This window comes from Vibrio renipiscarius, from assembly GCF_000827885.1.
Lineage (GTDB): Bacteria > Pseudomonadota > Gammaproteobacteria > Enterobacterales > Vibrionaceae > Vibrio > Vibrio renipiscarius.
Genome location: NZ_JTKH01000021.1, coordinates 57,672 through 115,342 on the forward strand (window position 1 = coordinate 57,672; position 57,671 = coordinate 115,342).

General features: G+C 45.9%; 42 protein-coding genes and 2 tRNA genes (1 of these 44 only partly in view). 23 read left to right on the top strand and 21 right to left on the bottom strand.

The features are described from left to right. The 3 genes from gltB to OJ16_RS11370 form a co-directional block, all read left to right on the top strand. Positions 1 to 2,590: the 3' portion of a glutamate synthase large subunit gene (gene gltB / locus OJ16_RS11360; protein ID WP_040990743.1), read on the top strand. Its footprint begins 1,958 nt before the window's first position; 2,590 of the gene's 4,548 nt are visible here — the last part of the coding sequence; the start codon falls outside the window, past its left edge; its stop codon occupies positions 2,588 to 2,590. Further along, positions 2,590 to 4,059, top strand: a complete 1,470-nt coding sequence (locus tag OJ16_RS11365; protein ID WP_040990745.1) for a glutamate synthase subunit beta — start codon at positions 2,590 to 2,592, stop codon at positions 4,057 to 4,059. Before gltB ends, OJ16_RS11365 begins: the two co-directional genes overlap by 1 nt. A gap of 171 nt (positions 4,060 to 4,230) precedes the next feature. After that, a complete protein-coding gene (locus OJ16_RS11370; protein WP_040990746.1) occupies positions 4,231 to 4,665 on the top strand; it encodes a DUF1499 domain-containing protein in 435 nt (144 codons plus the stop codon). A gap of 95 nt (positions 4,666 to 4,760) precedes the next feature. On the opposite strand, the gene truB is transcribed toward OJ16_RS11370, so the two are convergent. From truB to rlmE, 12 genes are all read right to left on the bottom strand, one after another. Beyond that, positions 4,761 to 5,714, bottom strand: a complete 954-nt coding sequence (gene truB, locus OJ16_RS11375) for a tRNA pseudouridine(55) synthase TruB (RefSeq protein WP_040990749.1) — start codon at positions 5,712 to 5,714, stop codon at positions 4,761 to 4,763. Then, positions 5,714 to 6,109: a 30S ribosome-binding factor RbfA gene (rbfA, locus tag OJ16_RS11380; protein ID WP_040990751.1), complete on the bottom strand. Its 396-nt coding sequence runs from the start codon at positions 6,107 to 6,109 to the stop codon at positions 5,714 to 5,716. The genes truB and rbfA overlap by 1 nt, the downstream gene beginning before the upstream one ends. Positions 6,110 to 6,220: 111 nt before the next feature. Further along, positions 6,221 to 8,914: a translation initiation factor IF-2 gene (infB, locus tag OJ16_RS11385; RefSeq protein WP_040990753.1), complete on the bottom strand. Its 2,694-nt coding sequence runs from the start codon at positions 8,912 to 8,914 to the stop codon at positions 6,221 to 6,223. A 21-nt stretch (positions 8,915 to 8,935) separates the two neighbouring features. Continuing rightward, entirely contained in the window at positions 8,936 to 10,423 is a 1,488-nt protein-coding gene (nusA, locus tag OJ16_RS11390; RefSeq protein WP_040990755.1) for a transcription termination factor NusA, read from the bottom strand. Positions 10,424 to 10,458: 35 nt separating this feature from the next. Next, positions 10,459 to 10,914, bottom strand: coding sequence for a ribosome maturation factor RimP (gene rimP / locus OJ16_RS11395; RefSeq protein ID WP_040990757.1), 456 nt, complete (start codon positions 10,912 to 10,914; stop codon positions 10,459 to 10,461). 211 nt (positions 10,915 to 11,125) lie between these two features. After that, positions 11,126 to 11,202 (bottom strand) — tRNA-Met (locus OJ16_RS11400). A 56-nt stretch (positions 11,203 to 11,258) separates the two neighbouring features. Then, positions 11,259 to 11,342 (bottom strand) — tRNA-Leu (locus OJ16_RS11405). 9 nt (positions 11,343 to 11,351) lie between these two features. Next, on the bottom strand, positions 11,352 to 11,690 hold the full coding sequence (gene secG, locus OJ16_RS11410; protein ID WP_040991075.1) for a preprotein translocase subunit SecG: 339 nt from the start codon (positions 11,688 to 11,690) through the stop codon (positions 11,352 to 11,354). Positions 11,691 to 11,937: 247 nt separating this feature from the next. Then, a complete protein-coding gene (gene glmM, locus OJ16_RS11415; protein ID WP_040990759.1) occupies positions 11,938 to 13,278 on the bottom strand; it encodes a phosphoglucosamine mutase in 1,341 nt (446 codons plus the stop codon). A gap of 25 nt (positions 13,279 to 13,303) precedes the next feature. Further along, positions 13,304 to 14,134 (bottom strand): dihydropteroate synthase, encoded by an 831-nt coding sequence (folP, locus tag OJ16_RS11420; RefSeq protein WP_173425000.1) that lies wholly within the window; start codon positions 14,132 to 14,134, stop codon positions 13,304 to 13,306. A gap of 51 nt (positions 14,135 to 14,185) precedes the next feature. Next, positions 14,186 to 16,156 (bottom strand): ATP-dependent zinc metalloprotease FtsH, encoded by a 1,971-nt coding sequence (ftsH, locus tag OJ16_RS11425; protein WP_040990763.1) that lies wholly within the window; start codon positions 16,154 to 16,156, stop codon positions 14,186 to 14,188. A 107-nt stretch (positions 16,157 to 16,263) separates the two neighbouring features. After that, positions 16,264 to 16,893, bottom strand: coding sequence for a 23S rRNA (uridine(2552)-2'-O)-methyltransferase RlmE (rlmE, locus tag OJ16_RS11430; RefSeq protein WP_040990764.1), 630 nt, complete (start codon positions 16,891 to 16,893; stop codon positions 16,264 to 16,266). Between the two features lie 137 nt (positions 16,894 to 17,030). Here rlmE and yhbY point away from each other — a divergent pair, with 137 nt between their 5' ends. Then, positions 17,031 to 17,327 carry a ribosome assembly RNA-binding protein YhbY gene (gene yhbY, locus OJ16_RS11435; protein WP_040990766.1) on the top strand — a complete coding sequence of 99 codons (297 nt, stop codon included), beginning with the start codon at positions 17,031 to 17,033 and terminating at the stop codon, positions 17,325 to 17,327. Positions 17,328 to 17,407: 80 nt separating this feature from the next. On the opposite strand, the gene greA is transcribed toward yhbY, so the two are convergent. Beyond that, a complete protein-coding gene (gene greA, locus OJ16_RS11440; RefSeq protein ID WP_040990768.1) occupies positions 17,408 to 17,881 on the bottom strand; it encodes a transcription elongation factor GreA in 474 nt (157 codons plus the stop codon). Between the two features lie 529 nt (positions 17,882 to 18,410). Between greA and OJ16_RS11445 the strand changes: the two genes are divergently transcribed. Together OJ16_RS11445 and dacB are read left to right on the top strand one after the other, a co-directional pair. Continuing rightward, positions 18,411 to 19,463, top strand: coding sequence for a porin (locus tag OJ16_RS11445; protein ID WP_040990770.1), 1,053 nt, complete (start codon positions 18,411 to 18,413; stop codon positions 19,461 to 19,463). A gap of 98 nt (positions 19,464 to 19,561) precedes the next feature. Then, positions 19,562 to 20,992, top strand: coding sequence for a serine-type D-Ala-D-Ala carboxypeptidase (dacB, locus tag OJ16_RS11450; protein ID WP_408063503.1), 1,431 nt, complete (start codon positions 19,562 to 19,564; stop codon positions 20,990 to 20,992). Here the strand turns inward: dacB and OJ16_RS11455 are convergent. Both OJ16_RS11455 and tyrS read right to left on the bottom strand, forming a co-directional pair. Beyond that, positions 20,971 to 21,816, bottom strand: coding sequence for a magnesium transporter (locus OJ16_RS11455; protein ID WP_040990772.1), 846 nt, complete (start codon positions 21,814 to 21,816; stop codon positions 20,971 to 20,973). The two genes, dacB and OJ16_RS11455, sit on opposite strands and share 22 nt — an antisense overlap. A 432-nt stretch (positions 21,817 to 22,248) precedes the next feature. Then, the gene (gene tyrS / locus OJ16_RS11460; protein ID WP_040990774.1) at positions 22,249 to 23,436 is read right to left on the bottom strand and encodes a tyrosine--tRNA ligase; all 1,188 of its coding nucleotides are present in this window, start codon (positions 23,434 to 23,436) and stop codon (positions 22,249 to 22,251) included. Positions 23,437 to 23,564: 128 nt separating this feature from the next. Between tyrS and OJ16_RS11465 the strand changes: the two genes are divergently transcribed. Then, the gene (locus OJ16_RS11465; RefSeq protein ID WP_040990776.1) at positions 23,565 to 24,854 is read left to right on the top strand and encodes a peptidoglycan DD-metalloendopeptidase family protein; all 1,290 of its coding nucleotides are present in this window, start codon (positions 23,565 to 23,567) and stop codon (positions 24,852 to 24,854) included. Between the two features lie 167 nt (positions 24,855 to 25,021). Here OJ16_RS11465 and OJ16_RS11470 read toward each other — a convergent pair whose 3' ends face one another. The 3 genes from OJ16_RS11470 to erpA all read right to left on the bottom strand — a co-directional run bounded on the left by OJ16_RS11470 (position 25,022) and on the right by erpA (position 29,946). Further along, on the bottom strand, positions 25,022 to 28,189 hold the full coding sequence (locus OJ16_RS11470) for an efflux RND transporter permease subunit (RefSeq protein WP_040990778.1): 3,168 nt from the start codon (positions 28,187 to 28,189) through the stop codon (positions 25,022 to 25,024). 8 nt (positions 28,190 to 28,197) lie between these two features. After that, positions 28,198 to 29,301 (bottom strand): efflux RND transporter periplasmic adaptor subunit, encoded by a 1,104-nt coding sequence (locus tag OJ16_RS11475; protein WP_040990779.1) that lies wholly within the window; start codon positions 29,299 to 29,301, stop codon positions 28,198 to 28,200. Positions 29,302 to 29,604: 303 nt separating this feature from the next. Beyond that, positions 29,605 to 29,946 carry an iron-sulfur cluster insertion protein ErpA gene (gene erpA / locus OJ16_RS11480; RefSeq protein ID WP_005593244.1) on the bottom strand — a complete coding sequence of 114 codons (342 nt, stop codon included), beginning with the start codon at positions 29,944 to 29,946 and terminating at the stop codon, positions 29,605 to 29,607. A gap of 288 nt (positions 29,947 to 30,234) precedes the next feature. Here erpA and hemL point away from each other — a divergent pair, with 288 nt between their 5' ends. The 16 genes from hemL (at position 30,235) to OJ16_RS11560 (ending at position 53,837) form a co-directional block, all read left to right on the top strand. After that, entirely contained in the window at positions 30,235 to 31,527 is a 1,293-nt protein-coding gene (gene hemL, locus OJ16_RS11485) for a glutamate-1-semialdehyde 2,1-aminomutase (RefSeq protein WP_040990781.1), read from the top strand. Positions 31,528 to 31,832: 305 nt separating this feature from the next. Further along, positions 31,833 to 32,918 (top strand): AI-2E family transporter, encoded by a 1,086-nt coding sequence (locus OJ16_RS11490; RefSeq protein WP_040990783.1) that lies wholly within the window; start codon positions 31,833 to 31,835, stop codon positions 32,916 to 32,918. Between the two features lie 96 nt (positions 32,919 to 33,014). After that, on the top strand, positions 33,015 to 34,037 hold the full coding sequence (gene rsmC, locus OJ16_RS11495) for a 16S rRNA (guanine(1207)-N(2))-methyltransferase RsmC (protein WP_040990785.1): 1,023 nt from the start codon (positions 33,015 to 33,017) through the stop codon (positions 34,035 to 34,037). 193 nt (positions 34,038 to 34,230) lie between these two features. Beyond that, the gene (locus OJ16_RS11500; protein WP_040990788.1) at positions 34,231 to 37,614 is read left to right on the top strand and encodes a response regulator; all 3,384 of its coding nucleotides are present in this window, start codon (positions 34,231 to 34,233) and stop codon (positions 37,612 to 37,614) included. 638 nt (positions 37,615 to 38,252) lie between these two features. Next, complete coding sequence (locus tag OJ16_RS11505) at positions 38,253 to 39,935, top strand: ABC transporter substrate-binding protein (protein WP_040990790.1); 1,683 nt, start codon at positions 38,253 to 38,255, stop codon at positions 39,933 to 39,935. Positions 39,936 to 40,105: 170 nt separating this feature from the next. Then, positions 40,106 to 41,092: an ABC transporter permease gene (locus tag OJ16_RS11510; protein WP_040990793.1), complete on the top strand. Its 987-nt coding sequence runs from the start codon at positions 40,106 to 40,108 to the stop codon at positions 41,090 to 41,092. A gap of 2 nt (positions 41,093 to 41,094) precedes the next feature. Continuing rightward, on the top strand, positions 41,095 to 42,120 hold the full coding sequence (locus tag OJ16_RS11515; RefSeq protein WP_040990795.1) for an ABC transporter permease: 1,026 nt from the start codon (positions 41,095 to 41,097) through the stop codon (positions 42,118 to 42,120). Positions 42,121 to 42,122: 2 nt separating this feature from the next. Beyond that, the gene (locus tag OJ16_RS11520) at positions 42,123 to 43,106 is read left to right on the top strand and encodes an ABC transporter ATP-binding protein (RefSeq protein ID WP_040990797.1); all 984 of its coding nucleotides are present in this window, start codon (positions 42,123 to 42,125) and stop codon (positions 43,104 to 43,106) included. A 38-nt stretch (positions 43,107 to 43,144) separates the two neighbouring features. Continuing rightward, positions 43,145 to 44,140 (top strand): ABC transporter ATP-binding protein, encoded by a 996-nt coding sequence (locus OJ16_RS11525; protein WP_040990799.1) that lies wholly within the window; start codon positions 43,145 to 43,147, stop codon positions 44,138 to 44,140. Positions 44,141 to 44,220: 80 nt separating this feature from the next. Then, positions 44,221 to 45,939 carry a glycoside hydrolase family 9 protein gene (locus tag OJ16_RS11530; protein WP_040990801.1) on the top strand — a complete coding sequence of 573 codons (1,719 nt, stop codon included), beginning with the start codon at positions 44,221 to 44,223 and terminating at the stop codon, positions 45,937 to 45,939. Positions 45,940 to 45,943: 4 nt separating this feature from the next. Continuing rightward, positions 45,944 to 46,819: an N-acetylglucosamine kinase gene (locus OJ16_RS11535; RefSeq protein ID WP_040990802.1), complete on the top strand. Its 876-nt coding sequence runs from the start codon at positions 45,944 to 45,946 to the stop codon at positions 46,817 to 46,819. A 10-nt stretch (positions 46,820 to 46,829) separates the two neighbouring features. Further along, a complete protein-coding gene (locus OJ16_RS11540; RefSeq protein ID WP_040990804.1) occupies positions 46,830 to 48,743 on the top strand; it encodes a beta-N-acetylhexosaminidase in 1,914 nt (637 codons plus the stop codon). A 94-nt stretch (positions 48,744 to 48,837) separates the two neighbouring features. Then, the gene (locus OJ16_RS11545; RefSeq protein ID WP_040990806.1) at positions 48,838 to 51,246 is read left to right on the top strand and encodes a GH36-type glycosyl hydrolase domain-containing protein; all 2,409 of its coding nucleotides are present in this window, start codon (positions 48,838 to 48,840) and stop codon (positions 51,244 to 51,246) included. A gap of 49 nt (positions 51,247 to 51,295) precedes the next feature. After that, positions 51,296 to 52,708: a phosphoglucomutase/phosphomannomutase family protein gene (locus tag OJ16_RS11550; protein ID WP_040990808.1), complete on the top strand. Its 1,413-nt coding sequence runs from the start codon at positions 51,296 to 51,298 to the stop codon at positions 52,706 to 52,708. 178 nt (positions 52,709 to 52,886) lie between these two features. Next, positions 52,887 to 53,447, top strand: coding sequence for a DJ-1/PfpI family protein (locus OJ16_RS11555; RefSeq protein WP_040990810.1), 561 nt, complete (start codon positions 52,887 to 52,889; stop codon positions 53,445 to 53,447). Between the two features lie 111 nt (positions 53,448 to 53,558). Then, entirely contained in the window at positions 53,559 to 53,837 is a 279-nt protein-coding gene (locus OJ16_RS11560) for a ribbon-helix-helix domain-containing protein (RefSeq protein WP_040990812.1), read from the top strand. Between the two features lie 55 nt (positions 53,838 to 53,892). Here OJ16_RS11560 and OJ16_RS11565 read toward each other — a convergent pair whose 3' ends face one another. The 3 genes from OJ16_RS11565 to OJ16_RS11575 form a co-directional block, all read right to left on the bottom strand. Then, positions 53,893 to 54,924, bottom strand: a complete 1,032-nt coding sequence (locus tag OJ16_RS11565; RefSeq protein ID WP_040990815.1) for an ABC transporter ATP-binding protein — start codon at positions 54,922 to 54,924, stop codon at positions 53,893 to 53,895. Continuing rightward, entirely contained in the window at positions 54,924 to 56,549 is a 1,626-nt protein-coding gene (locus OJ16_RS11570) for an ABC transporter permease (protein ID WP_040990817.1), read from the bottom strand. The genes OJ16_RS11565 and OJ16_RS11570 overlap by 1 nt, the downstream gene beginning before the upstream one ends. Positions 56,550 to 56,645: 96 nt before the next feature. Then, positions 56,646 to 57,659: a Fe(3+) ABC transporter substrate-binding protein gene (locus OJ16_RS11575; protein WP_040990820.1), complete on the bottom strand. Its 1,014-nt coding sequence runs from the start codon at positions 57,657 to 57,659 to the stop codon at positions 56,646 to 56,648. Positions 57,660 to 57,671: the final 12 nt, after the last annotated feature.

Consider the following 57,671-nt stretch of genomic DNA (forward strand, 5'->3'; position numbering starts at 1 on the left):
CCACCTGATCCGTAAAGGTTTGCGTGCGAAGTGTGACATCGTGGTTGAAACCGGTGACGCACGCGAAACGCATCACTTTGCAACACTGATTGGTTACGGCGCAAACGCGGTTAACCCATATCTTGTGATTGAAACCATTGTTGAACTGCAACGCACTAAGAAACTCGATCCAAGCATTTCAGCTAAAGAGTACTTCGCTAACTACCGTAAAGGGGTTAACGGCGGCCTACTGAAAATCTTCTCGAAAATGGGTATTTCAACCCTACAGTCTTACCACGGCGCACAGATCTTTGAAGCACTTGGTATCAGTAAATCGGTGGTTGATAAGTACTTCACAGGTACAGTAACGCGCATTGAAGGTCTGACTATCGATGACATCGCCAAAGAAGTATTGGTTCGTCACCGCGTGGGTTACCCAATGCGTGAGATCCCAGTACAAGTTCTCGATGTGGGTGGTGTTTACCAGTGGAAACAGCGTGGTGAAAAACACCTGTTTAACCCTGAAACGATTTCATTACTGCAAGAATCGACGCGTAACAAAGACTACGCTCAATTTAAGCAATACGCGAAAGCCGTTGATGACCAAGGCGACAACGCAGCCACACTGCGTAGCCAACTGGACTTCATCAAAAACCCAGCCGGTTCAATCCCGCTAGAAGAAGTGGAACCGATTGAGAACATCTTAAAACGCTTTGCCACTGGTGCGATGTCGTTTGGCTCGATCTCTCATGAAGCGCACTCAACACTGGCTGTGGCGATGAACCGCATCGGCGCAAAATCAAACTCTGGCGAAGGCGGCGAAGATCCGATTCGTTTTGAGAAAAAAGAGAATGGTGACTGGGAGCGTTCAGCAATCAAACAGGTCGCATCGGGCCGTTTTGGCGTGACCTCTTACTACCTAACCAATGCGGATGAGCTGCAAATTAAAATGGCTCAAGGCGCAAAACCAGGTGAAGGTGGTCAGCTACCGGGTGATAAAGTCGACGATTGGATCGGTGCAACGCGTCACTCGACTCCAGGCGTGGGCCTTATTTCACCACCACCACACCACGACATCTACTCAATCGAAGATTTGGCTCAGCTGATCTACGATTTGAAAAACGCCAACCGTGCGGGACGTGTCAACGTTAAGTTGGTTTCAGAGGCCGGTGTCGGCACGATCGCTTCGGGTGTTGCTAAAGCCAAGGCTGATGTCGTTCTCATTGCTGGCTTTGATGGCGGTACGGGTGCATCACCGATGTCATCCATTCGTCACACGGGTCTACCTTGGGAGTTGGGTCTAGCAGAAACGCACCAAACACTACTGAAAAACGGCCTACGTAACCGTATCGTTGTTCAGTCAGATGGTCAGATGAAAACCCCTCGTGACCTTGCAGTCGCAACGTTACTGGGTGCTGAAGAATGGGGCGTAGCAACCGCAGCGCTTGTCGTTGAAGGTTGTATCATGATGCGTAAGTGTCATAAAAACACCTGCCCTGTTGGTATCGCAACGCAAAACAAAACCCTGCGTGAGCGCTTTGATGGCCGCGTAGAAGACGTCGTGACTTTCTTCCAATACATGGCTGAAGGTTTACGTGAAGTGATGGCAGAACTTGGTTTCCGCTCAATTGATGAGATGGTGGGTCAATCACAGAAACTGAAAGTTCGTGATGATATTGGCCACTGGAAATACAAAAACCTCGACCTATCGCCTGTGCTGCATATTGAGCCAGCGCGTGCCGAAGATGGGGTATACAACCAGACCGTACAAAACCATAACTTAGAAAACGTGTTAGACCGTAAGTTGATTCAAGCCGCCATTCCTGCGCTTGAAAAAGGCAAGGCAGTAACAGCCGAATTCCCGATCATCAACACTGACCGCTCTGCGGGTACGATGCTATCGAACGAAATTTCTAAAGTGTACAAAGACCAAGGTCTACCGCAGCCTATGAACGTTAAGTTCTACGGTTCTGCGGGTCAGTCTTTCGGTGCATTCTTAGCCAAAGGCGTGAAGTTTGAAGTTGAAGGCGACGCCAACGACTACTGGGGTAAAGGGCTTTCTGGTGGCACTCTTGTGCTTTACCCAGATGCGAAATCAACCATCATTGCTGAAGATAATATCGTGGTCGGTAACGTGTGTTTCTACGGTGCAACCTCGGGTGAATCGTTCATTCGCGGTATGGCTGGCGAGCGTTTCTGTGTACGTAACTCTGGCGCAAAAGTCGTGGTTGAAGGTGTAGGTGACCACGGTTGTGAATACATGACTGGTGGTGCCGCGATCATCCTAGGATCAACCGGTCGTAACTTCGCGGCGGGTATGAGTGGCGGTGTGGCGTACGTATGGGATAAAGCGGGTGATTTCGAAACCAAGCTGAACCCTGAATTGGTCGACCTAGACCCTATCGAGCAAGAAGATAAAGATCTTCTACTGGATATGCTGACCAAGCATGTCGAATTCACAGGAAGTGAAGTTGCTCAATCTTTCCTAGACAACTTTGAAGTTAGCCTAACCTCTTTGGTTAAAGTTATGCCGCGTGATTACAAAGCGGTACTTCAAAGACGTAAAGCGGAAGCGGAGCAGGCACAAACGGAAGAAGTGGAGGCAGTATAATGGGTAAGCCTACTGGATTTTTAGAGCATGGTCGTGAGCTTCCAAAGAAGCTCGACCCTTCTGTTCGCATTGAAGATAATAAAGAGTTCGTTCTCAACGAAGAGTTTGGTGACAAGATCAACACTCAGGCTTCACGTTGTATGGACTGTGGCGTGCCGTTTTGTCATAACGGTTGCCCTATCGGTAACATCATTCCTGAATTTAATGATGCGGTATTCCGTGATAGTTGGGAAGAGGCTTGGAATATTCTAAGCTCGACCAACAATTTCCCTGAGTTTACCGGTCGTGTTTGTCCTGCGCCTTGTGAAAGCGCCTGTGTGCTTGGTATCAACCAAGACCCAATCACGATCTGTAATATTGAAAAAACCATCGTGGAAACCGCCTACCGTGAAGGCTATGCGAAGCCGAAGAAACCTCGTGTTCGTACCGGTAAAACGGTTGCGATCATCGGTTCCGGCCCTGCAGGTCTTGCCGCTGCTGAACAGCTCAATAGCGCAGGCCATTGCGTGACTGTATTTGAGCGTGATGAAAAAATCGGGGGTCTACTGCGTTTTGGTATCCCTGATTTTAAGCTCGGCATGGATGTGATTGATCGTAAGATCAACTTGATGGCTGATGCGGGCATCGAGTTCAAAGTCAATCAACATATTGGTGTGGATGTGAATGCCCTACAACTTCGCCAAGAGTTTGATGTGGTTCTTTTGACCGGCGGTTCAACCGTTCCTCGTGATCTGCCTATACCGGGACGAGATCTAAAAGGCGTGCATTTCGCCATGGAGTTCTTGGGCCAAAACAACCGCCGTGCAAATGACATGGACTTGAAAGGTGAAGAAATTCACGCCAAAGATAAGCATGTGGTCGTAATCGGTGGTGGTGATACAGGTTCTGACTGTGTCGGCACTTCCAACCGCCACAAAGCGGCGAGCGTCACTCAGGTTGAGATCATGCCGATCCCACCAGAAAAACGCCCTGCGAACATGCCTTGGCCACAATTTCCAATGATCATGAAAACCACCACTTCTCACGAAGAAGGCTGTGAACGTCATTGGAACATTTTGACCAAAGAGTTTATCAGCAATGATCATGGTGAAGTGACCGGTCTTCGTATTGCTGACATTGTTTGGCAAGACGCGAAACCAGGTGAACGCCCAGGTTTTGAAGAAGTGGCGAACACTGAACGTGTGATCCCTTGTGATATGGCTTTCCTTGCGATGGGCTTCCTACATCCAGAACCAACAGGTGTCCTAGCTCAGCTTAACGTAAAACTCGACGAACGCGGCAATGTGGCGACAGAAGGTTTTGCGACAAGCCAGAAAGGTGTCTTTGCTGCCGGAGATATGCGTACAGGCCAATCTTTGGTGGTACGTTGCATCAACGAAGGCCGCGAATGTGCGATTGCCATTGATAGCCATCTAATGGGCAATTCAAACCTCGAAGCGAAAGCGAATTCATTAATGCTTTCTGCTTAATGCAATTCGGCGGGAGCTGATGCTCTCGCCTATCAGTTCCTTCAATCTATACCTTTGACCAGCCTTGCGCTGGTCTTTTTTTTACGCGGTTACAAAGCACGATTGATCGCTTTTCGCCTATTCGCCGTACTCTGCTAAACTGAAACTCTTATTAATTCAAAGACAAACAACATGAAAAAAACCTTACTTCTCTGTTTAAGTAGTTTAATCGTGGCAGGTTGTAGCCATGGAGGAACGGCAATGAAAAATAAGATAGACCAAGTATGCGGTGACAAACCCAATTGCGTATCCACTCTAGATCAGCGTAAAAAGTTCCACATCGCGCCTTACCCCCTAAAGGCTGATGTTACCCTTATTCAAGTTGAACAAGCCGCACTTGAGCTACCAGGCGCAAAAACAGCGATTATCGAGGGGGACTACCTACGGATTGAATGCACCAGCACGATTATGCGTTTTGTCGATGATTTAGAGTTACAGATTAAAGATGGTCAACTGGTGGTTCGTTCGGAATCTCGCGTCGGTTATTCTGATTTTGGCGTCAACCGTAAGCGCGCTGAGCAGCTTAGAAACTATTTAAATGAAGCAGGACTACTTGGAGCAGAATAGCATCCAGAAATTCTCTTGGTATTCCATGATGAACAATACAAAAAAGCCACAGCTTACGCCATGGCTTTTCAATCGTTTCCACTGTCTCTTACTGATTACTCAGCGTCAACAGGCTCACGGAACACAACCAAACGCTTAGGGGCAACACGGCCTCTATCGTCGATTTGCGCGACACCGATGAAGAGTTTTTCATCACCACTGGTCATACGCACGGTACCGTCAGCAGGCGCACCTAAAACTTGAACTGGCATCCCGTGCTGAACTAAATCAGTTAGCTCGGCATTCAAATTCACTTCAGGTAAATCTTCAACCGCAGAGTCCATTGGCATAAGCAATGGGTCAAGCAGTTCACGCGGTGAAACTTCATCGCGATGCGCTTGCTCTAGCAGTTCATTCAGTTGCTCAAGCGTTACCATCTTCTCATAAGGGTATTTAGCAACAGCGGTACGACGTAGCATGGTTACATGCGCGCCACAGCCTAGCATTTCACCTAAATCATCAACGATAGTACGGATGTAGGTGCCTTTTGAGCAATGTACTTCCATTTCCACTTCATCGCCTTCAAAGCGATGTAGGACAATTTCATACACTGTGATTTTGCGTGATTCACGAGGAACCTCGATGCCTGCTCGAGCATATTCATACAAAGGCTTGCCTTGGTACTTCAGTGCAGAGAACATCGACGGTATTTGATCTGATTCGCCACGGAATGTGTCAATACTTGCTTCAAGCTTCGCCAAATCAACATCGATTGGACGAGTCTCAACGACTTCACCATCAGAATCTGACGTGTTCGTGCGCTCACCTAATTTGGCGATCACTCGGTAACGTTTATCTGAATCCAGCAAGAATTGAGAAAACTTAGTCGCTTCACCCAAGCAGATCGGCAGCATGCCGGTTGCGAGTGGATCTAGAGCGCCAGTATGACCGGCTTTTTCAGCAAAATAGATGCGCTTTACTTTTTGCAGTGCATCGTTTGAAGAAATACCCGTTGGCTTATCCAATAGGATAACACCATCAATAGGACGACCTTTACGACGGCGAGCCATTACTCTTCGTCCTCACGACCTGCTTCTTTTTGCTTACGCTTGTCTTCGTTCAACACTTCGCTTACTAGGCTAGACATACGCATACCTTCAACAAGTGTGTTGTCGTAAGTAAAGCGAACTTCTGGTGTTAGACGGTGACGAATGCGCTTACCTAGTAGCATGCGAACTGGCACTTCGTGCTCTTTCAGCGCTGCTAGACAGCTTTCAGGTGTTTGATCGCCTACACATAGGAAAGTAACGAATACTTTCGCGTAAGCAAGATCACGTGATACTTCAACGTCAGAAATGGTAACCATACCTAAACGTGAGTCACGAACTTCGCGCTGAAGGATCAATGCGAGTTCTTTTTGCAGCTGTTGTGAAACACGCTGCGTGCGGCTAAATTCTTTTGCCATAATCATTTCTCTTAAATAGAAAGAATGGGGGGATGGTTATCCCAGCCCCCCATGGTGTATTCAACAACCAATTACTAATTACCTATCAAGGTATTAAGTAATTTTAGTCTATTAATCTAGCGTACGCTTGATTTCGATGATTTCGAATACTTCGATTTGGTCGCCTACGCGAACATCGTTGTAGTTCTTAACGCCGATACCACACTCGTAACCGTTCTTAACTTCTTGAACGTCATCTTTAAAGCGACGTAGAGACTCTAGTTCACCTTCGTAGATAACAACGTTATCACGCAGTACGCGGATTGGGTTGTTACGCTTAATTAGACCTTCAGTAACCATACAGCCTGCGATTGCGCCTAGTTTCGGTGACTTAAATACGTCACGTACTTCTGCAAGACCAATGATCTCTTGACGGAATTCAGGAGCAAGCATACCGCTCATCGCTTGTTTAACTTCGTCGATTAGCTGGTAAATGATTGAGTAGTAACGTAGATCAACACTTGCAGATTCAATCGCGCGACGTGCAGATGTATCAGCACGAACGTTGAAACCAAGGATGATAGCGTTAGAAGCTTCAGCAAGTACTGCGTCAGTTTCAGTAATACCACCAACACCAGAACCTACGATGTTCACTTTAACTTCGTCAGTTGACAGTTTCAGTAGTGAATCAGCGATAGCTTCTACAGAACCTTGTACGTCAGCTTTCAGTACAACGTTTAGCTCAGCAACTTCACCAGCAGTCATGTTCGCGAACATGTTCTCTAGTTTAGATTTCTGCTGACGAGCAAGTTTCACTTCACGGAACTTACCAGCACGGTAGTTTGCAACTTCACGAGCTTTACGCTCATCACGAACTACAGTCGCTTCGTCACCTGATGACGGCACACCTGAAAGACCTAGGATCTCTACAGGGATAGACGGACCAGCAGAGGTAATCTCATGACCTAGCTCATCGCGCATTGCACGTACACGGCCGTACTCTTGACCACAAAGAACGATATCGCCTTTGTTTAGAGTACCAGACTGAACAAGAACAGTAGCAACTGGACCACGACCTTTATCTAGGCGAGATTCAACAACTACACCAGACGCCATGCCTTCAGCAACAGCAGTCAGTTCTAGTACTTCAGACTGAAGAAGGATTGCTTCTAGAAGACCATCAATGTTGGTACCTTCTTTCGCAGAGATGTGAACAAACATGTTCTCACCGCCCCATTCCTCAGGAATAACGTCGTATTGAGCAAGCTCATTCTTAACGTTGTCTGGGTTTGCGCCTTCTTTATCGATCTTGTTCACTGCAACAATCAGAGGTACGCCAGCCGCTTTCGCGTGCTGAATCGCTTCAACTGTTTGTGGCATTACGCCATCGTCTGCTGCAACAACAAGTACAACGATATCCGTCGCTTGAGCACCACGAGCACGCATAGCGGTAAACGCCGCGTGTCCAGGAGTATCAAGGAAGGTGATCATGCCGTTTTCAGTTTCAACGTGGTAAGCACCGATATGCTGGGTAATACCACCCGCTTCACCAGATGCAACGTGAGTACGACGAATGTAGTCAAGCGTAGATGTTTTACCGTGGTCAACGTGACCCATGATAGTAACAACTGGCGCACGAGATACAGCTTCAGCACTATTATCACGATCGCTCAATACCGCTTCTTCAAGCTCGTTCTCTTTACGAAGAATAACCTTGTGGCCCATTTCTTCTGCAACAAGAGCTGCAGTTTCTTGGTCAATCACTTGGTTGATAGTCGCCATAGCGCCCATCTTCATCATCGCCTTGATAACTTCAGTTGCTTTAACTGACATTTTGCTAGCAAGTTCAGATAGAACGATTGTCTCACCAATCACAACATCAGATTTTGCAACAGCCGCTGTTTTATCAAATGCTTGAGTTAGTGAGCTAGGCTTAGACATCTTGCCACGACCGCCACGACCACCGCGAGCGTTACGACCGCCACGCTCTTGTGAATCGCTTTTCGCAGACATTTTCTTCTGCTTACGACGACGAGTAGAACCCGCTTCTTCTTTAAGATCGGCAGCGTCTTCCGCTTCACGAGCATAAGTTGAAGTTGTCACGTGGTAGTCAGAATTCTCTAATTCTTTCTTTTTCTTTTCTTCTTCAGTCCAACGCTCGCTGTTTTCTTCAGCAAGTTTACGAGCTTCTTCAACAAGCTTTGCAGCTTCTTGTTCCGCTTTGCGTTGAGCTTCTTCTTCCTGACGACGTTTTAGTTCATCAGCTTCTTTTTTAGCTTGCGTATTAACATCCGCATTTTTTGCATTCATGTCTTTCTTAGCCTTATCAGCTTGTACGCGTTGGGCCTTCTCTTCAGCGTCGCGCTTTGCATCCGCTTCTCGCTTCGCTTTCTCGTCGGCCTCGCGTTGTGCTTTCTCTGCAGCTTCGCGTTGTGCTAGTTCCTCAGCCTCACGCTTCGCTAGCTCTTCCGCTTGTTGCTTAGCTGCTTCTTCAGCTTCACGATTTGCTTCGTCTTCAATAGAGCTGCGTTTTACGTAAGTACGTTTCTTACGTACTTCGACTTGAACATCTTTACTCTTACCGCCACCAGCGTTAACACTCAGTGTACTACGAGTTTTACGTTGCAACGTTAAACGCGTAGGTGCTGAGTCTCCCGACTCGTCGCCGTGTTCTTTTTTTAGATGACTAAGAAGCTGTTGCTTCTCGTCTTCTGAAATCGCATCACTGCCTGATTTGTTCATTCCCGCATCAGCAAGTTGTTCAATCAAGCGGTCAACTGGCGTACCAATCTCTTCACCCAGAGTTTTAACTGTTAGTTGTGTCATTCCGCTTCTCCTTGCTGAAAATTATTCTTCGTCTCCGAACCAACAGATGTTACGTGCAGCCATGATTAGCTCACCAGCTCGCTCGTCAGTTAGTCCTTCAACGCCTTCAAGATCATCAATACCTTGGTCAGCCAGGTCTTCAAGTGTTGCCACACCCTTCGCTGCCAATTTAAATGCCATTTCACGCTCTAGGCCTTCCAAGCCTAGTAGATCATCTGCAGGCTCAACGCCGTCAAATGTTTCTTCTTTTGCAAGTGCAAGTGTCGTTAATGACTCTTTCGCGCGGTTACGCAACTCTTCGATGATTTCTTCGTTTAGACCATCAACTTCTAGAAGCTCACCTACTGGTACGTATGCAATTTCTTCTAGACTAGAGAAACCTTCTTCAACAAGCAGTTGAGCAAAGTCTTCTTCGATATCCAGGTACTTCATGAAGTTTTCGATCGACGCTTGTGATTCTTCAGCGTGTTTCTTCTGTAGATCAGCAACCGTCATTACGTTTAGTTCCCAACCAGTCAGTTGAGATGCTAGACGTACGTTCTGACCATTACGGCCGATCGCTTGAGCAAGGTTGTCAGCTTCAACAGCAATGTCCATCGCGTGTGCATCTTCATCGACGATGATTGATGCTACATCTGCTGGCGCCATTGCATTGATAACGAATTGCGCTGGGTTATCATCCCAAAGCACGATATCGATACGCTCACCGCCAAGTTCGCCAGAAACAGCTTGTACACGTGCGCCACGCATACCAACACACGCACCAACAGGATCGATACGACGGTCGTTTGTTTTCACTGCGATTTTAGCACGAGAACCTGGATCACGAGCAGCTGCTTTCAGTTCGATGATTTCTTCACCGATTTCTGGCACTTCAACACGGAACAGTTCAGCAAGCATTTCAGGCTTAGAACGTGTAACAAACAGTTGGAAACCACGAGCTTCTGGCGCTACTTTGTAAAGTAGACCACGAACACGGTCACCTGGACGGAAGTTTTCGCGAGGAAGTTGATCATCACGTAAAATTACCGCTTCAGCGTTATTACCTAGGTCAAGAACGATTGTTTCACGGTTTACTTTTTTAACTGCACCCGTAACAAGCTCACCTTCGTTGTCGATGAATTGCTCAACAATTTGTGCGCGCTCAGCTTCACGTACTTTTTGTACGATAACTTGTTTCGCTGTTTGAGTGGTAATGCGGTCAAACGTTACTGATTCAATTTCGTCTTCAATGAAGTCGCCAAGTTGAACCGTTTCGTCATCGTATTGTGCAGCTTCAATAGAAATTTCTTTTGTTGGAAATTCAACTTCAGCAACAACTAGCCAACGGCGGAACGTTTCAAATTCACCAGTTTTACGGTCAATAGCAACGCGAACGTCAATTTCGATTTCGCGTTTTTTCTTAGTAGAAGTAGCTAAAGCGATTTCTAGTGCTTCGAAAATACGCTCACGAGGTACACCTTTCTCGTTCGATACTGCCTCTGCTACCGCTAAAATTTCTTTACTCATTTTAAATAGCCTCTAAGCTTTTAATTTTTAGGGACCTAAAATTTAGGGATCAGGTTAGCTTTGGAAATGTTGCTTAATGCAAACTGCTCTTCATTACCATCAACAGTAACAGAGACGGTCTCGCCTTCAACAGATAGGATTTCACCTTTCCATTTACGACGGTTATTCACAGCCATCTTCAAAACGATATTCACCTCATGACCAATAAATTGCTCATAGTGCGCCGCTTTGAATAGCGGTCTTTCTAAACCAGGAGAAGAAACTTCAAGGTTATATACCACTGAAATAGGGTCTTCTACATCAAGTACAGCGCTTACTTGGCGGCTAACTTCTGCACAGTCTTCTACGAATATGCCATTTTCATGGTCAATAAAAATACGTAGCGTTGAGTGCTCTCCTGCACGAATAAATTCTAATCCAACTAACTCATGTCCTGACGCTTCTACAGCCGCCTCGAGCATTTCTGCTAATTGTCTTTCTAAACCAGTCATTTGAACCACTCCAGAAACAAAAAAAGGGCATAGAGCCCAATTTAAATTCCAAGCAAGATCTAGATTCTTGAATTTACAAGAATTTAGATAACAAAAAACCCCGAAATAGTCGGGGTTTTTTATTGCTGGACCCTGATGTGTTAAACATTAAATGTTTAACTTGTAAAGTAAACGCGGTTTACTTTACACAAACTTGCCTTCATCAAAGGATTGGTTGCGGGGGCCGGATTTGAACCGACGACCTTCGGGTTATGAGCCCGACGAGCTACCAAACTGCTCCACCCCGCGTCCGACTTATTGAGCATTATACGCTCAAATTAAGTATTTACAAGTTTGTAAATCAATGGTGCCGAGAGAGGGACTCGAACCCTCACACCTAAGGCACTAGCACCTCATGCTAGCGTGTCTACCAATTTCACCATCTCGGCATTAATCGCTTATTGCGGGATTTCTTCGCTCAAAGGAGCTGGAACATCACTCGCTACGTCATCAGCAGTCTGCTCAATTACTTGACCTTGCGTAGGGTCAATCCACTGAGATTCAGTTTTGTGTGTTGATAGATTACCTAACACCAAGCTGATAACGAAAAATACTGTTGCAAGAATTGCAGTCATTCGGGTTAAAAAATTACCTGAGCCGCTTGCGCCAAACACTGTGTTTGATGCGCCTGCACCGAATGAGGCTCCCATATCTGCGCCTTTACCTTGTTGAATCAACACTAGGCCGATAACACCAACCGCTGCCAACAGGTAAATCACAAGTAGAACTGAAAACATGTTGTCCACCTATGTTCCAAATTGTTAGGCCAGCGACGTTCGAAATCAAATTCCTGAACAAGGCTAGCGACCTCCTTACTGAAGGCCGAGCAATACTAGCGAAACCCAACAAGGCTGACAAGCGAAATATGCCCAAATAACTCAACTTTACAATCAAACGGTTAAAAAACTGACAATTCCTATCTAAATCACAGACAACCAGCGAAAAAAAGGGGCGATACGCCCCTGACCATTGAGAGAAAAACGATCAAAAACTCGCTTTCACTGCTTCTGCAATTTTCAATGCGGAACTTTGGACAAGATCGGCATCTTCACCTTCAACCATTACACGAATCAATGGCTCAGTGCCTGACTTGCGTAACAGTACACGACCTTTCTCGCCCAGCACCGCTTCAACTTCTACAACCGACGCTTTCACTGCATCAGCTTCAAGTGGGTTGCTTGTTCCACTAAAACGAATGTTTTCTAGCACTTGTGGGTACAACGTCATACCTTGAGACAATTCATTCAAGGTCATTTCGCTGCCAATCACTGATGCCAACACTTGTAGAGCCGCAACAATTGCGTCACCCGTGGTTACTTTATCAAGTAAGATCACATGGCCTGAGTTTTCAGCGCCAATTTTCCAACCTTTTTCTTGCAAGCGTTCCATAACATAACGGTCGCCAACCGCCGCGCGAACAAATGGGATACCAAGCTGTTTCAGGCCATTTTCCATGCCTAAGTTGGTCATTAGCGTTCCAACCACACCACCTTTAAGCTCGCCACGACGTAGTGCGTCACGTGCAATGATGTAAGCAATTTGGTCACCGTCGACTTTATTGCCTAAGTGATCCACCATGATGATGCGGTCGCCGTCGCCATCAAAAGCAAGACCTAGAGCAGCACCTTCTTCAACAACACGTTTTTGCAACGCACGTACGTCTGTCGCTCCAACTTCAGCATTGATGTTAATACCGTTCGGCTCAACGCCCATTGCAATGACGTCAGCACCCAGCTCAGAAAATACTGCCGGAGCGATGTGGTAAGTGGCGCCGTTTGCACAATCGACAACGATTTTTAAACCCGCAAGACTTAGCTCTGTCGGGAAAGTGCTCTTACAAAATTCGATATAACGACCCGCCGCGTCATTCAAGCGCATCGCTTTACCTAGCATTGCAGACTCAACACATTCAATGTCTTTGTCTAATTCGGCTTCAATGGCTAGCTCGACATCATCCGGTAGTTTCATACCTTCAGACGAGAAGAATTTAATGCCATTGTCGTAGTATGGGTTGTGGGACGCTGAAATCACGATCCCCGCTTCCGCGCGGAAGGTTTGCGTCAGATAAGCAACCGCCGGCGTTGGCATTGGGCCAGTAAACGTGGCTTGTAAGCCCGCAGCCGCAAGACCAGCTTCTAGCGCTGACTCCAACATATAGCCAGAAATACGCGTATCTTTACCAATGATGACTTTTTTTGTGCCTTGCTTAGCCAGAACTCGGCCTGCCGCCCAGCCTAGTTTAAGGACAAAGTCAGGAGTAATAGGATATTGACCAACCTTGCCACGAACACCATCGGTACCAAAATAACGTCGTTTATCAGACATGAGGTTTCCTTTGTTATTATTGAATTTAATTGTTATTTAAAGTAGCGGTCACTACTTTAATTGCATCAAGCGTTTGTTCAAAATCATGCACACGTAGGATCTGCGCACCTTTCATTGCGGCAATAGTAGCGCAACTCACGCTGGCTGCAACACACTCTGCGGGTGTTTTATCCAACAATTTAAACAACATTGATTTGCGTGACATTCCCGCTAATAACGGCAGGTTAAATTGATGGAAGCTCTCTAAGTGTGCCAGCATTTGATAATTGTGTTCCAATGTTTTTCCAAATCCAAAGCCTGGATCAAGAATCAACTGCTGTCGGTCAATTCCTGCCGCTTCACACGCTCGAATGCGTTCTTGTAAAAACGCCCCTACGTCATTGATAAGATCATCATAACTCGGATTGGCTTGCATGCTGCGCGGTTGACCTTGCATATGCATTAAACAGATCGGCAATCCTGCTTGTGCGGCCACATTCAGCGCACCCGGTTCTTGCAAGGCACGAACATCATTGATGATATCGACGCCCGCCTCAACAGCTTGGCGCATGACTTCCGCTTTGCTGGTATCAATCGATATCCAAACGTCGTGCTTGGCGCGAATGGCTTTGATCACAGGTATGACACGAGCAAGCTCTTCTTCAAGTGTCACATCGGGAGCACCCGGTCGTGTGGACTCTCCGCCGATATCAATAATGGACACCCCAGCTGAGATCATTTTTTCCGCTTGGCTTAATGCATTATCAAGTGAATTGAATTGACCACCATCAGAGAATGAATCCGGAGTCACATTGAGAATCGCCATGACGTGTGGCAGAGAAAGGTCGAGAACTTTATTGTTGGCTGTTATTTTCATCATATATACAAAAACCCCGAGTTTCCTCGGGGTTTATTTTTAAATACTCAATTATTCGGCGTCTTTTTTCTCTACCGCTTCGCTTGATGTGCTTTCTTGAGAAGCCGCTTGTTCATCAGTCTTAACTGACTCAGGCGCTTTCTCTTCAGCTTCTGGCTTGGCTTGAGGTTTATTATCATCCGACTTATTCGACGGAGAATCTCCCCAACCTGCTGGTTCGCGAATATCCGATTTGCGTTCCATTAGGTCATCAATTTGACCCGCATCAATCGTTTCATATTTAACAAGCGCATCTTTCATCGCGTGCATGATATCCATATTTTGTTCTAGGATTTCACGAGCACGAGCATAGTTGCGGTCGATAATCACACGAACTTCATCATCAATCAGTTTCGCGGTATCGCTTGAAATATGTTTGGTCTGAGTCACACTGCGGCCCAAGAATACTTCGCCTTCATCTTCTGCGTACAAAAGTGGACCAAGTTTTTCTGAGAAGCCCCATTGCGTTACCATCTTGCGCGCAATATCGGTTGCACGTTCGATGTCGTTAGACGCACCCGTTGATACATTTTCAACGCCGTAGATAATCTCTTCAGCTAGACGACCACCGTACAAACTTGAAATCATTGATTCAAGGTGCAGACGAGTCATGCTGACACGATCTTGCTCAGGTAGGTACATCGTCACACCCAGCGCACGACCACGTGGAATGATAGACACTTTGTACACTGGATCATGTTCAGGTACCAGGCGACCAACAATCGCATGGCCCGCTTCATGGTATGCTGTAGATTCTTTGGTTTCTTCTGACAGCACCATTGAGCGACGTTCTGCACCCATCATGATTTTATCTTTCGCTAATTCAAACTCAACCATAGAAACATTGCGTTTGTTTCCACGCGCAGCAAATAGTGCCGCTTCGTTTACTAGGTTTGCTAAATCAGCACCAGAGAAACCCGGTGTACCACGAGCGATCAGCGATGGGTTAACATCATCCGATAGTGGCACTTTACGCATGTGAACTTTAAGAATCTGCTCACGACCACGGACATCTGGTAGACCAACCACAACCTGACGGTCAAAACGACCTGGACGCAGTAGAGCTGGGTCAAGTACGTCTGGACGGTTCGTTGCCGCAATAACGATGATACCTTCGTTACCTTCAAAACCATCCATCTCGACCAGCATTTGGTTTAGTGTTTGTTCACGTTCATCGTGACCACCACCAACACCTGCGCCACGTTGGCGACCAACCGCATCAATTTCATCGATAAAGATGATACATGGTGCCGCTTTTTTCGCTTGTTCGAACATGTCACGCACACGAGATGCACCAACACCCACAAACATTTCAACGAAGTCAGAGCCTGAAATAGTAAAGAATGGTACTTTAGCTTCGCCTGCAATCGCTTTCGCTAGTAAGGTTTTACCCGTACCTGGAGGACCGACCATCAACACACCTGTCGGGATCTTACCGCCCAATTTCTGGAAGCGACTCGGATCACGTAGGTAGTCAACCAACTCTTTTACATCTTCTTTTGCTTCATCACAGCCCGCAACATCCGCAAAAGTCGTTTTGATTTGTTCTTCACTCATCATACGAGCTTTGCTCTTACCGAAGGACATTGCGCCTTTACCGCCGCCGCCTTGCATTTGACGCATGAAGAAAATCCACACACCAATTAGTAAGATCATTGGGAACCAAGAGATGAAAATAGTACCCAGTAAGCTTTGCTCTTCTGGTGGTGTACCTTGAACTTTCACGTTTTGGTTAATTAAGTCATCAAGAAGCTTCTGATCATAAACTGGCATGTAGGTAACATTTTTCGCACCTGCGCCACGACGAACGAAAGTGATTTCGCCATCTTTAAAAGTTGCTTCCTGAATCTGGCCTTGGCCAACTTCCTGTACAAACGTAGTGTAATCAACCGCCTTGCCGTTACTTTCACTTGGCCCGAAGCTCTGGAAAACCGACATCAACACTACAGCGATAACAAGCCACAGAATTAAATTTTTTGCCATGTCACTCAAGGTGTCAGCCTCTCGATAACTAATTGTAATTAAAGGTAGGGTACTACAGTTCGTAGACTGTAGCTATAGTGTTAACCGTCGCTTAAACAAGCAAATAGTTAACCTTTGTAACCAGTGGCTACAACAAAGACTTCACGGGATCGAGCTCGTGAAGAGTCCGGCTTTCTAATCTTTACGGTCTTGAACATGTCACGTATTTCCTTCACGTATTGATCGAATCCTTCTCCCTGGAAGACCTTGACAACAAAGCTACCATTTGTGGCTAGAACTTGTCGACACATATCCAATGCGAGTTCAACTAAATACATCGCTCTTGGTTGGTCAACGGAGCTATTCCCCGCAATGTTTGGTGCCATGTCTGACATCACTACATCCACCATTGATGGCTGAATTCTGTCTAAAAGCGCTTCCAGTACTGCTTCATCACGGAAGTCACCTTGTAGGAAACTTACGCCCGCAATAGGATCCATAGGTAATAAATCACAGGCAATAATTTGCCCTTCATCACCTACTATCTTAGCAGCATATTGAGACCATCCACCGGGAGCTGCGCCTAAATCAACGACAGTCATCCCATTTTTCAACAATTTATCTTTTGTTTGGATCTCTTCCATCTTGAAATAGGCACGTGAACGGTATCCCTTTTTACGGGCTTCATTTGCGTACTTATCATCAAAGTGTTCTTTCAACCAACGGCCAGAACTCGCCGAGTGTTTCTGTTTACTCATTTTAATCCTAACAAGCTACAAAAAGGAGCTATTGTTGTAATAGGGTCAGCCTATTGCTCAATAAATTATAGTCTTCTGCAATAGATGGCGTTAAAATAGCTTTTTTCAACCCTTATTTAAAGAAAATTGGCCGCGTAATGAACCTAAGCACCAAACAAAAGCAGCACCTAAAAGGCCTAGCACACAGCTTAAAACCAGTTGTGCTACTTGGCGCAAATGGACTAACGGAAGCTGTTCTAGCGGAAATTGAAATCGCGCTGAATCATCATGAACTGATCAAAGTAAAGATCGCCACGGAAGACCGTGAGACAAAAGTTCTGATTGTTGACGCTATCGTGCGTGAATCTGGCGCTGAAAAAGTACAAGTTATCGGTAAAACACTTGTTCTTTTCCGTCAAACTCAAGAGCGTAAAATCGAACTTCCACGTAAGTAAGTTCCATTAATACGCAATAAAAAAGGTCGCCATGGCGACCTTTTTGCTATCTATAACTTTTGTTATCTAAAACAAAGCAATTAGATATATTCAACACGGTCGATTTCGAAATCACGCTCACCACCTGGGGTAGAGATCACAACTTCATCACCTTCCAATTTGCCGATTAGACCACGTGCGATTGGCGAGCTCACTGAAATGCGGCCGCTCTTAATGTTCGCTTCGTCTTCACCCACAATTTGGTATCTTTTTTCTTCTTCGGTATCGCAATCAATCAGAGTCACGGTTGAACCAAAAATGATTTTTCCGTTATTTTCCATCTGAGTAACGTCAATCACTTGTGCCACTGACAGTTTGTATTCGATATCACGAATTTGCGCTTCGCAAATGCCCTGCTCTTCGCGAGCAGCATGGTATTCAGCGTTCTCTTTTAGATCGCCCAGTTCACGAGCTTCAGCAATTGCGATCGAAATTAGTGGGCGAAGCTTTAATAGTCGTTCTAGCTCTTGACGCAGCTGCTGTTCGCCACGTGCTGTCATTGGGACTTTTTCCATCATATACCTCTAGGCCAAAGCAAACTTTGGACAAAATAAAAAATACCCAGCCCACAAGAGCTAGGTAGTCAATACGCTTATCAATTTAGCTTAGTGTAAACAAACTTATTGTTTAAATCATCTTAAATCCATTCAGGACTCAAGCCTTCATACTTTGTGTCACATTTCTTACCCTAAAAGATGCAATATCTCCCCTTTAGAAAGATAAAAAAACATAAAAACAAGAAAAATACGCCTATTTCTCGAGCGAAGGCAAATTATTCAGCACACCTTATACCTCAAGCGTTCGAACCATAACCACGACAAATAGAACACTGTTCACAATCCAAATTTATATCGTTTTACTAACCGTGTAAGGAACTTTGGCGGTAAAACTAATCCCACGAAATGCAGCCATGGCTAATACGTTGATTTCATTCAACTCGCTGAAGCGCTGCTCACAGTAAGAGATGACGTTAAACGTTAAATGGACAGATGGCTTCATTTCTCAATAACAACGATTTATGGACAAAAATTTAGGACTGATAAGATGAACAAGACTCTGATTGCCCTAGCAGTATCAACTGCTGCCCTAGCGACTGGTGCACAAGCTGCAGAACTCTACAACCAAGATGGTAACTCTATCGATATGGGCGGCCGTGCAGAGGCGCGTCTATCTCTTAAAGATGGCAAAGCCGAAGACAAATCTCGTATCCGTTTAAACTTTCTAGGTAAAGCTCAAATCACTGACGGCCTGTACGGTGTTGGTTTCTACGAAGGTGAGTTCACTACAGCTGAAAATGGTCTAGGGACTGACGCTGACGACACTAGCGACCTAACTAACCGTTACGCATACGCAGGTCTTGGCGGTGCATTTGGTGAAGTCACTTACGGTAAAAATGACGGTGCGCTAGGTGTAATCACAGACTTTACAGATATCATGGCCTACCACGGTAACTCAGCAGCAATGAAAATCAACGTTGCAGACCGTGCTGACAATATGATTTCGTACAAAGGCGAATTCAACAATCTTGGCGTAAAAGCAAGCTACCGTTTTGCTGACCGTACTGAGCTAAACGCAGCAGGTAACATTGCAGGTCCTGATGAAGATGTTGCATCATACGGTGACAATAACGCTGACGGTTACTCACTATCGTCTATCTACGCGGTAGGTGATACCGGCCTAGCATTAGGTGCAGGTTATGCAAGCCAATACTCTGGTGCTGATGAGCAAAATGAGTACATGCTAGCAGCCTCTTTCGCTATCAATGACTTGTACTTCGCAACCACGTTCACTGATGGTCAAGTTCAAGAGAAAGATGGTGACTACACTGGTTACGAATTTGCAGCGGCGTACACTTTAGGTCAAACCGTATTTACATCGACTTACAACAACGCAGAAACTAACGATGAAACGTCTGCGGATAACATTGCGATCGATGCAACGTACTACTTCCAACCTAACTTCCGCGGTTACGTATCATACAACTTCAACCTAATCAGTGAAGGTGACAAGTTCGGTACTGCTGGCTACTCAAACGTAAAAGCGACATCAGCTCAAGCTGAAGACGAAATTGCACTAGGTCTACGTTACGATTTCTAATTAACGGACTCTTAGTCACAAACATTAAACGCCTGCTCACTTGCAGGCGTTTTTTTTATATACTCAAAGAACCATTCGTCTCACTCGTTTACGTTCATATGATGACACCACTCTTTCGTTCGGCTGTTACCAGCATCATTTGTTTGTCTTCCAGCTTCGCTTTTGCTTACGCTCCGATTGAACATTTACCTCAAGGTAGCCGCGTTTCTATTGCTATTGAGCCACTTAACGGTAAGAAACCCTTTTTAACCACCTCAAACCGTGATCAGTTTTTTCCGCCCGCCAGTACGCTCAAGGTGGTGACTGCACTCGCGGCAAAACTCGCGCTGGGTGATGAATTTCAATTTAAAACACGATTGGAATCGAACCAACATGATGTGGTGATTCGTTTTAGTGGTGACCCAACGTTAACCCGTCAAGACCTGAAACAATTATTAACCTTGGCGCGCCAACAAGGCATTACTACCATCAAAGGTGACCTCTGGCTCGATAACAGCGCATTTAATGGGTATGAACGTGCGATCGGCTGGCCCTGGGATATTACCGGTGTTTGTTATAGCGCTCCCTCATCCGCCATCACTTTAGATGAGAACTGCGTTCAAGCTTCAATTTATGCCAATAAAGATGGTTCAACTCGAGCTTATACCCCAGAGCACTTCCCTATTTATCTTTCAACCACAGCAAAAACGATTTCAAAACAGCGCTACGAAGAGACGCATTGCGATTTAGAGCTGCTGACTACACCAGAAAATCACTACCAGCTGTCAGGCTGCTTAGTGGAGCGTAGCAAGCCGCTGCCGCTCAAATTTGCAGTACAAAATCCAACCCTGTACACCCAAAGAACCGTTCACGCGCTCTTGAACCAGCTCAATATCAAGTTAGTGGGCGATGTAAGAGTCGGGACACCTGAGATAAGCAATCTAAAACCGATAGCCACTCACTACTCAGCCAAGCTGCCAGAGCTACTCACTGTCATGCTGCAAAAATCCGACAATCTTATCGCTGACAATGTGACTAAAGCCATCGGCCAACATCACTTCAACTTACCAGGCAGCTACAACACCGGTACGGAAGCGATAAAACAAGTGATCGGAGAAAAAACGGGGATCAACATCGAGCGAAATACAATCGTTGATGGTTCGGGGTTATCGCGCAACAACCGCTTTACCAGCGCCGATATGACCGCACTTCTGCGTTATATTTGGCAGCATGACGAACAGCTAGGATTGATCGCTTTAATGCCGACCGCAGGGAAAAATGGCACCTTAAAATACCGCAGCAGCATGCGTAATGAACCGATCAAAGGTCAATTGGTTGCCAAAAGTGGGTCGGTTTATGGGAGTTATAATATGGCGGGATTTGGCTTAAATAAACAAGGCCAAGCAACCACCTTATTCGTGCAGTATGTGGCGGATTATCTGCCAACAAAAAAGGACAACGATACACCGACCGTTGCCCCTATCACTCAATTTGAACAGCAGTTCTATGAAGACGTGCTCAAATACAGTCAGGCAAGCCCTAGGAAGTAATTCACCACACTGAAATAGATCCACATGCCGGATATATCAACCACTGAGGCTAAAACTGGACTCACTAATACTGCGGGGTCCAGTTTGCAAGCTCGCGCCAATATGGGCAGTAAGCCACCCAAGGTGGTCGATAGCGTGACCTGAATAAAGAGTGCCACCGCAATCGCAAGGGCAATAATCTGCAAGTCAAAGCCACCAGCACTCCCCTCAGGGCTGAACCAGAGAATACGCCCAATCATTACCAGCGAAATCGCGAGAGCTAAGCACACGGCAACTCGACTCTCTTTCCATAACACTTTTAACCACTGACGTTTTTTTAGATCTCCGGTCGCCAAGGCTCGAATCACTAACGTCGCGGCTTGTGTTCCCGTATTCCCCCCCGCCGCCGCAATCACTGGCATATAAATCGCCAGTAGAACTAACTGACTCAGGGTGTCTTCATATTGAGCAATAATCAGACCAGACACGATCCCAAGCAACGCCAACGCGATAATCCAGCCAATGCGTTGACGAACATGACCCATCACCGAGGTTGCAAGATAACTGTCGCTGCTCATCACTTCAGAGTAATAAAGTCCAAGGCGGCTGGCATAATGACGCGCAAGTCTATCGTGCCCTTGCCCCTCTAACTGATGAATGAGTTGTTGAACATACCCCAATGAACAGTGCTGCAAAATAGCCACCGCTTCATCAATGGGCATGACAGCAAGTAAATTTACTTGCTGTGCTTGTTCGTACTTTAAAAAAGCATTCCGTGCTGCACCAATCTCCTCAACAGAGAAGTGCGGCGCATTTTCCACATAGATGTTATTCATTACCGTCATGGCGAATCTCCCGATTGGCAAGGTAACGACCATCAAATACAACGGGCAACAGCACACAATGCGTCGATAAAACGCCAAAAGCAATGATGCGCAAAGGCAAACGAACCATAAAATAGGGTTTGAATGGCGTGTGATTACGTTGTATTGAAATCTAGAAGAGTGGCAACGAAAAGAGAGAACAAAGAAGCCCTACCCGATGGGTAGACGCATATAAGGCAATACCGATTGGGGGGTTAGTGATCGCCCTTATTCTTAGTCACCCTAAGACTGGGGGGATGGTCGGTATTGTTCATTAAAAACTCCAAATTCACTACCCACACGGTAGCGCGATTATGATAACAAAATGCCCAGCAGATAAAAGCCTCAAGCCCGTTTTTAAGCCAATAAAAAAGCGCCTATACAGGCGCTTTATCAATCAGGGGTGAATCATCATTATTTAATGGTGATTCGAGCAAATTTACGCTTACCAACTTGGAAGACATAGGTGCCAGCCGCTAGCGTTAGCTTAGCATCTGCCACTTTTTCACCGTCCATTTTCGCCGCGCCTTGCTTAACCATACGCATAGCATCAGAAGTAGAAGCACATAGACCCGCTTCTTTTAGCAAGTTAGCCACTGGCGTTTCTGCATCAAATTCAAATTCAGGCATTTCGTCTGGAATTTGGTTCTTAGCAAAACGGTTAATGAACTCTTGCTCAGCGGCGTCAGCATCCGCTTCTGAATGGAAACGAGCAATGATCTCTTTTGCAAGCAGAATCTTAACATCACGAGGGTTCTTTCCGTCTGCAATGTCCGCTTTGAACTGTGCAATTTCAGCCAGTGGGCGGAATGACAACAACTCGTAGTAGCTCCACATTAGATCGTCAGAGATCGACATGATCTTACCAAACATTTCGCTTGGCGCTTCACTAATACCGATGTAGTTGTGCGCTGACTTAGACATCTTCTTCTCGCCATCTAGGCCAACAAGAAGCGGCATCATCAGTACCGCTTGTGGTTTTTGACCGTGCGCTTTTTGCAGCTCACGACCCATCAGCAGGTTAAACTTCTGATCGGTACCACCTAGCTCTACGTCGGTTTGCATTGCAACTGAGTCATAACCTTGAAGCAGCGGATACATAAACTCATGAATTGCAATAGGCTGACCGCCCGCGTAACGCTTTTTAAAATCATCACGCTCTAGCATACGTGCAACCGTTTGGTTAGATGCTAGACGGATCATACCTTCCGCGCCTAATTCAGATAGCCACTCAGAGTTGAATGAAATCGTCGTCTTCGCCGGATCTAAAATTTTAAATACTTGCTCTTTGTACGTTTCCGCATTCGCAAGCACTTGTTCACGGCTTAGAGGTGGGCGTGTTGTATTCTTACCTGATGGATCACCGACCATTGCCGTAAAATCACCAATCAAGAAAGTTACTTCGTGTCCAAGCTCTTGGAACGCGCGCAGTTTGTTAAAGATAACTGTATGACCCAGATGGATATCTGGTGCTGTTGGATCGGCACCTAATTTGATGCGAAGAGGGCGTCCCTCTTTCAGCTTAGCAATCAGTTCTTCTTCAGGAATCAGTTCCTCGACACCGCGCTTAATCTCGGCCAGTGCTGCTTCAATACTCGCCATTCTTGTTCACTCCCACAGATTTGGCAAAAATTTGGTAATTTTACATCTTACTTGAATAGCGATGCTTTTTGAAACCAGTTAAACTAGCAAGCTAGCTTTTTTTGTCGAAAATATAATACGGACATGCAATGTTGTCGCTTTTCGCTCGACTCCCAATACTTCATCGGGCTTTAATTCCCCTTTTTATCGTTTTAATTGGCGTTGCTTTGGCGCTGCCAGAACCCCAGTCTTTACGTGATGAAGAAGGCCTCTATGAGGTGGGCAAGAATTACCCACTCGAAATTAACCCCGCGAACCTAGTCGTCACACCGATGGCCCAACCGCTGTCTCAATTACGCTGGGAACAACACAAAGTTGCCCCAGGTGAAAGTGCAGCCATTCTCTTTCAACGTGCAGGCCTGTCTTCACGCTTGCTCTATCAACTCACCACTTCCAGTAAAGAGATTGAACAGCAACTGACGAAGTTACGTCCTGGCGACATCCTGAAATTTGGATTCGACGCCGATGACGAACTGATCCAAATTCAACGCCCACTGAGCGCTTACGAAACCTACCAAATAACAAAATCAGGCGACAGCTTCAAAAGCAGTGTTGATACCAAGGAAGTGAACTATCAGTACAACTACGCCGAAGCTTCGATTAGTTCGAACTTCTGGAATGCGGCCATTACCGCAGGACTAACCGCCAATCAGATTATGGAATTAGCTGGCATTTTTGGTTGGGATATCGACTTCGCATTAGATATTCGTTCTGGCGATAGCTTTAAAATTCTTTATCAAGAAAAAATTGTTGAGGGCGAAGTCGTTGAACGTGGACAAATCATCGCGGCCGTTTTCACAAACCAAGGTGATACGTTAAAAGCAATTTTGGATGACAAGACGGGCAATTACTACGATGAAGAGGGACGCGCTATGAAGAAAGCCTTCCTACGCTCACCACTTGATTTTCGTCGCGTAACCTCCAACTTTAACCCAACTCGTCGCCACCCTGTGACGGGGAAAGTACGCGCTCACCGAGGCACCGATTATGCCGCGCCGGTTGGCACGCCTATTTGGGCCGCTGGTGATGGGGTGGTATTAAAATCAAGCTACAACCAATTTAACGGTAATTACGTATTTATTAAACACAGCAATATTTACGTGACCAAATATCTGCACTTAACACGTCGTATGGTCAAAACGGGCCAACGCGTGAAACAAGGACAAACCATTGGTACGCTGGGTGGCACAGGACGCGTAACGGGCCCGCATCTACACTATGAGTTTTTGGTCAATGGCGTGCATAGAAACGCGCGCACGGTAAAACTGCCGCAATCAAAATCATTGACGGGTAAAGCCAAACAAACCTTTATGGCTAACGCAGAAAATAGATTGAAGAACCTTGAACGTTATCGAGAATTGCTCGTCAATCATAAATAATTCATACCAACCTAGAGACGTAAGTGGTCAAATATTTGCGTTAGTTCGAATGATTAGAATGAACCGTTAAATGGAAAAAGCGCAGGGTGAACGTTCTGCGCTTTTTTATTAATTTTATTTTGTCACTCTCAAGCGAATAATGACCGAATCGGATCTGAGGCTCGAAATTATCCCATCGATTCCATCTTACCTTGCGCTCCAGGCTCTACTCCTGATTTCTCAGCCACAAGCGGAGCTTTCGTTACTTCTTCTTGCTCAACCTCTTTTCGTCCCAACATCAATAAACAAGGCGTCAAAACCAACGTCAATACCGTTGCAAAGGCGAGGCCACCAGAAACGGCGGTGGCAAGTTGTGACCACCACTGTGTACTTGGTGCTCCAAACTCCACCTTCTGATTAATTAAGTCGATATTCATCTCCAACACCATCGGCAACAAGCCAAGGATAGTTGTGACCGTCGTCAATAGGACCGGGCGCAAACGCTGTACGCCAGTGCGTAAAATGGCTTCACGTTTATCCAGGCCACGGCGACGTAATTGGTTAAACGTATCAATCAAGACGATGTTGTTATTTACCACGATCCCCGCAAGAGCGATAACACCAATGCCCGACATCACCACACCAAACGGGCGTTGGAAAATCAGCAAACCAGCAAAAACCCCCACTGTTGAGAACAATACCGCACTCAAAATCAAAAAGGCTTGATAGAAACTATTGAACTGAGTAATCAAAATCAACGCCATCACCACCAAGGCGACAAGGAAAGCATTCTGCAAAAATGCCGACGAGTTTTGTTGCTCTTCATTTTGCCCACGCAACTTAAACTCAACGCCATTAGGTAGTGATATCTCACTGAGCGCTTGCTCAATTTTAGGTAGCTCAAGTGCCAGGTTATAGCCCTCTTTGATGTCCGCTTTGATACTGATAATGCGTTGGCCATCAACACGGTGAATCGTATCTTGTTTGTGATCAGACACAATACTCGCAAAGTTCGTGATCGGAACCATGCCAAGCGCGGTTTTGACTCTCAGTTGATCAAACTTACCAATATCTCGCTTCTCTTCTGGATAACGAACAATGATATCAACCTCTTCATTTGAATCATCGGGTAAGTAATCCCCTATCCTTAAGCCATTAGTGACAAACTGCACCGTATTACCGACTAAGGTCGCATCAGCAGCAAAGCGAGAAGCATCATCACGACGAATATCGATTTGCCAATCAATACCCTCTTTACTCGAGTTGTCGCTGATATTGGTTAATGCCCCATAACCGTCGGCCCATTCACGCACCTGCTTCGCCCCCGCATCCAACTCATCAAGATTAAGTGATGACATTTCGATCACAAGGTCATGCTCAACCGGCGGCCCTGCGTCTGGGAACTTATATTCAATTTCAACGCCAGCATATTGGTCGGTTTGCTGTTTTAGATCGTCAATGATGTCTTTTACTTTGCGGCGATACTGCCAATCCACAGGCGTGATCTGAATTTGACCAATCTCATCATCGCCGCCAGTACGGGTGTACACGCTTTCAAACTCATCGTGCCCCATCATCATTTGTTCGATGTCGCGCATGATGTCATCTTTTTCATTGATCGAAAGATCACCATAGGAGCGCACTTTGACCGTAAAGAACGGAGGATCAACCTCAGGGAAAAATTCGGCGCCTAAACCGGCTTTGTTGTACGCCGTGCCCACACCAAGCGCTAAGGCGATCGCCAATAATAAAATTTTAATCGGATGGTTAATGGCGACGTTAAGCGTATGGTAATAAAGCTTGGTAATACCGGTCGCTTGCGAAAAGTCGCCATCATGTAAAGCCACCATACGCTGACGACTTTCAGAGGTCACATTTTGTGGTTTACCGAATAAGCCCCCCAGAACCGGAACAAACAACATCGCCATTACCAATGAGGCGGAGAGAGTGGCAATCAAGGTTAAGGGCAAATACTTCATAAACTCGCCCGTAACATCAGGCCAAAATAGCAAAGGGGCAAAAGCGGCTAAAGTCGTCGCGGTAGAAGCGGTAATCGGCCACGCCATCCGTTTAGCGGCATCGCGATAAGCTTGCTTTCTCGGCACGCCTTCTTGCATGCGTCGATCGGCAAATTCCGTCACCACAATGGCACCGTCCACCAGCATGCCTACGGCCATAATAAAGGCGAACAAAACAATAATATTGATGGTAATGCCAAACACCGACAGCGCTAACAACCCCGCCAAAAATGAACCGGGAATCGAGATGCCAACTAACATCGCGGTGCGCATACCTAAGATGGCAATGATGACGATCACCACCAAGATAATCGCCGACAATATGTTATTTTGCAGGTCGTTAAGCATCATCTTCACATCGTCTGATTGATCCCAAGTGTACTTAACCAACAAGTTATTCGGCCATTCTGGCAGCTTTTGTGCTTCTACCAGCACCGCTTTTACCAGCGCCACCGTTTCGATAATGTTCTCACCAGCACGCTTACTCACATCGAGCACCACCGCCGACTCTCCATCAAGGCGAGCGTAGCTTTCTGGATCACGGAAGGCGCGGCGCACCGTCGCGACATCCGCAAAAGTAATCACTTGTTTGCCATCGACCTTAATCGGCAACTCAAGCACATCTTTGAGCGAATCAAATACGGAAGGTACTTTTACCGAAAAACGACCATACCCGGTATCAACAAACCCGGCTGCGACCACGCGATTGTTCAGTGCGATTAAATTGTAAATATCCGCTTGATCAAGGCCATAGCTCTCCATCAATAAAGGGTCGACAATAATCTCAACGATGTCTTCACGATCCCCCGCAATGTTGACTTCCAACACTTGGCGATAACTTTCGAGCTTATCTTGTAAGCGGCGGGCAATTTGTACAATCGTGCGTTCCGGCACCGTGCCATACAACACTAACGATAAAACCGGTTCTTCGGATGCCAGTGTTACCTCATTAACCGTTGGCTCATCACTATCTTCAGGCAATTTTGGCTTGGCAAGATCGACCGCTTCACGCACATCCGCCATCGCTTTATTGAGATCCATCCCAACCGAAAACTCCAACATCACTGAGGCATGGCCTTCCGATGCGGTTGAAGTCATCTCTTTGACTCCCTCAATCGAACGTAGCTGTTGTTCAATCGGACGCACGAGTAGCCGCTCGGCATCAACCGGTGAAATACCTTGGTGGCCAACGGCAACATAAATGATCGGGATCGTAATGTCTGGGCTCGATTCTTTCGGGATCGTGATATAGGTAATCACACCGGCAATCAAAATAAACACCAATAGCACCAGCATGGTTCGCGTACGCGACAAGGCCGCATCGATTAAGCTAAACATACTGCCTCCTACTGTTGCGCTTGCTGAGCCGAAGCCTCAACGGCAATCACCTGGTCACCATCGCGCACAAAACCTTGTCCGGTGGTGATGATATTGACCTGCTCACCCAACCCGGTCAGCCACACGCCATCTTGTTCCGCTTTGACCAATTGGATAGGCACAAATTGTACTTTGTCCTGCTCAATCAGCGTTTTGATACCTAAATTGCCCACTTTATCCAACGCCAACATTGCTGGCGTCACCTTAACCGCCAATTGATCTTTGAGGTTTAATTCAACTTCGGTACTGACACCGGCAGGGATCCGTTGCTGTGGGTTATCAACTTCGATTTCTATCGGGAAGGTATTGGTCGAGGTAGAAGAGATTCGAGAAATATAGCGCACTCTTCCTTGTGTCTCTTGGCCGTGAATGAAACGTACCGTCGCGGTTTGATTCAGTTTTAAATCTTGAATATGGCGTTCGCTCACATCCGCCTCTATCACGATTTGACTAAGGTCAATCAAGGATGCGACCGGATCGCCGACCGCGGCGAAATCTCCCAGTTCAATATAGAGATGATCCACGATGCCCGAAAATGGGGCGGTCACCACCGTATTTCGCAACGCTAACTTGGCATTACTCACCATCGCTTTGGCTTCGATTTGCGCCGCTTGAGCATTGGCAAACGCCACTTCACCTTGTAAGCCTTTCTTTTTCAGTGACTGCGCGGCCTTATACTCTTTGACTCGCACATTGAGCATCGCTTGTGCGCGCTGCAGTTGAATGTCTAAATCACCTTTATCAATTTGGGCAATCACTTGACCACGTTTAACCACATCGCCTTTTCTTACCTGCAACGTAATGATTTTACCGGCGATTTCAGCACCGAGCTTCGCCTGACGATCTGGGGCTGTCCGCCCATACAGATCGATACTTTTGTGCACTTGCTGCGCCGTAAAAGTTTGGTAAGCCACTCTGGCCAGTGGGACAAGCGTTTCTTGTCCCGATTCCGGCGGTACTTCTTGGGCATCCGACGCCCCCATCGCAAGCCAAGTTGCCAATAACACAACCAAAGCCAATGACACGATATAAGGTCTTACTGACAGAAAACGAAAAATAGACGATTGGGCCATAACTATCCTTAGTAATACATAAGCGACCTTCCACTGCGCTTACGACATTGACCGACGGTTTGAAGTATGAAAAGAAGTGACACCATAGGTGTTGCAAGATTGTTAGAATAACAAGGCTAACTGGAATGACAAGTTTAGTTTTTGAGCAGGTAAAAATAGAACGTTCAAACATGATCGCAGTCTACATTTACTTATAAAATGATGAATTATTGACTTAATTTTGCCTAGAGAAGGCGTTGTGGAGGGGAGATGAAAAAGAAAAACCGCCTCGCGGCGGTTTCAACATACTGGCTTCATTTTCGCTTACACGCTAAACGATGCACCACAACCACATGTCGTGGTCGCATTCGGGTTATTCACGAAAAAGCGTGAACCCTCAAGACCTTCTGTATAGTCCACCATACCACCAATCAGGTATTGTAGACTCATTGGATCAACCACTAAGGTGACACCGCAGTTTTCAATCGTCGTATCGCCTTCATTGACGCTTTCGTCAAAGGTAAAGCCGTACTGGAAACCGCTGCAACCGCCACCTGTAATGTATACACGCAGCTTCAAATTTGGATTTTCTTCTTCAGCAATCAAAGCGTGCACACGCTTAGCGGCTGTATCAGAAAAGGTTAGGGGAATGTTGGCTTCGCTCACAACGACCTCTCTCACTTATGATCTGCCCTTCAAAACAACCTAATTGTTAGGTTCGTTTACAGCAGTTATCTTCTAATAATCTAGTGATTATCTAATACCTGAGTGCAGCGTTCAAGTATTCACCAATAATCGTTGAATATTTCTCTTCTTTTCGCTGTGAGCTTTGATCCGATTTACGCTGAATTGGCCTCAATTTAACCACAATGTGTGGGAAAACATTTCGTGCGTTCTTTTTGACAGGTACAATGCCAGCCTAATTGGTCCGAGCAATCAAAAGAGGATATATCAATGACCAAATCAGCAGACTTATATCAAAAAGCACAGAAGACAATCCCTGGTGGTGTGAACTCACCTGTGCGTGCATTTAACGGTGTGGGTGGCGCTCCTATCTTCGTTGAACGCGCTGATGGCCCTCTTATTTTTGACGCGGACGGCAAAGCATACATCGACTATGTCGGTTCTTGGGGTCCAATGATTCTAGGCCATAACCACGCACTGATCCGCCAAGCCGTTATCGATGCAGCTCAGCGTGGCTTAAGCTTTGGCGCGCCAACTGAACTTGAAATCAACATGGCTGAGCTAGTAACTGAACTTGTCCCTTCAATGGAACAAATTCGTATGGTGAGCTCAGGTACAGAAGCGACCATGAGTGCTATCCGCCTTGCTCGTGGCTTTACTGGTCGCGATAAAATCATGAAATTTGAAGGCTGTTACCACGGCCACGCCGACAGCCTACTGGTAAAAGCAGGTTCTGGCGCATTAACGCTGGGTCAACCAAGCTCACCTGGTGTTCCGGCTGATTTCGCGAAATACACGCTAACAGCAACCTTTAACGATCTTGATTCAGTACGTGAGCTATTTGCCGCAAACAAAGGTGAAATCGCGTGTATTATCGTTGAGCCAGTGGCAGGCAACATGAACTGTATCCCACCGGTTGCGGGATTCCACGAAGGTCTACGCGAAATCTGTGACCAAGAAGGCGCACTACTGATTTTTGATGAAGTGATGACGGGTTTCCGTGTTGCTCTGGGCGGCGCTCAAGCACACTACAACATCAAGCCTGACCTAACCACACTCGGCAAAGTCATCGGTGGTGGTATGCCAGTTGGTGCGTTTGGTGGCCGTAAAGACGTCATGCAATACATCGCGCCAACAGGCCCGGTTTACCAAGCAGGCACCTTATCAGGTAACCCTGTCGCGATGGCGGCAGGCTTTGCTTGTTTGAATGCACTACGCGCGGAAGGCAATGAAGCGCGTCTTGCTTCTGTCACGAAGCAATTAGCAGACGGTTTTAAACGTTTAGCAGACAGCCATAACATCCCATTGGTGGTAAACCAAGTTGGCGGTATGTTTGGTTTCTTCTTTACGGATCAAGAGAGCGTGACCTGTTTTGCCGATGTAAACCGATGTGATGTTGAACGCTTTAAGCGTTTCTTCCACTTAATGCTTAAGCACGGTGTTTACCTTGCTCCTTCTGCATTTGAAGCGAGCTTCACTTCGCTTGCTCACGGCAGCAAAGAAATTGACGCGACACTTGAAGCGGCAGATCGCTGTTTTGCCATCCTTGCTCAAGGCGAATAATTTTTCGTTAACCTCCGTTTGACTCAAAAAGGCGCACTGACTAATCAAGTGCGCCTTTTTCTTTCCATTTTCGGTTAGATGCTGCCTTCAACGTGCCAAGATCGTGGCTCAGCATCATTGCCAATGGAACAGAACTAAAAGCCCAAGGATCACGCACAGAATTGAAAACCAGGGTATCGAACGTCGTCGTTTTTCTGCACAACCACCTTTTTCATTATTACAACAACCCATAACTATCTCATTTATTGCTAAGTGACTATTTTCACGTCATTATAATTGAATACTTATTAACATTGGGACCGCTTGTGTCAAATAAAGTTAACATTACCTCTGGCCACTGGGTACTAGTTGCCGCGCTTCTTGCCTCCGGCTTTGCCTGTTTTTTACTGCTAGAACCGTATATCAACTCGATTGTTATGGCGTTCATCATTTCGCTATTGATGTTCCCTATCCATGGTTGGATCGAAGGTAAACTGCCGAATCACAAGAACCTTGTCTCACTACTTTCCTGTATTGTTTTAACTTTTATTATTGTTATCCCGTTATTATTTGTATTTGCGGCTATCGTGCAACAAGGCACCCTATTCTCGCAAAACGTTTACTATTGGGTAACCCATGGTGGCATCCAAGAAATATTCGCCCACCCTTTGGTCGTAAAAGGCTTAAAGTTAGTTAATACCTACTTACCTTTTGACACGATTAACCCTCAAGAAATTGCGCAAAAAGTGGCAGAGTTTGCCACCACATTTGGCAGTAACATTGTCGGTATCAGCGCGAAAATCCTTGGTGATGCGACCAACTTTTTGATGTCCTTCTTCTTGATGTTATTCGTCTTGTTCTTCCTCTTGCGCGATCATGACAAAATCATCTCAGCCATTCGCCACATCCTGCCGTTGTCGCGTAGCCAAGAAGACCGATTACTGAATGAAGTTGAGAACGTCGCGAAATCAGCGGTGATGGGCTCATTTTTAACCGCGATCGCTCAAGGCCTTGCGGGTGGCCTCGGTATGTGGATTGCAGGATTCCCTGGTCTATTCTGGGGAACGATTATGGGCTTTGCATCGTTTATTCCCGTCGTTGGTACCGCCCTTATTTGGATTCCTGCCGTGAGTTACCTATTCTTAACCGGCGATTCAACGTGGGCTATTTTCCTACTCGTTTGGTGCATTGCCATTGTGGGTTCAATTGATAACTTATTGCGACCACTTCTGATGCAAGGAAGCGCAGGCATGAATACCCTGATGATCTTCTTCTCGTTGTTGGGTGGTTTGCATCTATTTGGCCTAATGGGCCTAATTTATGGGCCAATCATCTTTGCTGTCACCATGGTTCTGTTTAATCTTTATGAAGAAGAGTTCTCAGACTTCCTTGATTCACAAGACAAAAAGTAACCATCAAATAACCACGGCCTAATTTAGAGTCGGACAGTTTCAAGTGAGGGAGGATTATGAGAGAATCCTCCCTCTTTTTTTTCTGTCGAGCGCACTATGTCTGCTTATATTGCCCCAAGCCAAATCGCTGAGCGCCAACTTGCCTACTTTGCAGGTAAACACGTATTAGTGGCTGGCGAAGCTGAAGATCTCTTTCCCGTTGAATTAGCCAAGCACTGTGAGTCAGTCACCGTATTCACGACTAACTACGGCTACTATCGTCAGTTAAAATCGCATTCCAGCATCACCGCTGTATTTGGTGCAGAATTTGACCAGCAGACTAATGCCGATATGCTGCTTCTATACTGGCCAAAAGCCAAAGCGGAAGCGGAATACCTTCTCGCCATGCTCATGGCGAAGCTCGGCGAAAACACTGAAATTGCCGTGGTGGGTGAGAATCGCTCTGGAATTAAGAGCGTAGAAAAGATGTTCCAATCTTACGGGGTCGTAAAGAAATATGACTCTGCGCGTCGCTGCTCATTTTACTGGGGGCAATGCACTCAACAAGCCGCACCTTTTCACATGGATGCTTGGTTCAAAAGTTATCATGTCGATTATCAAGGTACCGCGCTGACCATTAAGAGTTTACCTGGCGTATTCAGCCATGGTGAGTTTGATATTGGCAGCAAACTGTTGCTCGACACTTTGCCATCACTCAACGGCAAAGTGCTTGATTTCGGTTGCGGCGCAGGGGTTATCGGCAGCGTGATGGCGATACTCAACCCTGATATTGAGCTTGAAATGTGTGACATCAGCGCCCTGGCTGTTGAGTCATCCAAAGCGACCTTAGCGGCCAATGGCTTGCAAGGTAAAGTCTTTGCTTCTGATATTTATTCCGATAGTTGTGATGACTACCAATTCATCATTAGTAATCCGCCTTTCCATTCAGGCCTTGATACCAGCTACAGCGCAACGGAAACACTGCTCGCGCAAGCGCCAAAGCAATTATCCGCGTCTGGATCATTAATCATTGTGGCGAATAGTTTCTTAAAATATCCGCCAATTATTGAACTGGCATTTGGAAATTGCGAGACGCTAAATAAGACCAGTAAATTCACCATCTACGCAGCAAAAAAATAACCTTCAGCCCAGAATCTCTCAGATTCTGGGCTTTTTTACGTCAATTTAAATAAAATTGCGCCTGTTACCACGCTTTCAATGTTACTTACTTGTCAAAGTAAAAAAACTCGTTAATTTTGTCATTTCAGGAAATTCAACGTTTTTAACACCGAGATATGTTCGCTCGGTCCTCATGGAAAGTCGTCCTCTTATCATGTTCAAGCTGTATAGAAAACAAAGATTTAAACGCCTGCAAAATACATTGATGTTGGCCTTTTTAGCACTCAGTATCACGCCGTTAACGGTGATTGCCCTTTTCTTCCTTCATTCTCATAGCCAAGATTTGCAAGAGCAAAGCACCTCGCATTTGCTCTCGGTGCGTGATAGCAAGCACCAACAAATCCTCGACTATCTGGATGCTCGCGAATCTGAGGTCATGGGCTTTGTTCGTTCTGAATTAGCGTATGCCAGCGGCGGTCGATTCTACGGCTTGGTTAATGCGTTCCAAAGCCTTGGGTTGACGACCGAAGAAGCACAAGAATATGCGCAAAAACGCTACATTCAAGGCTCTGGGGATCAAGTTAAAACGTCAATATTGCCTCAATCGGATATTTTTAACGGTACCGAGCGCTATCGCTTATTGCATACCCGCTATCATCGCGCGTATCTGGAATTATTAAAGCGTTCAGATTTTGATGACATTCTGCTGGTCGATATCAACGGTAACGTCACGTACTCTATTTATAAACATGCGAACTTCGGTACTAACCTTTTGACCGGTAAGTACAAAGACGACAACCTAGGCCTTGCCTTTCAAAAGCTGCGTCAAAACGTAACGTCGGTACGCAAAACCAACGAAGATTACACGCCCGTTATTTTTTCTGATTTTGACACCTATAACGGCAAGTCCTACGCCTGGATTGGCGCGCCTATCGTCCAGCAGGGCTATCTTCACAGCTATGCCATGTTCCGATTACCCAACAACAGTTTGACCAAATTAATTGCCGACAATAATAATGTCTGGTCAATTAAAACCTTGTTGGTCGGCGAAGACTACACTCCTCGTACCCTGGCTTACGGACAAGAGGACGTAGATAACAACTTAGCGTTAGTTGAACATGCGTTTACCAACCCAGCCTCCGTGGGCACATTTGTGAACGCGCAAAATGAAGAGATCATTGCAGCCTTTAGCCACATTGAAACCAAAGGTCTTAATTGGGCACTGGTGGTTGAAGTTCTTGAAAAGGAAGCGTTTGCACGAGTCCGTCAATTAGAGAGCTTATTTATTTTCGCGATGCTTTTTGCCATCATTTTGGTGGTCATCGCGTCACACTACCTCTCAAACTTTATTACTTCGCCGCTCTTAAAACTGACTTGGTCAGCAGAAAAAGCCTCTGCAGGCGATCTTAACGCAGAAATCAACACGGAACGAAAAGATGAAATCGGCCGCCTCGCCGTCTCTTTTGAGCGTATGCAACGGTCAATTCGAGAAAAAATACACTTAATTCGTGAGCAAAATGAAGAGCTTGAAGACAATATTAAGCTCATTCAGAACAAGAACGATGAACTGCTACTGGCCAATAAACTGAAAGATGAGTTTCTCGCCACTACCTCGCATGAACTTCGAACACCATTGCACGGTATGGTTGGCATTGCCGAAGCATTAATTTCAGGAGCCAATGGCCCTATCACTGCCGATCATAAATATCAGCTTGATATCATCATTAGCAGCGGCCAACGCTTAACAACGCTGGTGGATGATTTACTCGACTACCACAAAATGCGCTACGGCAATTTGGACATCGAAACGTCAGGGGTGGATTTATCTGGGGCAACACGCTTAGTGTTAGAACTTTCCTCACATTTGTTGGGAAATAAACAGATCCGCATCATAAACCAAGTTCCGACGGAACCGGTTTGGGTCGCCGCCGATCCACAGCGCCTTGAGCAAGTACTCTACAATTTGGTGGGTAATGCCATCAAATATACCCGAGAAGGCAAGATTGTCATTTCCGCCAATGTGGTTGATGACAAAATTCGTGTACAAGTGGTGGATACAGGTCAGGGTATCCCTGCCGATCAAATCGAACATATTTTCGAACCATTAATTCAAGCGGGCGATGACGCCAGTCGATACCGCCAGGGTGCTGGGCTAGGCCTCTCCATTAGCCGTCAATTAATCGAATTAATGAATGGTTCTCTCTATGTCAGTAGTCAACCTATGGTCGGCACGACTTTCAGCTTCACATTGCCTATCGCTACCGAAGAGCAAATCGCGCAAGCCAGTCTTTGCGATAGTATTCACTTTAAAGCACCAGAAAATCACGAATTAGGTGAAGCGCAAACGAATAGCTTGCCTGAAAATCCAGAGGGGCAATTATTATTAGTGGTGGATGATGAGCCCGTCAATTTGCGTGTACTTGATAGCTTTTTAAGAATTGCGGGATATCGCGTTCGCACCGCCAAAGACGGATTTGAAGCGTTACAACAAATTGAACAAGAAACGCCGGAGTTGGTGTTACTGGATGTCATGATGCCCGGGCTAAGTGGTTATCAAGTCTGTGAAACTATTCGTGAAAATTACAGCCACTCACAACTTCCCGTGATTATGCTTACGGCGTTAAATCAGCCTGACGACCGTATTCGAGGCTTTAACTCGGGCGCGAATGACTACTTATCAAAGCCGTTCAATAAACAAGAACTTGCCGCACGTATCCTTGTGCATCTATCCGCTAGCCAAGCGGAGCAACGCAAAGCAGAAAACCAGCGTCTACAACTGGAACTCAAACAGCGCGCCGCTGTAGAAGCAAGCTTATTAGAGACACAAGGTCGCTTATTAGAGCAACTAGAATCCGCTCCGGAGGCGATTATCTGCATCCGAGATGACGGTCGAATTCGATTTGCTAATGAAGCTGCAGCACGACTATTCAAGCGCAACACAGAACAATTGAAGCGTTCAAATGCGGATGAAATATTGGGGCCGAAATTCCTTGATATCGAACAGGAGCACTATTGCGGGAAAGTGGACATCTATGTTGACGATACTCGCCAGCACTTAGACGCTGACATCCTAAGATTGCCACTCGAATCGGGCCTTAAATCGATGTATATCTTTGATAATGGTGGCGGTGCGAATGCTGTTAGGATTAATAATCTTGAAACCGCAATTGAAGCACTGTCTAGCTACGCTTTCGATGGCGACAAAGGCAAACTGCAAGAACTTAAGGAGCTGGGGGGCGAATTTACACGCCTAGCGGATAGAGTGACGGGTGAGCATAAATCCAAACAAGAGATCATGCGTGAAGTGTTAGTTGATGCGATGACTTCAGCCATCAATTACTGGGAGAATAGTTCCGGCCAAACCAAGTTTGCTTTTGCAGAGCAAAGTGGCCTATGGCGCGTCTACCTCGACCGCAGCACCTTGCAGACACGTACGTTAGATAAATATCTGCGTATCGAAACGCTGCCTAAGACGCCACGTTGGCGAACCGTTCTTAGCTCGTTGGAATACATCTTAGAAAATTGCCACGAAATGAATGCTGAACGAATTATTATTGAAGAGTTACGAGACAAACTGCAGCACTTACTGACCAGTTAATTATCGTTCCTCATTCATCTAGCCCGTCCGTTGACGGGCTTTTTTTTCGTTCAAAAAATTCATTTCATTGCCAATATCACACGTAAAAAACGCCGCTCTTATAGGCATTATCCATTTGATATTGAGCCCATAAAAGGAGGCAAAAACGCTAAAATCCATTTAAAAACAAAAAAGACAACGTAATTGCGAACCCAATCACAACAATTCGTTACTTTAAAATTAGCGTAGTGAAATAACCCCAAAACACTCGAGTGACCAAGGTCTCACGCCACAATAAACCCGAAAGAGCACAATAGCAAAAGCCGCCCAAGCAGTAGTAACCACTAACCTACAAGACTTGACTCACCATTATATGCGACAGACTTCAAAGTGCATTTTTTGACCGAAATTTACAGTCAGCGCAATTAATTGACGTTATTGACGTTGAACACTCTGGTTTTAACGTTTTTAACGGGAATGCCAATTGCTAAACCTACGGATTCAGTGTTTTCTAGGGGTGCTTAAGGTCTACAGGCCACTCATGTTTCCCAACAACCTCTGACGTTGCGAAATAGTTTCTGAGGTAGGCCTTGGCGAGTGTTCATCAATTGATAACATTCATCCATTAGTGAAATGAAAGCAAATAGTAAGGAACAGCTATGCTTGCCAACATTAAAAAAACTGCACTAGCAACAGCGATTATCGCAACAGCAACTACTGGTTTTGCATCAGTAGCAACAGCAGCAGAAAAAAGTGAACTAACGATCCACCCTAAAGAGTACACAACTTTTGTACGTAACTTTAACCCGTACCTAGGCGCAACTAACCTACACACGACTCGTGACTTCCTATACGAGCCGCTAGTAGTCTTCAACGAAATGCACGGCAACACGCCTGTATTCCGTCTAGCTGAAGGTTTTACCGTTTCTGACGACCTATTAAGTGTTGTTTTCGATATCCGTAAAGGCGTTAAATGGTCTGACGGCGAAACATTCAACGCTGATGACGTTGTTTACTCTTTTGAACTAGTAAAAGAAAAACCTGAACTAGACCAAAGTGGTATCAATGCTTGGGTAACTAGCGTAGAAAAAGTTAACGACTACCAAGTTAAATTTAACATCAAAGAAGCAAACTCAAACGCTGCTTACGAAATTGTTAAAGTACCTGTAGTTGCTGAACATATCTGGAGCAAAGTAAAAGATCCATCAACGTTCACAAACGAAAATCCAGTAGGTACTGGTCCGTTTACTGAAATTGATACCTTTACTCCACAGCTTTACACTCAGTGTCGTAACCCTCAATACTGGGATGCAGATAACCTAGAAGTTGACTGTCTACGCGTTCCTCAAATCGCGAACAACGACCAGTTCCTAGGTAAAGTTGTAAACAGCGAAATGGACTGGACTTCATCGTTCGTTCCAGATATCGACCGTACTTACGCAGCAGCAAGTCCTAACCACCAATACTGGTACCCGCCATCAGGTACACAGTCATTCGTCGTTAACTTTAAGCACCCAGATGCAGTTAAGAACGAAGCGTTAACTAACGTTGACTTCCGTCGCGCATTCTCTATGGCTATTGACCGTCAAACTATTATCGACATCGCATTCTACGGCGGCGGTACAGTGAATGACTTCGCTTCTGGTCTAGGTTACGCATTTAAGACTTGGTCTGACGAAGAAACTCACGCTAAATACAAAGGCTTCAACACGTACGACGTTGAAGGTGCTAAAGCGCTACTAGCGAAAGCTGGCTTTAAAGATGTGAACAAAGACGGTTTCGTTGACACTCCATCAGGTAAGTCTTTCGAGCTTCTAATCCAATCTCCAAACGGTTGGACTGACTTCAACAACACAGTTCAACTTGCCGTTGAGCAACTCGCTGAAGTTGGCATCAAAGCAAAAGCACGTACTCCAGATTTCTCTGTGTACAACCAAGCGATGCTAGAAGCAACGTACGACGTAGCATACACCAACTACTTCCACGGTGCGGATCCACACCTATACTGGAACAGTGCTTACAACTCAGCACTTCAGTCTGGTGACGGCATGCCACGCTTTGCTTTGCACTACTACCAAAACGACAAGCTAGATGGTCTACTTAACAGCTTCTACAAAACAGCTGATAAGACTGAACAGCTAGACATCGCACACGGTATCCAGCAAATCATCGCTTCTGACCAAGTAACGATTCCAGTAATGTCTGGTGCATACATGTACCAATACAATACAACTCGCTTCTCTGGTTGGTGGAACGAAGAAAATCCTAAGGGTCGTCCAAACATTTGGGACGGTATCCCTGAGCGTCTACTACACGTACTGGACCTAAAACCAGTTAAGTAAGTTAGACATTCAATATAGCGGCGCACATTCTGTGCGTCGCCTATCCCCCTCCTGTTAGCAATGTATGGTATGGCGCTCTGCGTCAGGGGATTTTTTACGCTCAAATTTGTAGTTTCGCTGGGCGACCTGACACCAGGAACAGGGAAAATCTGGGTGAGTAAGGGTAAGTTATGGGTTATTTTTTAAGACGTTTGTCATTTTATTTTGTCGCTCTTTTAGTCGCGGCAACATTGAACTTTATTATTCCACGAGCAATGCCTGGTGACCCCGTTACCATGATGTTTGCTAACGCTTCGGTTCAGGTAACACCTGAGCGTATTGAGGCAATGAAACAACTACTTGGCTTCGTAGATGGTCCAATTTGGATACAATACTTTGCCTACATGAAAAACATTCTTAGCTGGGAGCTGGGTACTTCGATTCAATTCTACCCTCTATCAGTAAACACTCTACTTGGCGGTGCATTTGGCTGGTCTCTATTCCTAGCAGGTACTGCAGTAGTTCTTTCATTCTCTCTTGGCTCAATCTTAGGTATCTACGCAGCTTGGAAACGCGGCAGTAAATATGACGCATTTATCACTCCAGGCATGCTTGTTATCCAAGCGGTACCTCAAGTTGTTATCGCCATGATTGCTCTATTTACCTTTGCGATTGGACTTAAATGGTTCCCAACCGGTTACGCGTACACGCCTGGTACATCTCCGGATTGGACAAGCTTTGAGTTCATCAAAGATGTCGCTTATCACGCAGTACTACCGCTGGTGTGTGCAACCATCGTTCAAATTGGTGGCTTCTTGGTCAACATGCGTAACAACATGATTAACCTGCTAGCAGAAGACTACATCACGATGGCAAAAGGCAAAGGCTTAAGCGAGAAACGCATTGTCTTTAACTACGCTGCACGTAACGCGATGCTACCAAGTGTAACGGCACTTTCAATGGCTCTTGGTATGGCAATCGGTGGTCAGTTGATTATCGAAATCATCTTTAACTACCCAGGTCTAGGTTCTGTTCTATTCAACGCAATCAAAGCACGTGATTACCAAGTACTTCAAGGTCAGCTACTTATCATGACATTGTTCATGCTGTTCTTTAACCTGCTTGCAGACATGCTTTACGTAGTTCTTGACCCTCGCCTACGTAAGGGAGGCAAATAATTATGAAAGGTATTTTTAAACTTATCACCGGTAACCCGATGGCATTGGTCGGAAGTATCATTCTCAGTGCTTTCATTTTGATGGCCATTTTTGCACCACTACTAGCAAAGCATGCGCCAGATAAACGCAGCGGTAATCCACATGAATACCCATCAGCGTTAGTAAAAGCGGCACAGACAAACCCTGATGGCTGGGTGGCAACAAACCTGGCTGATGACCGCCGTACTTTGGCAATGTCAAAGAAAGCGGATCACGTAATGGGTACATCTCGTATGGGCCGTGACGTGTGGTCTCAGTTTGTACACGGTTCACGCGTATCGCTATCTGTTGGTTTTGGCGCGGGTATCACCGTTTGTTTCCTGGCGACGGTTATCGGTATCTCGGCGGGTTACTTTGGTGGTCGTATTGATGACTTCCTAACCGCAGCAATGAACATCATGCTGGTTATCCCACAATACCCATTGCTGTTCGTACTGGCGGCATTTATCGGTGAGGCAGGGCCACTAACCATTGCGATGATAATCGGCTTTACCGCCTGGGCTTGGGGGGCACGTGTTATTCGCTCTCAAACTCTTGCCCTACGTGAAAAAGAGTTCGTTAAAGCAGCTGAAGTATTGGGTGAATCTTCATGGCGCATCATCTTTGTTGAGATTTTGCCAAACCTTATCCCTATCGTAGGCGCAAGTTTCATCGGTTCTGTAATGTACGCAATCATGATGGAAGCCACCATTTCGTTCCTAGGTCTTGGTGACCCGAACACTGTTAGCTGGGGCATCATGTTGTACAACGTACAAACGTCGTCTTCTATGCTAATCGGCGCGTGGTGGGAACTGCTTGCACCTTGTTTGGCTCTTATTTTCTTGATGACTGGCCTAGCTCTGCTTAACTTCGCCGTGGATGAAATTGCCAACCCGCAACTTCGCTCGCACAAAGGCATGAAGCGTTGGAAAAAACTTGCTGAGCAAGACCACAAAGAGCGTGAGCCTGAACTGCCACCACAAAATGCACTTTGGAGCGGAGATAAATAATTATGACAGCCCCACTAATTTCCGTCCGCAACCTTTGCGTTGACTACATCACAGCCGCGGGCGATGTCCGCGCCTGTAACAATGTAAGTTTTGACCTAGCACCAGGTGAAGTCTTTGGTCTAGCTGGTGAATCTGGTTGTGGTAAATCAACGGTTGCTTTCTCGCTAATGCGTCTACATAAGCCGCCAGCGTTTATCACCAGCGGTGAGGTGATTTTCAATGGCGAAAATATCCTCAATTACAGCGATGAACGCATGCAATCGTTCCGCTGGAGCGAGATGTCGATGGTGTTTCAAAGTGCGATGAACGCACTAAACCCAGTATTGACGATGGAAGAGCAGTTCTGTGACGTGATTATGCGCCACACCAACATGACTCGTGAGCAAGCAATCCGACGCGCAGAAGGTTTATTGGAAATCGTTGATATCCACCCTAACCGCTTAACGGATTTCCCTCACCAGTTTTCCGGTGGCATGCGTCAACGCTTGGTTATCGCGATTGCATTAGCGCTTAACCCAAAAATGATCATCATGGATGAACCGACAACAGCACTAGACGTTGTGGTTCAGCGTGAGATTCTACAAAAGATTTATGCACTAAAAGAAGAGTTCGGCTTCTCGATTCTGTTTATTACTCATGACCTTTCATTAATGGTCGAGTTCTCAGACCGTATCGGCATCATGTACTCAGGTGAATTGATCGAAGTTGCTCCATCGAAGGAAATTTTAACTAGCCCTTATCACCCGTACACCAAAGGGCTGGGAAGTTCATTCCCTCCATTAACTGGACCGAAAACCAAGCTGACGGGCATTCCTGGCAACCCATTGAACTTGCTAGAAATTCCACAAGGCTGTCGTTTCCAGGCACGTTGTGACCGTGTACATGACAAATGTACTCAAGTGGCTACGCAGTTAAGAGAGATTGAGCCTCGTCATTTTTCAAACTGCCACCTTTATGGTGAGCCAATTGCCCAGACCAAAATCTAGCAATTAATAAAGAAAACTAAGAATTTCTGGAGTCAATTATGAGCAAAGCATATGGCGAATTACTGATTGAGGGTAAAAATCTTATCAAAGATTTTCCAATCAGTAGTAACGCTCTAAAACAACCAATGATGCGTGCGATTAACGACGTATCATTCAAAATGTACAAAAGTCGTGGCCTTGCGGTTGTAGGTGAGTCTGGTTCAGGTAAATCAACCACCGCCAAAATGATCGCAAAAATGTATGCGCCAACATCAGGTACGATCGAATACAAAGGTCGTGACATTCTTGATATTTCGTCTAAAGCCGATCTTATGCACTACCGCGAAGGCGTGCAAATGGTGTGGCAAGACCCGTTTGGTTCATTGAACCCAACGCACAACATCTTCCACCACATTGCTCGCCCACTCTTGATTCATAAAAAGATCAAGCCTGGCAATCAAAAAGAACTGGAAGAGCGCGTTTACGATTTGCTAGAGCAAGTTGGCTTGATCCCACCAAAAGAAACAGCGGAAAAATACCCGCACCAACTTTCCGGTGGTCAACGTCAGCGTGTCAACCTCGCGCGTAACATCGCCGTTGGTGCTGAAGTGGTTCTTGCAGATGAACCAACGTCAATGCTCGACGTTTCAATTCGTGCTGGTGTTCTTAACCTGATGGAAGAGATGAAGTTTGAGAAAGAAATGTCTCTGCTTTACATCACCCATGACATCGCAACAGCACGTTACATCGCTGAAGATATTGCGGTTATGTATGTCGGTCACATGGTTGAATGGGGTGACACTGAAGAGATCATTCATGATCCTCAACACCCATATACGCAATTATTGGTTTCTGCCGTACCCGATCCAAGCAAGTCAATTCATACCGAATTGAAAGGCAATAAAGGGGAGATTCCTCTTTGGACTCCTCACTCAGTAGGTTGCCCTTTTGCTGGCCGTTGTACTCATGTCACTGATAAATGTCGTGAACGCCTACCAAGCGTAACGCAGTTATCTGAAAACCACTTTGTGCGCTGTTATCTCTACGAAGACTAAGCACACAAGAGCCAAGAGAACGAATCTCTTGGCTCTCATAATTTACCCATGTCATTAAAGAATTTTTTGCGGAGATATCAATGCTGCTAATTACTAACCATATTGGTTATGAATCCCTTGGGCCAAAGCAGGCTGTTTTGATGACGAAAAAGACGCGCCAGTCGACTACCACTGCCTTGCTGGTGTGCGCTGATAGTCATCAAACAGTAGCAACGTTACATGTCCAAAAAGGCAGTAAAGTCGCTCATTGGCACCAAGGGAATTTTTTTCGCATTGATTTTTCTGATTTTCAAACACCTGGTAATTACTACTTACGCTTTGACAATATTCGTTCAGAAGTGTTCGAGATTGGCCAAGGCGTATTGATGCAACACACGTTCTCTGACGTGCTGCACTATTTCAAATCTCAACGCTGTGGCGGTATTTTCGATAAGCAAGATAAGCAAGCTCGCCTACTCGGTAGCGACGAAACCATCGATGCGCATGGCGGTTGGTATGATGCGTCTGGTGACGTCAGTAAATACTTAAGTCATTTATCTTACGCTAACTACTTCAATCCTCAACAAACCCCTATGGTGGTTTGGAACATGCTTAAAGGGCTTGAGTTAGCAAGTGAGAATGAAAAATTTGCGTCATATTCTCGCGTACGCCTTATAGAAGAAGCACTATTCGGCGCTGATTTCTTGATGAGAATGCAAAGCCCACAAGGCTTCTTTTACATGACCGTTTTTGATAAATGGTCTAAAGATATCAACCAACGCGAAATCTGTGCTTATGCCACTCAACAAGGCCATAAGTCCGAAGATTATCAAGCAGGCTTTAGACAAGGTGGTGGCATTTCAATTGCTGCACTTGCTGCCGCCGCTCGCCTTAATGTGACAGGCGACTTCTCCGCTCAAGAATACTTACTCGCGGCAGAAAAAGGTTATTGGCATCTAAAAGAAATGAATAGCCAATATCTCAATGATGGTGAAGAAAACATCATTGATGAATACTGTGCATTATTAGCGACGGTTGAGCTTTACCGTACAACTCAAAATAGTGATTTCCTGGCAGAAAGCCGCATTTGGGCACAAAGACTCGCCCAGCGTCAAATGTCAGATGACAAATTCGACCACTATTGGTCAGCAAACCAAGATGGCACACGTCCATACTTTCACGCAGCGGAAGCCGGATTACCCGTCATTGCATTATGTGAATACCTCGCGTTTGAAAGTGACCCAGCCTTAAAGCAAAGCATTGAACAAGTGGTTGCACAAGCGATTGACTTTGAACTAACGATTTCTCACCAAGTGGCGAATCCATTTGGTTACCCACGCCAATATGTTAAACCGGTTAATGATGAAAAGCGTGCCGCTTTCTTTGTCGCTCACGACAATGAGACGGGTTACTGGTGGCAGGGTGAAAATGCGCGTCTAGGCTCTTTGGCGACCATGGCTTTCCTAGCGAAAAACTACGCGAAAGATGCAACACAGCAACAAAAACTGATTGAATTTGCTCAAAATACATTGAATTGGATCGTGGGACAGAACCCATACAACATGTGCATGCTCGATGGTCACGGCCACAATAACCCCGATTACTTACCACATTTAGGCTTCTTTAATGCCAAAGGTGGCGTTTGTAACGGAGTAACGGGTGGCTTTGAAGATGAAGAGGATATCGCTTTCAACCCCGCGAAGCAGAAAGATGACATGCTGCAAAACTGGCGTTGGGGTGAACAATGGATCCCTCACGGAGCGTGGTACTTACTCGCGATCATCTGTCAATTTGATCATTTTGACGGCTTAGAGGGTTAACGTCATGACGCTATACCATGTGGGTATTGATGGAGGAGGCACCTCTTGCCGTGCTCGAATTCGTGATGAACAGAAAGCGCTTATTGGCGAAGCGAAAAGTGGCAGCGCCAACATCATGCTGGGCACCGAGATTGCCATGGCTTCGATTGTCGAAGCGATCACCTTAGCAGCGAAACAAGGTGGACTCAGCGAAAAAGATTTCGCTGACATGCACGTCGGTTTAGCACTGGCGGGGGCCGAACATAAAGCCTCATGGCAACAATTTATGGCGCAATCACACCCGTTTGCTTCACTAACACTGAATACTGATGCTTACGGTGCGTGCATTGGTGCGCATAACGGTGACGATGGCGCAATCATGATTGGCGGCACGGGCTCATGTGGCATCTATCTTAAAGGTGGCGAGCAACATGTGGTGGGCGGTCGTGAGTTTCCGATATCCGATCAAGGTGGCGGCGCAGTCATGGGGCTTCGTTTAATTCAACAAGTCTTACTTGCGTACGATGGCATCGTAGAAAAGACCCCGCTTGCCAGCCATGTTTTAAGTCACTTCAACAACGATGTCGATGCGATTGTCGAATGGTCAAAGGGCGCAATACCAAAAGACTACGGTCAATTTTCTCCGGCGATTTTTGAGCATGCTTACCGTGGTGATGCTCTTGCCATTTCGATGCTAAAACTTACGGCAGCGGATATCGAGATGTACCTCATCGCATTAAATAAGAAAGGCGCAACACGTATTTGCTTGATGGGTAGTATTGCTGAACGCATTCAAAATTGGCTTTCACCGCCAGTTCAGCAATGGATTGTCGCCCCTCAATTTGATGCAATTGAAGGCGCAATGATGTTTGCAGGCAAACCAGAGCATAATCTGTATTAAGGATTTATATATGAGCTATCGTGTTGATCTTACCGTTCTCTCCGAGCAAAAACAGTTTTGTCGCTTTGGTTTAACATTGCACAACTTATCAGACCAAGATCTGGTGGATTGGACGCTGCAATTCATTATTGATCGACACATTTTGCCGGACAGTTTTACCCATGCTGAAATACGTCAAATCGGTAGTTTTTGTACGGTGACGCCTGACGTTATCGTATTGGAAGCCAATGCTCACTATTATTGTGAATTTAGCATCAATACGGCTCCGCTACGTTTCTACACCGATGGTTTTAAAGACGCACTTGTCGTAGAGAAAAATGGTCAAGTATCGCATCCTGTGAGTCTCACGCCGATTTCTCTCGCTTCCCCTTATCGTGACCGCAGTTCTGTTCCTGAGGTTGAAGCCTCCCAATGCGCGTTGATCCCTAAGCCAAATAACATCCTCCATATGGATGGTCACTATTTATTATCGCCAAACAGCCAAATTACCTTACAGGCGAATCTGGCAGAAAAAGCGGCGACTTGGCTACAAATTGAATTGGATTCTCTATACGCGTTTAAGACGCATCCCATTGGTCACAGCGACATATTATTCCGCAATAATCCAACGTTAGACGAAGGTGAATATACCCTGACCGTGAGTCATTCTGGGATTCGCTTAGAGGCGGGCTCAACGGCGGGTTTTGTTCATGCCAGTGCGACATTGCTGCAGCTCGTGCAAGAGACTGACCAACCCAATACGCTAAAAGTGCCATACGTTCAAATCAATGACACTCCACGCTTTCGTTATCGCGGCATGATGCTGGATTGCGCTCGTCATTTCCACCCTACGGAGCGAGTGAAGCGTTTAATCAATCATTTAGCACACTACAAATTTAACCACTTCCATTGGCACCTAACCGATGATGAAGGTTGGCGAATTGAAATTAAAGCCTACCCTGAATTGACCGAAATCGGATCAATTCGTGGCCCAGGCACTGCCTTGGAACCACAATTCAGCACACTGAATGATGTGCATGGCGGCTTCTATAGCCAAGAAGAAATTCGTGATGTGGTCGCCTATGCGGCAGAGCGTGGCATCACCGTCATTCCTGAGATTGATATTCCAGGCCACTGCCGTGCGGCACTAAAAGCACTGCCTCATCTATTGAAAGATGAGCAAGACCAATCGGTCTATCGCAGTATTCAGCACTACACCGACAACGTGCTGTCACCAGCATTGCCGGGCACTTACGAATTTCTTGATACCGTTCTAACAGAAGTTGCCGAGTTGTTCCCATCACCTTGGATTCACATTGGCGCGGATGAAGTACCCGATGGTGTGTGGGTCAATAGCCCAAGCTGCCAAGAATTAATGGCACAACATGGCTATCAAAACACGAAAGAATTACAAGGCCACTTACTGCGCTATGCAGAAAAACGCCTACAAACCCTTGGTAAGCGCATGGTCGGCTGGGAAGAAGCGCAGCATGGCAACAAGGTTAGCAAAGACACCATTATTTATTCTTGGCTCAGTGAAGAGGCAGCCCTCAACTGTGCCAGCCAAGGCTTTGATGTCATTTTGCAACCAGCCCAATACACCTATTTGGACATGACGCAGGATTACTCCCCAGACGAACCCGGTGTCGATTGGGCTAGCACCATTCCGCTAGAAAGCGCTTACCGTTATGAGCCATTAAAAGAAGTGCCCGATAGCGACCCAATTCGCAAACGCATTCTTGGTATTCAATGTGCTTTGTGGTGTGAAATTGTCACCCACCAACAACGTATGGATTACATGATTTTCCCGCGCTTAACCGCGATGGCAGAAGCCTGCTGGACCGATAAGCCACAACGAAACTGGCAAGATTATTTATCCCGATTGAAAGGTCATCTCCCCCTACTTGATAAACAGGGTGTCGAATACCGTCAACCGTGGAAATAAAAAATAACAAGCTAACACATAACACTGTTAGTTATTTTCTCTAGCTTAAAATTTTAACCACCTAAGAGTGGCTCTTGGTAAAAAGGAAATTAAGATGAAATACGGCTATTTCGATAACGACAATCGCGAATATGTCATTACTCGCCCTGACGTGCCTGCACCATGGACGAACTACCTAGGTACAGAAAAATTCTGTACTGTTATCTCACACAATGCTGGCGGTTATTCTTTCTACAACTCTCCAGAGTACAACCGTGTGACAAAATTCCGTCCAAATGCGACATTTGATCGCCCAGGACACTACGTTTACTTGCGTGATGATGAGACTGGCGATTACTGGTCAATCTCATGGCAGCCAGTTGCGAAAAGCCTAGATGAAGCAAGCTACGAAGTTCGTCACGGCCTGTCTTACTCGAAATTCAAGTGTGATTACAACGGCATTGAAGCAACTAAAACGCTATTCGTTCCTAAAGGCGAAGACGCGGAAGTTTGGGATGTTGTGATCAAAAACACGTCAGATAAGCCACGTACTATCAGTGCTTTCTCTTTTGTTGAATTCTCTTTCAGCCATATCCAATCTGACAACCAAAACCACCAGATGTCTTTGTACTCTGCGGGTACGTCTTACAACGATGGCGTGATCGAATACGATCTTTACTACAACACCAACGATTTCGAAGGTTTCTACTACCTAGCATCAACGTTTGACCCAGATTCATACGACGGTCAACGTGATAGCTTCCTTGGCGCATACCGCGATGAAGCTAACCCGCTAGCGGTAGAGCAAGGCAAGTGTTTCAACACGGCACAAACTTGTTACAACCATTGTGGCTCTCTACATAAGCAGTTTGTTATCCAACCAGGCCAAGAAGTGCGCTTTGCTTACATCCTTGGTATCGGTAAAGGCAATGGTGAGCGTCTACGTGCGAAATACCAAAATATTGCTGAAGTGGACAACGCATTCGCTGGCATCAAAGCACACTGGGATGAGCGTTGCGCGAAGTTCCAAGTGAAATCGCCTAACGAAGGCCTAGACACCATGATCAACGCTTGGACTCTTTACCAAGCTGAAACGTGTGTGGTTTGGTCTCGCTTTGCTTCGTTCATCGAAGTGGGCGGCCGTACGGGTTTGGGTTACCGTGATACTGCGCAAGACGCAATCTCGGTACCACACGCCAACCCTGCGATGACGCGTAAGCGTTTGGTTGATCTACTGCGCGGCCAAGTAAAAGCCGGTTACGGTTTGCACCTATTTGATCCTGATTGGTTTGATCCAGAGAAAGCGGATGTTAAACCATCTAAATCGCCAACCGTGGTACCAACGCCTTCTGATGATGACAAGATTCACGGCATTGAAGATACCTGTTCTGATGACCACCTATGGCTAGTTCCGACTATCTGTAAGTATGTGATGGAAACGGGTGAGCATAGCTTCTTCAATGAAATGATCCCATACGCAGATGGTGGCGTTGCTACTGTATACGACCACATGAAAGCGGCACTGGACTTCTCTGCGGAATACGTGGGTCAAACGGGTATCTGTAAAGGCCTACGCGCTGACTGGAACGACTGTCTAAACCTAGGCGGTGGTGAGTCTTCAATGGTGTCATTCCTGCACTTCTGGGCACTACAAGAGTTTATCGATCTAGCGAAATTCTTGGGCAAAAAAGAAGATGAAGAAAAATACACCATCATGGCAGCCAATGTTCGCGAAGCGTGTGAAACACACCTTTGGGATAACGAAGGCGGCTGGTACATCCGTGGTTTGACTAAGAATGGCGACAAGATCGGTACTGCGCAACAAGCGGAAGGCCGTGTACACCTTGAGTCGAATACCCTAGCAGTACTATCTGGTGCGGTTTCTCAAGAGCGCGGTGAAAAAGCGATGGATGCAGTTGATGAGAATCTATTCTCAGAATACGGCCTGCACCTAAACTCACCATCATTTGCAACGCCAAATGATGACATCGGTTTTGTGACTCGCGTTTACCAAGGCGTGAAAGAGAATGGCGCTATCTTCTCGCATCCAAACCCATGGGCATGGGTTGCGGAAGCAAAACTAGGTCGTGGTGACCGTGCAATGAAGTTCTACGATGCACTAAACCCATACAACCAAAACGACATGATTGAAAAACGTTATGCAGAACCATACTCATACGTTCAGTTCATCATGGGTCGTGACCACCAAGACCATGGTCGTGCAAACCACCCATGGCTAACTGGTACGTCAGGTTGGGCTTACTTCGCTGTGACTAACTTTATTCTTGGTGTTCGTACCGGTTTTGATGGTCTAACTATCGATCCATGTATCCCAACTAACTGGCCTGGATTTGAAGTGACTCGTCAATGGCTAGGTGCAACGTACAACATCCAAGTTGTTAACCCAGATTCAGTCAGCAAAGGCGTGAAATCTATTACGCTCAATGGCGAGCAAATCACGGGTACTGCTGTACCGGTTCAAGCGGAAGGCTCAGTAAACGAAGTTATCGTAACACTAGGCTAATCTGATGGGCAGCAGTCACGCTGCTGCCCTCTTTCCTAAGGAATATCCCATGATCCAATTTGGTACAGGCGGCTGGCGCGCCTTCATTGGTGAAGAATTTACCAAAGACAACGTTCGTCTTGTTGCCCAAGCACTCTCTAATATTATTAACGATGAAAACGTCGCTGAACGCGGTTTTATCATCGGTTATGACCGTCGTTTCTTGTCTGACAAAGCTGCATGTTGGTTCTCTGAAGTTCTTGCAGCTAACAACATTAAAGTCAGCTTCATCGACAAGTTTGTTCCAACCCCTATCGTGATGTTTGAAGCAAAAGAGCGCAACTGTGCTTACTCTGCTTGCATTACCGCTTCGCACAACCCTGCTGACTACAATGGGATTAAAATTTTCATTGAAGGTGGCCGTGATGCAGATGAAGTCATCACACAAAAAGTGGAACAGCAGATTGCGACTCTAACCGCTGAACAAGTGAAAAGTGTCGATTTTGAACAAGCGCTGGCTGACCAACTGGTTGAAATCATCAACCCAATGAACGCCTTTGTCGATTCAATCATTAACTTCATCGACATCGAAGCGATCAAAAAAGCCAATCTACGCGTACTGATCGATCCTATGTTTGGCGTGGCGAAAAATGCCCTACAAACGGTTTTGATCAATGGCCGCTGTGAAGTCGATGTCATCAACGACGGTAAAAACCCTGACTTTGGTGGCTTGATGCCATCACCAAGTGCGGCAACGCTTTATCGTCTGATGCACATCGTCGCTCATGAAGGCTACGACATCGGTATCGGTACCGATGGGGATGCTGACCGTCTGGGTATCATCGATGAAAAAGGTCACTTTATTCATCCAAATGAAGTGCTGATGCTGCTTTACTACTACATGCTTGAGTACAAAGGCTGGAAAGGTTCTGTAGTACGTAACATCGCGACCACGCATATCTTGGACAAGATTGCTGCCGATCACGGCGAGAAGAGCTTTGAGGTTCCAGTAGGCTTTAAACACATCAGCTCACAAATGGAAGCCGATGATTCGCTTATCGGTGGTGAAAGCTCAGGCGGCCTGACCATTCGTGGTCACATCAAAGGTAAAGATGGCGTATTCGCCTCAAGCCTGTTGGTTGAGATGATCTCAGTAACAGGTAAGAAAATTTCCGAGCTGCTCGATGAGATCTACTCGAAATACGGCTATGCCTATACCGCTGAAGGTGATTGCAAATTTAAACCTGCCCACAGAGATGCGCTATATAGCAAAATTTACGTCGACAAGCAGCTTCCTGAATTCGATTTTGATATCGAAAAAGTCAGCTATGAAGACGGTGCTAAAGTGTACTTTAAAAATGGTGGTTGGGTTATTGCTCGCTTCTCTGGTACAGAACCACTACTGCGTATCTTTGCTGAAATGGCAGACAAAGAAACCGCTGAACGTGTCGTTCAACAGGTAAAAGAGTTCCTGCAACTTTAAGATTTTACCAAGCATCTCAACATTCTAACGATGAGAGCATTGCCCAGCATTCGCTGGGCTTTTTTATACTTCTCAATCAGCATTCTTCGTTAATCACTTGATGTAGTAATCCCTTACTACCACTAATTGTAAATAAGTTGTTAATTTAGCAATTCAACCACATAAGGGATAAAACCACATGGCTAAAGTACTGATCATTGCTGGCGATTTTGTTGAAGATTACGAGCTCATGGTGCCATTTCAGGCATTACAAATGTTAGGTCATCAGGTCGATGTTGTTTGCCCTGACAAACTTACCGGTGAACAAATCAAAACCGCGATTCATGATTTTGAAGGCGACCAGACTTACACCGAAAAAGTTGGGCATAATTTTACGCTTAATCACAGCTTTCAAAATGTGCATTCAACTCAATACGATGCACTGCTTATCCCTGGTGGTCGAGCCCCTGAATATCTGCGCTTAAAACCGGATGTCATCAACTTAGTACAAGCTTTCTACCAAGAAGAGAAGCCCATTGCAGCGATTTGCCACGGCGCGCAACTCCTCACCGCAGCAAATATTATTGAAGGTCAAAGTATCTCAGCTTATCCGGCATGTAAGCCAGAAGTCGAATTAGCTGGCGCAACCTACATGGAACTGGAAATGGATCAGGCGCTGACTTCAGGGCGATTCATTACCGCTCCTGCATGGCCTGCTCATCCCGCATGGCTTGCACAATTCAATCAACAATTAACCTAACGCAATTAACCTAACATAATTGACCCTTTGTTCTTTAATGAGACCAAAGGATTACGGTTATTTTTCACCAAGTGATTATGCTAATAGCTCCGAAAAAAAGGAGTGTTCAATATGTGTGAGATCTACTCAGGGACGGAAGTCGAATTGTTCGCCTTAAAATCAAAGTCTGTACGTATTGATGGCGTCGTTACGAGTATTCGATTGGAAGCGGTATTTTGGAAAGTGATCGAAGACATCTCTAACGAATCGGATATCAGCGTGGCTGAGTTTTTAACGCGTATTTACAATGAAGTGATAGAAAAAAGAGGCGAAGTCGGAAACTTCACCTCTTTATTACGGGTTGCTTGTACCACCTATCTTAACGGTGGTCAGCGGCTCTCTCTTGGCTAAAACGAGTGTTCAATTAACAACATTGAATATCGCAATACTTAAGCATTACCCACCGTTAAAAGGCCAAAATACCCTGAGTTTCGACTTTAACAGAAACAGGCTGCCCGATTTCTAATGGCTCAGAGGAACTCGCCAGCAAGCGATTCCCGTAGGCATTGACCACATAGCGACAATGATCACCCATGAACTGCTGTTCCATCACGATCACACTGCTCTCTTCAACAGCACTGATTTGAATATATTGTGGACGCAGTAATAGTTCACATTGCGCTTGCAGATCTATCTCTCTTTGCGCAGTGGCTTCAATCAAACCAAGCTCCGTTTGATATTCAAATTCCGATACGCGTTGCGCCGTTAAGTAACTGCCGCCACCAAGAAAATCAGCGACAAACTTACTCGATGGCTGATAGTACAACTCCGTCGCCGTCCCATACTGTTCGATTACACCATGGTTCATTACCGCCATCTTATCGGCAAAGGCAAAGGCTTCTTCACGGCTGTGTGTAACGAAAATAGCAGTCACGCCCTGCTGTTTGAAGATTTTACGAATTTCACCGATCAGTTCGTGACGAACTTGAGTGTCGATATTCGAGAACGGTTCATCGAGCAGTAATAAATCGGGGTTATACGCCAATGAACGAGCAATCGCGACACGCTGCTGTTGGCCACCCGAAAGTTGGTGCGGGTAACGCTCACCAAAGCCTGTAAGATGCACTAACTCCAGCATCTCGGCCACAATGGTGCGCTGCTCATCTTTGCTTAAATGACTGAGGCCAAAAGCCACATTTTGCTCAACGGTAAGATGAGGAAACAAGGCATAATCTTGGAAGATCATTCCTATATTACGTTGCTCTGGCGGTAGCCAATTCTCGCCATCATCAATGGTCATGCAATTTAACGTCATTGAACCCGAACTTAGTGGGAGCAAGCCAGCAATCGCTTTGAGTAACGTCGTTTTACCACAACCACTCGCGCCCAGTAGGCAGATAATTTCGCCCTGTTCGACTTCAAGAGAAAGCTCTTTTAAAATCGTTGTCTGCTCATCGTATTTGCAAGTGAGATTATTAATGGAAAGTGCACAGCTCATCAATGTACCTGCTCTAAAGAACGATTAATCAATACCAGTGGCACAAGGCCGACGAGAACGAGGATCACAGCGGGCATGGCTGCCAGCTCTAAATGTTCATCTGACGCGTAGTTGAAAACATAGGTCGCCAGTGTTTCAAAGTTAAATGGGCGTAGCAATAGCGAGGCATTGAGCTCTTTCATCGACTCAATAAACACCAATAGTGCGGCAATCAAAGCCCCACGACGAATCAAGGGAACATGCACTTTCAATAGCATGGTATTGGGATTACAACCCATCGTGCGTGATGCCATATCTAACGATGGCGAAACCTTGCTAAGGCTGCTCTCAATGCTACCAATCGCCACCGCAGAAAAGCGCACAACCAGTGCAAAGATAATCGCAAACATTGAGCCTGAAAAAATAAGCCCAGGACGTCCCCACTCCATCGCTTTCGCCAAGTCATTAACCGCATGATCCATAAAGATCACCGGCACCATAACGCCAATCGCCAATACCGTCCCCGGCACAGCGTAGCCCAATGAAGAAAGGCGCATAAACATAACAGAAGTACGGCTGGCTCTCAGACGGTGATAAAAATTCACCACCAATGCGATAAATACACCAATCACCGCCGCACTTAATGAAACGTACAAGCTATTGAGCGCGTACTGTTGAAATTCAGGCGTCCAACTTTGAGCGAAATACTTATAGGCGTAAATACATAGTTGTCCTAGCGGAAAGATAAAAGCAATGGCCACCAAGCCCCAGCCCCAGATGAGTGCCAACCACTTTTTCCAACCACGGAGCTCATAACGAAAATCTTCACGACTGCTGAACTGGCTTTGAAACAGTTTTTGTTTGCGGCGACTGTAGCGCTCTAGCGACAACAACAAAATCACAAACACCAGCATGATCACCGAGATTTTTGCCGCGGCCGTTAAGCTAGAATAGCCAAGCCAAGTGTCATATACCGCCGTGGTCAGGGTGTTGACCGCGAAATAACTCACCGTCCCGAAGTCACCAATCGTTTCCATCGCCACCAGCGACAAACCCACGGCAATAGCAGGACGAACTAAAGGTAATGAAATGCGGTAAAAGCTCTGCCAAGGGGAGCATTTCAGCAATCGAGCAGATTGCAATAAAGAAACATTTTGCTCCATAAAGGCTGCGCGGCACAGAAGGTAAACATATGGATAAAGCACTAATGCCAACACAATAATCGCACCGCCTAAGGTGCGAATATCTGGGAACCAATAATCCCCAGCTTGCCACCCCATCACATCACGCAGTGCAATCTGAATTGGCCCGGCAAAATCAAACCAATCGGTAAAGATGTAGCCGACGATATAGGCCGGCATTGCCAGCGGTAGCACTAAAGCCCATTGTAAAATACGCTCACTTGGTAAACGGCACATTGCCATCAACCACGCACAAGGGATACCAAAAAGAAGAGAGAGCAACATCACACCGACAACCAGCACCACCGTATTAAAGGTGTAAGTGGCCATCACTGTCGACATTAAGTGAGAGAAGAGCTGATCGGTTTCACCAATCGCTGTAAAAAATATCGCTAAGATAGGTAAAACCAGTAGCAGGGCAAGCACCCCACTACTGGTTTTCCAGAAGTTATTTTTTTCTTTCATCGCCTAGTCATATCAGGCTGATGAGGTGTGCGCTCAATAGAACATACACCTCAAATCCTTTAAATTTGTGGGATACATTTATACCCTTAGACGTGATTAAAGGTCAAATTTCACTTCATCAAGTAACTTGATTGCCGCTTCATGGTGATCCGCGATTTTATCAAGAGAAATTGGGTCTGCTTTAAATTCACCCCACGATGCCACTAGCTCAGAAGGTTTCACACCTGGCTTCACTGGGTATTCGTAGTTCACTTCTGCGTACATATTTTGCGCAACATCGCCCGCAAGGAACTCCATCAATTTCTGAGCGTTCTCTTGATTTGGTGCGTATTTTGCCATCGCCATACCAGAGATATTGACGTGCGTACCCGTGGTTTCTTGATTAGGGAAGTTAATGTATACCGACTCTGCCCACGCGAGTTGCTCTGGGTCGTTAACCATCTTACCGAGGTAGTAGCTGTTGCCTAGCGCGACATCACATAGACCTTCTTTGATCGCTTTCACTTGCGCACGATCGTTACCTTGAGGCTTACGCGCTAAGTTGGCTTTAACGCCTTCCAACCACTCTTTTGTTGCCGCTTCGCCATTTTCGGCGATCATCGCGGAAACAAGAGAAACGTTGTAAGGGTGCTTACCGCTACGTGTACAGATTTTGCCTTTGAATTCAGGTTTCACCAGGTCTGCATACGTAAAGTCTTGGCCTAGTTTACCAACACGCTCACGCGAGGAGTAAACGCTACGAGTTCGGGTGGTCAATGCAAACCATTCGTTATCAGTATCTTGGTATTGTGCTGGGATATTCTTTTCAAGAATGTCGCTGTTCACTGGTTGAACTAAACCTTTCTCTGTCAGGTCAGACAGGCGGCTGATATCGACCGTTAGAACAACGTCTGCAGGGCTATATTCGCCTTCTTGGGCCAGTTTTTCTGCTAAGCCTTTTTTAGCAAACTTTACATTAACTTTGATACCCGTTTCTTTGGTGAACTCGTTAAACATCGGCTCAACAAGGAAAGGCTGACGATAAGAATAGACATTCACTTCATCAGCAGCCATTGCTGCCGGAGCGATAGTGGCACACGCGAGTGCCGAAAGTGTTAATAGCTTTTTCATTCTCGAAATCCT

Coding starts and splice junctions, on each gene's coding strand:
- OJ16_RS11365 (WP_040990745.1), top strand. CDS start 2,590: ATGGGTAAGCCTACTGGATTTTTAGAGCATGGTCGTGAGCTTCCAAAG.
- OJ16_RS11370 (WP_040990746.1), top strand. CDS start 4,231: ATGAAAAAAACCTTACTTCTCTGTTTAAGTAGTTTAATCGTGGCAGGT.
- truB (WP_040990749.1), bottom strand. CDS start 5,714: ATGGCTCGCCGTCGTAAAGGTCGTCCTATTGATGGTGTTATCCTATTG.
- rbfA (WP_040990751.1), bottom strand. CDS start 6,109: ATGGCAAAAGAATTTAGCCGCACGCAGCGTGTTTCACAACAGCTGCAA.
- infB (WP_040990753.1), bottom strand. CDS start 8,914: ATGACACAACTAACAGTTAAAACTCTGGGTGAAGAGATTGGTACGCCA.
- nusA (WP_040990755.1), bottom strand. CDS start 10,423: ATGAGTAAAGAAATTTTAGCGGTAGCAGAGGCAGTATCGAACGAGAAA.
- rimP (WP_040990757.1), bottom strand. CDS start 10,914: ATGACTGGTTTAGAAAGACAATTAGCAGAAATGCTCGAGGCGGCTGTA.
- secG (WP_040991075.1), bottom strand. CDS start 11,690: ATGTTTTCAGTTCTACTTGTGATTTACCTGTTGGCAGCGGTTGGTGTT.
- glmM (WP_040990759.1), bottom strand. CDS start 13,278: ATGTCTGATAAACGACGTTATTTTGGTACCGATGGTGTTCGTGGCAAG.
- folP (WP_173425000.1), bottom strand. CDS start 14,134: ATGAAAATAACAGCCAACAATAAAGTTCTCGACCTTTCTCTGCCACAC.
- ftsH (WP_040990763.1), bottom strand. CDS start 16,156: ATGGCAAAAAATTTAATTCTGTGGCTTGTTATCGCTGTAGTGTTGATG.
- rlmE (WP_040990764.1), bottom strand. CDS start 16,893: ATGAGTAAACAGAAACACTCGGCGAGTTCTGGCCGTTGGTTGAAAGAA.
- yhbY (WP_040990766.1), top strand. CDS start 17,031: ATGAACCTAAGCACCAAACAAAAGCAGCACCTAAAAGGCCTAGCACAC.
- greA (WP_040990768.1), bottom strand. CDS start 17,881: ATGGAAAAAGTCCCAATGACAGCACGTGGCGAACAGCAGCTGCGTCAA.
- OJ16_RS11445 (WP_040990770.1), top strand. CDS start 18,411: ATGAACAAGACTCTGATTGCCCTAGCAGTATCAACTGCTGCCCTAGCG.
- dacB (WP_408063503.1), top strand. CDS start 19,562: ATGATGACACCACTCTTTCGTTCGGCTGTTACCAGCATCATTTGTTTG.
- OJ16_RS11455 (WP_040990772.1), bottom strand. CDS start 21,816: ATGACGGTAATGAATAACATCTATGTGGAAAATGCGCCGCACTTCTCT.
- tyrS (WP_040990774.1), bottom strand. CDS start 23,436: ATGGCGAGTATTGAAGCAGCACTGGCCGAGATTAAGCGCGGTGTCGAG.
- OJ16_RS11465 (WP_040990776.1), top strand. CDS start 23,565: ATGTTGTCGCTTTTCGCTCGACTCCCAATACTTCATCGGGCTTTAATT.
- OJ16_RS11470 (WP_040990778.1), bottom strand. CDS start 28,189: ATGTTTAGCTTAATCGATGCGGCCTTGTCGCGTACGCGAACCATGCTG.
- OJ16_RS11475 (WP_040990779.1), bottom strand. CDS start 29,301: ATGGCCCAATCGTCTATTTTTCGTTTTCTGTCAGTAAGACCTTATATC.
- hemL (WP_040990781.1), top strand. CDS start 30,235: ATGACCAAATCAGCAGACTTATATCAAAAAGCACAGAAGACAATCCCT.
- rsmC (WP_040990785.1), top strand. CDS start 33,015: ATGTCTGCTTATATTGCCCCAAGCCAAATCGCTGAGCGCCAACTTGCC.
- OJ16_RS11500 (WP_040990788.1), top strand. CDS start 34,231: ATGTTCAAGCTGTATAGAAAACAAAGATTTAAACGCCTGCAAAATACA.
- OJ16_RS11505 (WP_040990790.1), top strand. CDS start 38,253: ATGCTTGCCAACATTAAAAAAACTGCACTAGCAACAGCGATTATCGCA.
- OJ16_RS11510 (WP_040990793.1), top strand. CDS start 40,106: ATGGGTTATTTTTTAAGACGTTTGTCATTTTATTTTGTCGCTCTTTTA.
- OJ16_RS11515 (WP_040990795.1), top strand. CDS start 41,095: ATGAAAGGTATTTTTAAACTTATCACCGGTAACCCGATGGCATTGGTC.
- OJ16_RS11520 (WP_040990797.1), top strand. CDS start 42,123: ATGACAGCCCCACTAATTTCCGTCCGCAACCTTTGCGTTGACTACATC.
- OJ16_RS11525 (WP_040990799.1), top strand. CDS start 43,145: ATGAGCAAAGCATATGGCGAATTACTGATTGAGGGTAAAAATCTTATC.
- OJ16_RS11530 (WP_040990801.1), top strand. CDS start 44,221: ATGCTGCTAATTACTAACCATATTGGTTATGAATCCCTTGGGCCAAAG.
- OJ16_RS11535 (WP_040990802.1), top strand. CDS start 45,944: ATGACGCTATACCATGTGGGTATTGATGGAGGAGGCACCTCTTGCCGT.
- OJ16_RS11540 (WP_040990804.1), top strand. CDS start 46,830: ATGAGCTATCGTGTTGATCTTACCGTTCTCTCCGAGCAAAAACAGTTT.
- OJ16_RS11545 (WP_040990806.1), top strand. CDS start 48,838: ATGAAATACGGCTATTTCGATAACGACAATCGCGAATATGTCATTACT.
- OJ16_RS11550 (WP_040990808.1), top strand. CDS start 51,296: ATGATCCAATTTGGTACAGGCGGCTGGCGCGCCTTCATTGGTGAAGAA.
- OJ16_RS11555 (WP_040990810.1), top strand. CDS start 52,887: ATGGCTAAAGTACTGATCATTGCTGGCGATTTTGTTGAAGATTACGAG.
- OJ16_RS11560 (WP_040990812.1), top strand. CDS start 53,559: ATGTGTGAGATCTACTCAGGGACGGAAGTCGAATTGTTCGCCTTAAAA.
- OJ16_RS11565 (WP_040990815.1), bottom strand. CDS start 54,924: ATGAGCTGTGCACTTTCCATTAATAATCTCACTTGCAAATACGATGAG.
- OJ16_RS11570 (WP_040990817.1), bottom strand. CDS start 56,549: ATGAAAGAAAAAAATAACTTCTGGAAAACCAGTAGTGGGGTGCTTGCC.
- OJ16_RS11575 (WP_040990820.1), bottom strand. CDS start 57,659: ATGAAAAAGCTATTAACACTTTCGGCACTCGCGTGTGCCACTATCGCT.